Here is a 57,671-nt window from a genome sequence, read left to right on the forward strand (position 1 = left end):
ATAAGCGTCCAGAAGACCATGATTTAAATAAATATGTTGAAAATCTAAAAAAAGAAGTTCAATAAGTGATGGATAATAGGGGGAGAATATGATGGATAATGTATTGGCTAAGTTTCATAAAGCATATATTGTATTACCTAATCAATTCTCTCTTGATCATACATACTATCAAGAGAATACGAATATCGGTAAGTTTAAAGTTTATTATGCTTATGATTTAGCTCAATGTGAAGTAATGGTGAATGAAACAAAAGTCATCTTATTAGGTCATTTAGTTCATACTCAAAATAGTGAATTAAACTATCATGAAATATTCTCTCGCTTATTATCACATGAGTTAGATTCTTATGAATTTCTTGAAGAGATGAGTTTTTATAACGGTCGATATGCAATGTTTATTGAATATAAAGGACAAGTGTATTTTTATAATGATGCTACATCATTTTTGTCTTTGTATTATCATAATGAATTATCATTGTATGCTAGTCACTCAGAACTACTCAAGCAGTTGATTGAAGATTACTATAATATTGAGTGTGAAAAAATAGCTTCTAAATCAAATGGTTTTTTAGACTATAGCAAATATAAAAACATATATAAGTTTAATTCCAATACACGGCTAAATATGACACAGCATCAAATAAAAAGAATTTATCCAATTAAACCTTTTAAAGTCAAAACAGCTGAGGAAGTATTGAACTTAATAGATAATGAAATAAAAGAATCAGTTAAATATTTATTTAATTTAGATAAAAAAATATTATGCTCTATTACAGCAGGACATGATTCAAAAGTATCATTATCATATATAAAAGATTTTGTGGATAGTGTTAAATTCTTCACTTATACGAGAAACATAGATGAATTGGAAAACAAACAAGTTTCGAAGATATATAAATTAGATGAATCAATCGCACGTAAAATTGCTTATAATCTTAATTTAAACTATAAATTATTTAATATGGATAATTCGTCTATAAAGCCTGAAATGAAAGTTAAATATGAGCAATATGAAACAAGTCATAGCATTAATTTAATCAATTATTATAACGAAAATTATGATTTTCAAAATGCATTACATTTAAAATCGACAATTTTTGAATTAGCAAAAGATATTGTCCCAAAAAGTATTCAAACAAAAGATTCTTTTATTCCTTATACGAATGCTATTAAAAAATGGGCTAAAGACTTTCCGTTTGATGATGAGCATCAAATAGAATATTTATCTAATTTTATTGAAAGAAATGAATTGAATAAGACGATAGAAATGGGTTATCATCCATATGAAATTTTATACTATGAATCTAGAATGAACGGATGGCATAGTTGTATTATTCAAGAAAGTGATGACTTTTTAGATGTCTTTAGTTTAATTAATACAAGGCATATACTATTTGAATTACTTAAAATAAATGATTCAGATAAAAACGAAAACAAGCTTCATCAATTGATTGTAAAAAATAATTGGCCAATTTTAAATTATTTTCAAGTAAACAATAGCCAAACTTTAGAAAATAAAGTGGATCAATTAGAACAGCAAATAAATGAACGCAATAGTAACTTAGAAAACATCATAATTGAAACAGATGATTTTTATCAACGTAATAATTTAAATAGCACACGGTTTAGAGCACTTTCAAATAAGTTTAGCAATGTAAATAAAAAGATAATTACTTTAACTAACAAAACTAATAACGTTCAAAAAATTGAAATAAAAACATTTTATAACAACACTAATGGCAGAGAGATAATATACTTTGATATTGAGGATCATCAAATCGATTTAGTCGATTTAAGTATAAATGGATATGATTTGAATTTTAATCCTCATGAGTCAAAAATAATTTCAGTATATGCAAGTAAAAATTTTGAAAAGTCATCGTGGATAAATGCTTCAGAATTTGAACTTATTGAAAAATAAAAAATCAAGTAGGTCGTTATAATATGAAGATAGTTACTGAAATCTTTAAAGAACAACTTAATAATTTACCTAAAATTTTAAAACTTGCAATTTATAATATGAAAAGTCAATACGCCAATCACTATCTTGGTGTGTTTTGGAATATATTACAGCCAATACTACAAGTAGCAGTTTATTATCTCGTATTTGGTTTAGGTTTAAGAGGAGATGCTAATGCACAAGTAGTTGGTGTACCATTTTTAGTACATTTAATTTCAGGTCTCTTTCCATGGTTATTTATATCACAAGGTATCAATACTGGTGCAACTTCAATACAAGGTAATGTAGGACTATTATCAAAGATGAGATTCCCTTCATCAATATTTATTTCAATCGCATTAACTAACAATATGATTAATTTAATGATTACATCATCAATATTATTTGTAATTTCACTTGTTAATGGTTATGTACCATGGTGGCACTATTTCTGGTTTATTTATTTCTTAGTAGCATCGTATGCAATTATTTTTGGTATTTCACTAATTATGAGTACTTTAATAATTATCATTAGAGATACTAAAAATTTACTTCAAAATATCATTAGAATGTTATTCTTTATGACACCAATATTTTGGGCGATGGAAGAGGCACATGGTATTCTACAAAGATTAGCGAGCTTAAATCCATTTGCCTACTTAGTAGGTGTATACAGAACGGCATTTGTTCATGGAAATGTATCAGTATATGGAGAATGGCATGATCATTTATATTTTTGGTTAATAACAATATTATTATTGTTAATTGGTTCATTAATTCATTCAAGATTTAAAAGGAAGTTACTAGACTACTTATAGGGTGTTTATAATATGACAAAGAAATTATTAATGATTTCCCAAAACTTTTACCCAGAACTCGGATCTGCAGCAAACAGAATGAAAATGATGTTTAAAGCATTTAAAGTCAAAGGCGCAGATCCGACTATGTTAACAACTGAACCAACATATCCAAATCAAAGCTTATTTGATGATGATGCATACTTTACTGATCAATCTTTAAATAAATTAGAAAAAAGTAAAATTATACGTATGAAAATGCATGGTAATAAACAAAATAGTAATTTTATTATGAGGTTAGTATACTATATAGAACAGTACGTTAGATTAAAAGTATTTCTGAATATGCATAAAGAAGATTATGATATTATATACGTTTCCAGTCCAAATATATTTCTTGCTTGGGCGACGCTTTTTTTCAAAAAAGCAAAAAAACCGACATATGTTTTAGAAATTAGAGATTTATGGCCAGATAGTGTAAACGGTTTAAAACATATAAACATCAGTTTATTTATGCCACTTTTAAAATATTTAGAGAAGAAGATGTACAATTCTACAGATAAAATTGTTATAAACAATGAAGCATTTAGAGCACACATACAAAATAAATTAGAAAATAAAACACCAATTTTTTACTTACCTAATGGAATTTCAAAGAGTGAGCTAATAACAGAAGAAAAGTATCAAGATTTCAGTGTAATATATACTGGAAATATAGGGTATGCTCAAGATGTCGATAAGTTAATCTCAATATGTAAAGCATTAAATAATAAAAAAATATACGTAACTGCTATTGTGTACGGTGTACAAGCTGATAAATTTAGAAAAGCTGTCAAAGAATGTGCGTATATCCAAGTGAAAAAGCCAGTTGATCGTGTAGCTTGTCTATCAGAAATTTCTAAACATCATGTATCACTTTCAATATTAGAATCGTCAGATGTTTTTATGAATGTTATGCCAGGTAAAATTGTTGATTCAATTGGAGTAGGTACTCCGCCCGTATCCAATATAAGTGGTCCTACTGAAGCGATTATACAAAAATATGATTTAGGATTTGCTCGGAAACAAGCTTCAAATGAAACAATAGTTAATGAGATAGAATCTTTAAAAAATGACAAAAATAAGTTGTTGATAAAAGAAAACAACGCAAAAAAATACCGAGATGAACATTTAATTTGGGAAGATAATATTGAAAAGCTAATTACGTTTTTAAGAAAAGGTGATGAAGATGACAAAAACATATAAAATTAAATGTGAAAATGTCTCAAAGGTTTATGACTTGAATGTAAATAGAAAAGAAAAATTATTATCTTTATTTACTTTTGGCTTAAGTTATAAATCAAAACCTTACTATGCTTTACACGATATAACATTTGAAGTTGAAGAGGGGACATCTGTAGGCATTATTGGATTGAATGGTTCCGGAAAGTCAACTCTATCTAATATTTTAGGTGGGGTAGTCGAACCGTCGTCTGGTACAGTACATACAAATGGTAAACCTTCCTTAATTGCTATTGGTGCAGGTTTGAACCCAGATTTTACTGGTGCAGAAAATATTCAATATAAATGCTTGATGCATGGCATGACACAAAAAGAAATCAATGAAAAATTTGATGATATTGTACAATTTAGTGAATTAGATGAATTTATATATCAACCTTTAAAATCGTATTCTAGCGGTATGAAATCTAGATTAGGATTTGCTATAGCTATCCATACAGACCCAGATATATTAATTGTTGATGAAGCGTTATCTGTAGGAGATGAAACTTTTTCAAATAAATGTATAGATAAAATGCATGAATTACAAGAGCAGGGTAAGACAATATTTTTTGTATCACACTCAGCAGGACAAATTAAAAAAATGTGTAAGAAAGCAATCTGGATACATTATGGAGAAATGGTTGCGTATGGTGAAGTTAATGATGTAGTTGCGAGATATGTTCATCTCATTCAAAAAGTAAAAAAGAAAACTAAAGAAGAACAGTTAGATTATAAACGTATTAAAATTCAACAACAACGTGATAAAGAAGTTGATGAATCTGTAATTCATAAAGAAAAAAGACCAACAAGCATATTAGCAATGATTGGGCTAGTGAGTGTAGCATGGTTGTATATACTGTTGTTCCAAGTAGGTATACTATAAATCATAAAGAATGAGGTTAGAAAATGAAAAAAGTCACAATGTTTGTTTGGAATCATTTTACAAATGATGCGAGAGTAAATAGAGAATGTACAACATTAGCAGAACAAGGCTATGAAGTAGACTTAATTGCAATCAATGATCCTAAAAATCCTGTCATCACAGCCTATGAAGAAATTTCTAATTCATTTAGAGTCCATAGAGTAAAACGTTATCCTTGGATGTTACAAGCATATCAAGATTATGGAAAAAAATTTTTACTAGTAGTTGCTGGTGTTCAAGTTGCGATTATACCAGCGCTTTTTTACATTAGCTTTACTATAATGGCTGCCTATTTAATGTCACTAGTCATTGCTGCAGGTATGATTAAAATTAAAAAACTAAGAAAATGGTTCATAAACGGTGCCATTATAACGAGAATGATTGTTAAAGGTTATTTCCAGAATGCAGATATATATCATGCAAATGATTTAAATACATTACCTCAAGCAATCGTTTGCTCGAAATTAAGATTAAAACCAAGACCACTTATTTATGATAGTCATGAAGTTCAATCAGATAGAACAGGTTATAATAAAGAAAAAATTAAAAAAATTGAATCATTTATGCTAAAATTTGTTGATCAAATGATTGTAGAAAACCATACAAGAGCAAAGTATAACGAAAAAATTTATGGATTTTATCCAAAAACGCTATACAATTACTCTGAAAAATATGAAATACAAGATAAACATAAAATCAACTTACATCAAATAATAGGTATAAATGAAGATGAAAAAATATTGTTATATCAAGGTGGACTACAACAAGGTAGAGGACTAGAATTATTGATTAAAGCAATGGATGAAATTGAAGAAGGACATTTATTATTTATTGGCGGAGGAAAATTAACACAACAATTAAAAGATATGAGTAAAAGTTCTGCCAAAGTACATAAAATACACTTTTTAGATAAAGTACCTTTTCAAGAATTACCATCTTATACTAGAGAAGCTTACTTAGGATTTCAAGTGTTACAAAACATATGTTTCAATCATTACTCAGCAAGCTCAAATAAATTGTTCGAGTATATGATGGCACATGTACCAGTTATAAGTTGTGATTTTCCAGAAATCAAAAAAGTAGTAGACGAAACTAATACAGGTATAGTAGTCGACCCTCATAATGCAAATGAAATAGCTGAAGCGGTTAATAAATTAGTGAACGATGAGGCACTTAGAAATAGACTTAGTGAGAACACTAAACAAGCTAAAGAAATCTATAATTGGAATAACGAAAAAGTAAAACTACTTGAAATTTACAATCAATTCGCACCATTATCAAATAAAGAAATACAATTGAACTTTAAGTAAAGGAAAAGCTGAGACAAATCAATTGTCTCAGCTTTTTCGTGTGGAGAAAGTGGGTATGGTTGGGGCTTGGGTTCGGGCTAACTGGCAGAATTCTGGATAATGCTCCTTAACGATAAGACCCCTTACGGACATTACTCGGAATAATGTCCTTAACACTGCTATTTGTAAAACAAAAGTGTTATAAAATAATTATTGATTTAATACTAAATACATTTTAGTTAACTTGTATTTAGCCAACTTAGGTATTACAATGATATAGCTAATATAGATATGGATAAAAGGAGTTTATTTAAGATGTATATTAAAAAGGGAATTAAGAACGTTAGTGATTTTATAAAAGAAGGTAATGATCATGAAGCTATGATGTTATTAAGAGACTTAGAAGCTAACGTAATGAAATATGACTTTGAAATTATGGGAGAAGGATTTAATCAGTTTGCAGATATATACGTTTCACTAAAAAATAGAAAGAAAGCAATAGAAATGTATCAAAAAGCAATACTTTACTTTAGAGAAGTAGGGAATAAAGATAAAGTAGAAGAAATTAGCCATAAATTTGAATATCTTATTTTATAGTAAGGGAAGCTATTAGATAAATTGCGCTACAAAGTAAACCGCCTAATTCGGGAACTAAGTTCTTGAATTAGGCGGTTTTTATATTTTAATGACAATGATTTATAATCTATAAGGAATAAATATAGGGCACCTATATTCACACAAGTTGAAAGAAGTGTAACTAAGGGCACCCATATTCACAGAAGTCGAGAGAAGTGTAAGCAAGGGCACCTATATTCACACAAGTTGAAAGAAGTGTAACTAAGGGCACCCATATTCACACAAGTTGAAAGAAGTGTAACTAAGGGCACCCATATTCACACAAGTGGAGAGAAGTGTAACTAAGGACATCTATATTCACACAAGTGGAGAGAAGTGTAACTAAGGGCACCCATATTCACAGAAGTCGAGAGAAGTGTAAGCAAGGGCACCCATATTCACACAAGTTGAAAGAAGTGTAACTAAGGGCACCCATATTCACACAAGTTGAAAGAAGTGTAAGCAAGGGCATCTATATTCACACAAGTGGAGAGAAGTGTAACTAAGGGCACCCATATTCACACAAGTGGAGAGAAGTGTAACTAAGGACACCCATATTCACATAACTAAAAAGAAGTGTAAGCAAGCCCCCCCAATATTCCCACATAAAAACAAAATTAAAAAAGCCACTCTATTCAGAGTGACTTTTAATATATAGGTATTACATATGGGAACTATGTCCGCCAACCATAACCCAATAAGTACCGATTACTACTAATAAAGTAATAATTACTGCGAATAGTACTTTGAAGGCTGTTGCACGTCCATCTGGTCCTTCTGTTAAATGCATGAACATTAATAATTGAACTAATGCTTGTATAAATGCAAATCCTATAATAATTGAAGTTCTTACTTGTAGTGACATGCCAGTGTATAACATAACATAAACAGCTAACAACGTAAGTAAAATTGAAAATATTAAACCGACTGTATGCGTAACGACTGTTTTATTCATGATCCACTCACCATCCCTACAAGATAAACTAGTGTAAAGATAAAGATCCATACAACATCAAGGAAATGCCAATATAAGCTTCCGATAAATACTTTTGGTGCATTATGTTCGTTTAATCCACGTGTAGCAATTTGAATTAATACGCCTGTTATCCAGAATACACCTAAAGTAACATGAAGACCATGTGTTCCTAAAAGTATAAAGAATCCAGACCAGAATGATGCTAATTGTGGTGTAACACCTTCATGAACATAATGTGTGAATTCGTATACTTCAAATCCAACGAATCCTGCACCAAGTAATAATGTGATGATCATCCATACCATCATCATTTTGACATTTTCTTTACGCATGTAATGTACACCGATACCACAAGTGTAACTACTTACTAATAAAAGGAATGTCATTATCATTACTAATGGTAATTCAAATAGTTCTGGTGTAGTAAAACCACCGTAAGAACCACTTTTTTGTAATACTAAAAATGTTGCAAATAAAGTACCGAATAACGCAACTTCTGCAGTAAGAAAGACCCAAAATCCGAGTTTGTTTAATTGGCCTGTTTCATTAACAGTATCAATTGTTTTATGTTGTTCATTACTCATCTTTATTGTCCTCCTTTTCCTGTAATTCTTGTTTGCGCAATTCACGTAATTTTGCTTCATTTTCTTCTAATTCTTCAGCATGAATATGGTAACCGTAGTCTTTTTCGAAACTTCTAAATACCATACATGCTAATACGCCTATACCAAAGATAATTGCGGGAATATACGTTTCAAATACTAAGAAGAAACCTCCGAATAGGAAACATACTGCCATCCAGAAACCAACGTGTGTATTATTTGGCATATGAATATCTTTATAGTCATGATCATCAAGATAGTGTTTACCATTTTGCTTCATTTCTACAAATGTTTCAGTATCATACCATTTTGGTGTGATTGCAAAGTTGTAATGTGGTGGCATTGCTGAAGCAGTAGCCCATTCTAATGTTCTACCTAAACCGTTCCAGTTGTCACCATTTGCTTCACGTTTAGCTTTACCGTAACTATATACTACGTTCCAAACTAACGCTAAGAATCCTATACCCATCAAGAATGCACCAATTGTTGAGATGAAGTTTAATGAGAACCATCCATCTGATTGCGTGTATTTGTATAAACGACGTGGCATACCATCTAAGCCAAGTAAGAATTGTGGTAAGAAACATAAGTTAAATCCTAGAGTAAATGTCCAGAATAACCATTGATTGATTTTTTCATTTAATTTGTAACCAAACATTTTTGGATACCAGAAAATTAAACCTGCGAAACATGCGAATACAACACCAGCAATAATTACGTAGTGGAAATGTGCCACTAAGAAATACGTATTGTGGTACTGATAGTCTGCAGCTGCCATAGCAAGCATGACACCTGTAACACCACCTAATGTAAAGTTAGGAATGAATGCTAATGAGAATAGCATTGGTGATTCAAAGGAAATTCGTCCTTTATACAAGGTGAATAGCCAGTTGAATATTTTAACACCGGTTGGTACTGCGATTAACATTGTAGTTATTGAGAAGAATGAGTTTACTAATGCACCATTACCCATTGTGAAGAAATGGTGAACCCAAACTAAGAAACTTAAGAATGCAATACCACTTGTTGCCCAGACCATACTTTGATGTCCGAATAAACGTTTTCTAGCAAATGTTGGGATAATTTCTGAATAAATACCGAATGCTGGTAATACAAGTATATATACTTCAGGGTGACCCCAAACCCAGAAAAAGTTAGCCCATAGCATTGGCATACCACCATTAGCTACTTCAAAGAAGCTTGTTCCCATTAAACGGTCGAAAGTCATTAATGCAAGAGCGACAGTTAAAATAGGGAAGGCTAAGATGATTAATAATGATGTAATTAATGTTGTCATTGAGAACATCGGAATTTGCATAAATTTCATAGATTTAGTACGTAATTTTAAGATAGTAACAAAGAAGTTAATACCAGTCATTAACGTACCAATACCAGCAATTTGTATTGCAATTAAATAATAATTGATACCAGTACCTGGACTGAAATCAGTTGCAAGTGGAGCATAGTTTGTCCAACCAGCAGCTGGAGCACCACCAAGTACGAATGAAATATTAAATAATCCCATTCCGGCAGCAAATAACCAGAAACTTAAGTTATTTAACATTGGGAATGCAACATCTCGAGCACCTAATTGTAATGGTACAACAACGTTCATTAAACCAATTAAGAACGGCATAGCCATGAAGATAATCATGATAACACCATGTGTTGTAAAGATTTCATTATAGTGCTGAGATTCTAGTAATGTATTATCTGGTGTCATTAATTGTAGGCGGATAAGAAGAGCATCTACACCACCACGGAAGAACATAATGATTGCAGAAAGAATATACATTACACCGATTTTTTTATGGTCAACTGAAGTTAACCATTCAGTATATAACCATTTCCATTTTTTATAATAAGTTAATCCACCAACGACGCAGATACCTGTTAATACAAGCATGACTTGCGCCATTGTAATCATCCAGTCGCTTTGTACGATAAATTCATTCCATGGAAAATTCATTACTTGTCACCTCCATGGTTTTTATTTGAAGATTGCTCATCTTTCTTTTCATCTTCAGATTTAGCATCTTCTTGGATTTTTTCCATTTCGTCCATATGATGTTTTTCGTCTTTCTTGAAGTCACTATCATATTTTTCATTATTTGGAAGAATCATAGGTTTCATTCCATGACGTTCATAGTTAGGGTTAGTAACAGTTACTTTACGAGCAGGTAATACCGGCTTATCAGTTACGCCTTCACTTTCGTCATAGAAGTTTGGATCTTTTGGTTCATAACGGAAACGTTTAAATGCATGGAAGATATATTCCGGATCTGAAGCCGGATCAACATATGCTAAATGTGTACCGCTATAAGTAAGTTCCTGATTCTGAGTTGTAGGTAAAAGTTGGTGATCGAATGTATCTTGATCAATTGTTTTACGTTTTTGAGATTTTGAAACCCATTTATCGTAGTCTTCTGAACTTACTGAATTTACGTTAAATGTTTGTCTTGAGAAACCTTCACCATTAAAGTTTGAGTTTCTTCCTTTAAATGAACCAGTTTCATTAGCTTGCAATGTCCAATCCATTGTCATGCTTGTCATGGCATATTTCTGTCCACCTAATTGTGGAATCCAGAAACTTGTCATCATATCCATAGATTGCAGTTTGAATAAAACTGGGCGACCTTCTGGAATAGTTACATGATTGACTGTTTCAACCTTTTCATCTGGATAACTAAAGAACCATTTATAACCAGCACTTGTAGCATAAATAACTACTGGATCTTCATCAGATTTAGGTGGTTCTTCATAAGAATAAAGAGATTTAATTGTTGGTACAGCCAGTATCACAAGTATGATAACAGGAATTATAAACCATACTGCTTCTAAGATGAAGTTGTGGTGCATTGTACCAGTTGATTCGTTTTTTGTTTTTCTATATTTTATAATAAATATTAAAAACAAAACTGAGACCAATATGACTATGAAGACCATCATTATAATTGAAAAGATAATTAAGAAACGAGAATCTTCTGCCATCGGGCCTTTGGGGTTTAATACTTCTAAATTTGAACAACCACTAAGTAAAATACCTAATGTTGACATGAGAAGTATTGACTTTAACTTTGCCACGTTTTTTACCTCCCAAATTTTCTATATACCTATATATATGGCTAGACCTCAATTTTAAAGGATTTGTACATATTTACAAGGCTATCAAACGGAGTGTAAGCGTTATAATTTCGAAAAGTATAAAAAAACCTTTGATATGACGGGATTTTACCTAAATGTTAAATTTTTGTGTACATTTTAAAAAGGTTTTTAAATCTATAAAAACAATCAAAAATTAATAAAAACATTGATTTTTCAGCATATTATGAAAAATTAAAATGTAATAAAACTTCAATTATGTATGATAATTTTGCTAATAAAAATAAAACGCTCAATCCGTTAATTTTCGGATTGAGCGTTTTATTTTATTTCACTGTAATTGTTCTTCCTTGAGCAGTGATATGACCATCAGAATCTGACACTGCATATCCAACTTTATATTCACCAGGTTTATTAGTATTTACTTCGCCACTCGTTACTATGTCTGAAGTTAAATCTTTTCCTGATTTGTCTTTAGCTTTTACATCTTTTAAAAGGTCGAAATCTTCACCTTTTTTAACTGTAGTATCTTTGACACCTGACATTTCTGGATTAGGTGCTAATTCAGCATCGTTTACGTAAACTCCGCGTTTATATGTGTAGTAATAACCATCAGAATCTTTAACATGATAAGTTATATATTGTAAGCCAGTTTTTGAAGTGTCAATATCACCTTTAACTGAAACTTTATCAGTTATGTCGCCATCTTTTTTATCTACACCTTTAACACCTTTCATTGGGTCAAAGTGATCACCTTGGTATACTAAGTCTTTAGTAGGTACCGTAATAAGAGGCATATTGTCATCTAAATTTTTAGTTGAAGTCTTTTTATTAGAAGCTACTTCAGCTTTAGATTTGTCTTTATCATCAGTCGCTTTATCTTTTGTTCCATTTAAAGAACCTTCTTTTACTACATAAACATAATGCCATTTAGTTCGATATCCACCATCAGAATCCGTAACTTTATACTGTACTTTGTATTTGCCTAATTTAGAAGTATCTACATCACCAGTAACTTTAATCTTGTTAGTTAAGTCACCGTCTTCTTTATCATATGCTTTAATTCCCTTTAATGAATCATAATCGCTACCTTTTTCAACAACGTCTCCTTCAACACCTTTAATTTGTGGCAGACTATTGCTAGTAGCACTTGCAGTTAAAGAAGGTGTAACTAATGATGCTGATACACCAAGAACTGTTAATGATTGTAATATTTTATTCATCATAATTATGTACTCCTTTGTTGTAAACTATAAGAAAAGAATAACACGACTCGTGCATCAATTCCTTATTATTTAAAATATTATCGCAATGTTGTCACATTTACATCGACCTTTAGACCGATTTCAATTATCAAGGAGTATAAAGTGTTTCTTTTAGAGTATTTTTGGGGATAATATCACTTAAATAATATTTATCTAAAGTAAGAAGATATTCATTTAAAGCATGATTAAGTGCACCTTGTAATCCACAATTTAATGCGATAGGGCAAGTATTAGTTTCCATATTAAAGCATTCTACTAATTCAAAGTGATCTTCTGTTAAACGCACAAGTTTCCCGATATTTATATCTCGAGGTGACTTGTTGAGAATAATTCCGCCATTTCTTCCTCTTATAGATTTTAAATAGCCTAATTTTACGAGTTGATGAACTACTTTAGTTAAATGGTTTTTAGAAATCCCATAAAAATTCGCAATCTCTTCTATTTGAGATTGTTTATTCTGTTGAGCAAGATACATAAGCACGCGCAACGAATAGTCCGTATATTGGGTGAGCTTCATAAAGTTCAGCCTCCTTTTAATATATTAATTATACTTAATATTGTATGTAAAAAACAATGATTCAATTTATGTTTTATGGATAAGTGACAATTTTGTAAACTATTGCAAAATTTGTTGAAAAACATTGTGAAATTTTTTACAATTAAAGATGTATTTAAAATATATCTTTTAGAGGGGGATTCTGATGTTATCAGAACAAACTAAAGAAATCGTCAAACAAACAGTACCTGTGTTAGAAGAACACGGAAATGAAATTACAAAAGTATTTTATGAAAGAATGTTTGAAGCACACCCAGAATTATTAAACATATTTAATAAATCAAATCAAAAACAAGGTAAACAACAAACAGCATTAGCACAAACAGTATTAGCAGCAGCTAAACATATTGATCATTTAGAAGCAATCGTACCTAATGTGAATCAAATCGCACATAAACATCGTGCATTACAAGTAAAAGAAGAACATTATCCTATAGTTGGAGAATTTCTTTTAAAAGCAATTAAAGAAGTACTAGGTGATGCAGCAACAGATGATATTATGAATGCCTGGGAAGAAGCATATGGTGAAATAGCTGGCGTATTCATTCAAATGGAAAAAGCAATGTATGAACAAGCAGCTTGGGAAGATTTTAAATCATTTAAAATTACTAATATTGAAGACCAAGGTACTTCAATGAAATCATTTGAAGTAGAACCAGAAGAGAATATTAAAGTACCAGATTTAGTAGCTGGTCAATATATTACTGTTCGTATTAAACCTACAAATGACGAGAATTTAGCGTTAAGACATTATTCAATTTATTCTGTTAAAAATGATGGCAAAATTAGATTTGCAGTTAAAAAAGAAGGATTCGGTGAGAAAAAAGGACTAGTATCACACGACCTACACAATAGCTACTCAGTTGGAGATACAATAGAAATTTCAGCTCCAGCAGGTGATTTCAAAGTAGAATCAGCAGATGACAAAAAAATATTACTATTATCTTCAGGAGCAGGCGTTACACCAATGTTAGCTATGTTAGAAGATGAAGGATATAAAGGCAAAGAAGTTCATTTCGTACACGTTAACGAATCAGAAAAAGATGTGCCTTTCAAAGACGAAATTGCTGCATTAAATGCAATGAATAATAATGTTAAAGTAACTTATCACTTAAAAGAAAGAGATGGTTACTTAACAAGTGACGAACTAAAAGCATGGATCGATAAAGATGTAGATATTTATTTATGTGGTGGTATAACATTTATGGATACAATTTTTGATGAGTTAAGCAAATTAAACATCGATCAATCAGATGTACATTTCGAACCATTCGGTCCAAAAATGAGTATTACAAACGTATAAATTTTATGAAGTATATCGTGTGATTCAGGAAAAATCTGAAATAAACACGAAGACTGATAAAAATATCTGACAATAAAATTAAAATAGGCTGGGACAATTAATTGTCCCAGCCTATTTTAATATATTTTTTTATTCTATTCCGTTTTTCCATTTTTCAGCTAGTAATGTATTATTTAACACCATAGTAATTGTAAGGGGACCAACGCCACCAGGTACAGGTGTAATTGCGCCAGCTACTTCTTTAACGGCTTCGAAATCTACATCACCTTTAAGTTTACCGTCATCATCTGGTGTGTTACCTACATCAATAATGACTGCTCCTGGTTTAACTAAATCTTTAGTTACGAGATGTACATTTCCTACTGCACTAACGATTACATCAGATTGTTTTAATACTTCTTCAGTATTCGTTGATTTAGAATGTAACAACGTAACTGTTGCGTCTTGATCAGTTAATAATTTACTAACAGGTTGACCTACGATATGACTTCTACCAATTACAGCTACGTTTTTACCTTTTAAATCTATTTCTGCATGTTTTAAAATTTCCATAATTCCTAATGGAGTACATGGAACAAATGTACGTTCACCAGTGTATAACCTACCAATATTAATTGGGTTAAAACCATCTACATCTTTTTCAGGGTTAATTGCTTCTAATACTTTAGATTCTGAAACTTGTTTAGGTAGTGGTACTTGCACTAAAATTCCACTCACAGAATCATCATTATTTAATCTGTCTAGCTCGTTTAACACTTCTTCTTCTGTTGATGATTCATCCATGTGTATGATCTCAGATATCATACCAATCTTTTCGGCTGCTTTCTTTTTCGAATTAACATAGCTTTTACTAGCACCGTCATTACCTACTAATATTACAGATAATTTTGGTACGATGTTATGCTTTTTTAATTTTTCTACTTCACTTTGAAGATCTGCTCTATACGCCTTCGCTATTTCTCTACCGTCTAATATCTTAGCTACCATGAAAATTGCCTCCTAAATAATAAATCGAACTTTAATGATGTTTACAATACGAATTATCCCTTTAATACGAACATAAATCAATAATTTTTATAAAAAATATAGAAAATGTTCGTTTTTCCATTGAAAATAGCATTATCAATTGTTATGCTATATCTGTAATATACACAATAAAAGTTAAATATTTCAACTATTTGAAAGGGTGACCTACATGAAAGTGGCAGTAATAATGGGTAGTTCTTCAGATTGGCCAATTATGAAAGAAGCATGTGACATGCTGGATTACTTTAGCATTCAATATGAAAAAAAGGTTGTATCTGCGCATAGAACACCATTAGAAATGGTTGATTTTGCTAAAAATGCTACTAGTCAAAACATCGATATTATTATCGCTGGAGCAGGAGGAGCTGCACATTTACCAGGAATGGTAGCGTCGTTAACAACAGTTCCGGTTATAGGTGTACCAATTGAATCGAAAAGTTTAAAAGGCATGGACTCATTATTATCTATAGTACAAATGCCAGGTGGAATACCTGTTGCAACTACAGCTATTGGTAAAGCAGGTTCTAAAAATGCTGGAATATTAGCAGCAAGAATGATTGGTATGACGGATGAAGATGTTAGAAAACAATTAGTGAATTATGAAAAAAGTTTAGTCGATAAAGTGGAGGAAATGCAAAATGACTTATTATAACCTCGAAACTGGTGACATGATAGGTATTGTGGGTGGCGGACAATTAGGTAAAATGATGGCACAATCTGCACAAAGAATAGGATTTAAAGTAGCAATACTTGATCCTGATGAGAATTGTCCTGCACAATTTGTCGCTCATGAATTTATAAATGCGGATTATTCAAATGAAGACGCACTTAATCAATTAGGTGAAATCTCGAAAGTAGTAACTTATGAATTTGAAAATATAGATGCACAACAATTAAAAACACTTTCCAATAATTATAATATTCCTCAAGGAAGTGAAACTGTTGCTTTATTACAAGATAGATTAACTGAAAAACAAACATTAGAAAGCGCTAATGTAAACATTGTACCGTTTTTAGAGGTTAATCACGCTCAAGACTTGAATAAAGCGATTGAAACAATAGGCTTCCCTTTTATTATCAAGACGCGCTTTGGTGGTTATGACGGAAAAGGTCAACTTGTTATTCATTCTAATAATGATTTAGATGAAGCGAGAAATCTAATTGCCAATACACCATGCGTAGTTGAAAAATATCTCCCTCTTTATAAAGAAGTATCCATAACAGCAACTCGTGATATTTATGATCAAACTGTTTATTTTCCACTACAAGAAAACGAACATAGGGATCAAATACTATATAAGACAATTGTTCCAGCTCGTGTAGACCTTGAAGAACAAGCTATAGATGAAGTGAAGAAGATAATGACTAAAGTTCACTTTATCGGTACTTTCACTGTGGAATTTTTTGTAACAAATGATTTGAAATTATATGTTAATGAAATTGCACCAAGACCACATAACTCAGGGCATTACTCTATTGAAGCTTGTGACTATTCCCAATTTGATACACATGTACTTGCAGTTGCAGGTTGGCATTTACCGAAAAAAATTAATTTATTGCAACCAGCCATTATGATGAACTTATTAGGACAAGATGTCTCAAATTTAAAAAATGAATTTTATAAACATCCAGATTGGCATGTTCACATTTACGGTAAGAAAATTAATAAAATTAATCGAAAAATGGGGCACATTAGCAAGCTATCACTTGATCTAGATAAGGATGAATTAACATTTAATCAAACTTTTGAAGGGCGGAACAAGTAACATGTCATTACTTTATGAAGGTAAAGCAAAAAGAGTATTTAATACAGAACAAGAAGGCATTTTGAGAATTGAATATAAAGATGAAGTCACAGCAGGTAATGGTGCTAAAAAGGATGAAATGATTGGTAAAGGTAGATTAAACAATCTAATTACTTCTAAAATTTTTGGAATATTGAAACAAAAAGGTGTATCAAGTCACTTTATAGAGCAAATATCAGATACTGAACAACTTGTTAAATCTGTAGATATCTTTCCATTAGAAGTAGTAGTTCGTAACGTAGCTGCTGGATCCATTTGTAAAAGGTTAGGATTTGAAAAAGGTCATACATTTAAACAACCATTATTAGAATTATTTTATAAGAAGGATGAGTTAAATGATCCTCTTATCACAGATGATCATGTCGCTTTGCTTAATATCGCATCGACAGAACAACTTTCTACTATTAAAGATGAAGCTTTAAAAGTTAATGAAGTGTTAAGTAAAGTAATGAATGAGATGAATTTAATATTGGTCGATTATAAAATCGAATTTGGCATTACAAAAGATGGTCAAATTTTATTAGCTGATGAAATATCCCCAGACACTTGTAGAATTTGGGATAAAGAAACAAAAGAAAACTTTGATAAAGATGTATATAGAGAAGATACGGGATCATTAATCGATACTTATGAAACTTTTTATAAAAAATTGGAGGAACTATAAATGAAGAAGATTGAATTGCATATCACATTACAAGGACAAGTATTAGACACACAAGGACAAGCATTAAATAGAGCTGTGCATGATTTAGGATATGAGCAAGTGAATGATATTAGAGTAGGTAAAGTTATTTATATGACTGTCGATGAAACAGATGAAAATACAATCAAAAATGTTGTAAATACATTAAGTGAAAAACTATTTGCCAATACTGTAATCGAAGAATATAGCTTTAAAATTCTAGAAGATAAGGAGAACGCGTAATGAAATTAGCTGTATTAGTATTTCCAGGATCTAATTGCGATCGTGATATGTTTAATGCTGCTAAGCGTTCCGGTGTTGATGCAGCATATGTAGATTATAGAGAAACAACTCTTGAAGGATTTGATGGGGTCTTAATACCTGGTGGATTTTCATTTGGTGATTATTTGAGATCTGGTGCGATGGCTCGTGTTGCTCCAATTATTAATGAAGTAAAAAGACTTGCTAGTGAAGGTAAACCTGTACTAGGTGTTTGTAATGGATTTCAAATCTTAACTGAAGTTGGGCTATTACCTGGTGCCTTACTACATAACGATAGTCATTTATTTGTTAGTAGAAATGAGCATTTAACAATTGTAAATAATGAAACTAAATTTACGAACCTATATAAAAAAGATGAAACAGTTGTTTATCCTGTTGCTCATGGTGAGGGTCATTATTATTGTACTGATGATGTTTATAATGAACTTGTAGAAAATAACCAAATTATATTAACTTATAATGACAATCCAAACGGCTCATATAAAGATATTGCGGGCATAATAAATAAGGAAGGTAATGTTTGTGGTATGATGCCACACCCAGAACGTGCAATGGAAACATTACTTGGATCAGATAGCGGTGTCAAATTATTTCAATCTATGATCGAAAGTTGGAGGGAACAACATGTCTAAGTTTTTAGAACCAAGTATAGAAGAAATTGAAAAAGAATATTTATATAAAGATATGGGCCTAACAGATGAAGAATATCAAAAAGTGATAACTATATTAGGTAGAAAACCTAATTTCACAGAGATTGGAATCTTTTCTGTTATGTGGAGCGAGCATTGTTCTTATAAACATTCTAAGCCATTCTTAAAACAATTCCCGACTTCTGGAGAACATGTATTGATGGGACCAGGTGAAGGTGCTGGTGTTGTTGATATTGGTGACAATCAAGCGGTAGTGTTCAAAGTAGAATCACATAATCATCCTTCAGCAATTGAACCTTATCAAGGTGCAGCCACTGGTGTCGGAGGTATAATTCGTGACATCGTATCTATCGGTGCGAGACCAATTTCATTATTAAATAGTTTGAGATTTGGCGAATTATCAAGTAAGACGAATCGTAGACTGTTTAGTGGTGTAGTAAAAGGTGTGGGTGGATACGGAAACTGTATCGGTATTCCAACAGTAGCTGGTGAAATTGAATTTGATGGTCGTTACGATGGTAATCCACTTGTAAACGCGATGTGTGTCGGTATTATCGAACACGATAAAATCCAAAAAGGTACTGCTAAAGGAATAGGCAATCCTGTTATATATGTTGGATTAAAAACTGGCAGAGATGGTATACATGGAGCAACATTTGCATCAGAAGAATTAAGTGAAGCATCTGAAAGCAAAAGACCATCTGTCCAAATAGGTGATCCTTTCGTAGGTAAAAAATTAATGGAAGCAACTTTAGAAGCGATAACATATCCAGAATTAGTTGGAATTCAAGATATGGGAGCTGCAGGTTTAACTTCATCATCTTCAGAAATGGCAGCTAAAGGTGAAAGTGGTATTCATTTACATTTAGAAAAAGTACCAACACGAGAAGAGGGCATATCTCCTTACGAAATGATGCTATCTGAAACACAAGAACGTATGCTCTTAGTAGTTGAAAAAGGAACTGAACAAAAATTCTTAGATTTGTTTGAACATCATGAATTAGATTCAGCAGTAATTGGAGAAGTAACGGATACTAATAGATTTGTATTATCTTATGAGGACGAAGTTTATGCTGATATTCCAGTTGAACCTTTAGCTGATGAAGCGCCAGTATATATTTTAGAAGGAGAAGCTAAAGAACACCATAAAGATGCAAATCAATATGATCATATTGATGTTGAAGATGTGTTTACTAAACTTATTAACCATCCAACGATTGCATCTAAGCATTATGCTTATGACCAATATGATCAGCAAGTTGGAGCAAATACTATCATTAAACCAGGTATTAGCGCTGGTGTTGTAAGAGTAGAAGGTACAAATAAAGCAATTGCGTCAACAATTGATGGAGAAGCAAGATATGTTTATAACAATCCATATGAAGGCGGAAAAATGGTTGTAGCAGAAGCATACAGAAATCTTATTTCTGTAGGTGCAAAACCTTTAGCGATGACAGATTGTTTAAATTATGGTTCTCCAGAAAAGAAAGAAATCTATCAACAATTAACAGATTCTACACGAGGTATGGCTGAAGCATGTGAAGCTTTAAATACACCAGTCGTTTCAGGAAACGTCTCTTTATATAATGAAACGAAAGGAACTTCAATTTTCCCAACACCAGTAGTTGGAATGGTTGGATTAATTGAAGATGTTAATTATTTAAATGATTTTGAGCCAAAAGTTAATGAACGCATATATATAGTTGGAGAAACTAATAACGATTTCGGTGGAAGTCAAATCGAAAAATTATTATATACAGAAGTAAACCATGAATCAAGCTCAATTGATTTAAATGCAGAAGTTAAACGTGGCGAACAAATTAAAGAAGCAATTAATGCAGGCACGGTTTCTCATGTCCAAGCAATTGGAAAAGGTGGTATAGCTATTAGTTTAGCAAAAATATCAACACACTTTAATTTAGGATTAGATGTAAATGTACCAGTTTCAAATGCACAGTTATTTAGTGAAACACAAGGTCGATATATTTTAATCGCTAAAGAAGAACAAATAGTAGAAATTGATGGTGCGGTTGAAATAGGTAAAGTAACTAACGATGCTCAATTTACATTAACGAATGATTCATCTCAAATTAAATATGATGTATCTACTTTGGATGAACAGTTGAAGGGAGCTATAACGCAATGCATGAAATCAAGAGTTTAAATGAAGAATGTGGTGTGTTTGGCATTTGGAATCATCCAGAATCTGCACAATTAACTTATATGGGACTTCACAGTTTACAACATAGAGGTCAAGAAGGCGCAGGAATTGTTTCTTCAAATGGACTGGAGCTTAAAGGTGAAAGAGGTTTAGGATTGCTAACAGATGCGATTTCTGATGTTCAATTAGAAACTTTTAAAGGTAATCAACATGCGATTGGTCATGTAAGATATGCGACATCAGGAAATAAAGGTATTGAAAATATTCAACCTTTTTTATATCACTTTTATGATATGAGTGTAGGCGTTTGTCATAATGGGAATTTGGTCAATGCCCAAAGTTTACGTATTGAGTTAGAAAAGGAAGGCGCAATTTTTCATTCTTCATCTGATACAGAAGTCATTATGCATCTTATTAGAAGAAGTAAAGCACCTACTTTTGAAGAAGCACTAAAAGAAAGCTTAAACATTATAAAAGGTGGATTTACGTTCGCATTATTAACTAAAGATGCACTTTATGGAGCAGTAGATCCAAATGCAATAAGACCTTTAGCAGTAGGTAGAATGAAAACAGGTGCTTATATTATTGCAAGTGAAACATGTGCAATCGATGTTCTTGGCGCAGAGTTTATTAGAGATATACATGCTGGGGAATTTATTGTCATTAATGATGATGGTATAAGAGTTGAGTCTTATACAAAAGACACGACAACTGCAATTTCAGCTATGGAATATATTTATTTTGCTAGACCAGATTCTACAATAGCAGGTAAAAACGTACATGCTGTTCGTAAAGAGTCAGGTAAAAAACTAGCCCAAGAAAGTCCTGTTGTTAATGCAGATATGGTTATTGGTGTTCCTAATTCATCTCTTTCAGCAGCATCTGGATTTGCAGAAGAAAGCCACTTACCTTATGAAATGGGTCTAGTTAAAAATCAATATGTAGCTAGAACATTTATCCAACCAACTCAAGAATTACGTGAACAAGGTGTCCGTGTTAAATTATCAGCTGTAAAAGATATCGTACATGGAAAAAATATTGTGCTTGTTGATGATTCAATTGTTAGAGGAACTACAAGTAAGAGAATTGTGAAGATGTTAAAGGATGCTGGGGCAAATGAAATACATGTTCGAATTGCTTCACCTGAATTTATGTTTCCTAGTTTTTATGGGATTGATGTTTCGACGTCTTCAGAATTAATATCTGCTAATAAATCACCTGAGGAAATTAGAGATTATATTGGTGCAGATTCATTATCATATTTATCTGTTGATGGGTTAATTCATTCAATAGGTTTAGATAAAGATGTTCCATATCATGGTCTTTGTGTTGAAAGTTTTACAGGAGACTATCCTGCAGGGCTATATGATTATGAAGAGAGATATTATGAAAATTTAAGTCCACGTCAAAAGGCTTATCTAGAAAATAACAAACAATACTTTGATAAAGAGGGTAATCTTAATGTCGAAAGCATATAAAGCATCTGGTGTAGATATAGAAGCGGGCTATGAAGCGGTAAATAGAATGAAGTCTCATGTACAAAGTACGATGAGAAAAGAAGTACTAGGTGGATTAGGTGGATTTGGTGCAGCATTTGATTTGTCTCAATTAAATATGAAGAAACCCGTTTTAGTATCGGGTACTGATGGTGTAGGCACTAAACTGAAATTGGCTATTGATTATAATAAACACGACACGATAGGTATTGATGCAGTGGCGATGTGTGTTAATGATATATTGACGACTGGTGCTGAACCTTTATATTTTCTTGATTATATTGCAACAAATAAAGTAGAACCAGAAACAATTGAAGCAATCGTATCTGGAGTATCTGTAGGTTGTAAAGAAACTAATTGTGCGTTAATTGGTGGAGAGACTGCAGAAATGGGTGAAATGTATCATCAAGGTGAATATGATATTGCTGGTTTTTGTGTTGGAGCGGTTGAAAAAGATGATTACATCGATGGAAGTAATGTTGATGAAGGTGACATTATAATCGGAATAACATCTAGTGGTATACATTCTAATGGATATAGTCTTGTAAGAAATTTAATTAAAGAAAGTAAAATCAATTTAAATGATCAATTTGATGAAAATAGAACATACTTAGAAGCGTTTCTTGAACCAACTAAACTATACGTTAAACCAGTACTTTCAGTATTAGATAAAGTGAAAGTGAAGGGTATGTCGCATATTACTGGTGGAGGCTTCATAGAGAATATTCCTAGAGCTATTCCAAATGATAAAGATGCTGAAATAGATGTTAGTACATATAAAGTACCTCAAATATTTGAGTGGCTAAAAAATCAAGGAAATATTGAAGCTTCAGAAATGTATAATGTATTTAATATGGGTATTGGATTTGTTCTAATTGTTAATAAAGAAGACCAAGAAGAAACATTGAATATTTTAAAACAACATAATGAAGAAGCTTTCGTTATTGGTGGAATTACAAATGGAACTGGAGAGGTCAATATATCGGGGGTTCAATCATGATTAAAATTGCAGTATTTGCTTCAGGAAATGGTTCAAACTTCGAAAAAATTATGGAAAACATTGAAGCAGGATATTTAAACCATATTGAGGTTACTGCTTTATATACAGATAATCCGAATGCTTTTTGTATTGAAAGAGCAAGACGGTTTAATTTACCAGTATATATTATTGATCCAAAAACTTATGACGATAAAAAAGAATATGAAGAAGCACTGTTAACGAAATTATCACAAGATAGAGTGAGCTGGGTTATTTTAGCAGGTTATATGAGAATTGTAGGACCAACACTATTGAAACAATATGAAGGTAAAATGTTGAATATTCATCCTTCTATTTTACCGAGTTTTCCTGGTAAAGATGCTGTTGGACAAGCACTTGATTATGGTGTGCGTGTCACAGGTGCAACTGTACATTATGTTGATAGTGGTATGGATACTGGTAAAATAATTGATCAATTAAGTTGTTCTGTATATCCAGACGATACAAGAGAAACATTGCAATTAAGAATACAAAACTTGGAATACGAATTATACCCACGTGTCATAAAAGAAATCATTCAATAAAGGAGTCTTTACAAAATGAAGAATGCAATATTAAGTGTTTCAGATAAAACAAATATAGTGGAATTTGCAAGTAAACTTATAGAAAATGGTTATAAAATATATTCAACAGGTGGCACTAAAAAAGCACTAGAAGATGCGAAAGTTGAAGTTTATTCCGTTTCTGATTTAACACATTTTCCTGAAATAATGGATGGAAGAGTAAAAACTTTACATCCAGGTGTACATGGTGGGATTCTTGCAAATCGTTCTATACCTGAACATTTATCAGCATTGAAAGAACAAGATATCGATTTAATTGATCTAGTTGTTGTAAACTTATATCCATTTAAAGAAACAATCAAAAAAGACAATGTCACCGAAGATGAAGCGATTGAAAACATAGATATTGGCGGACCAACAATGTTAAGAGCTGCTGCAAAGAACTTTAAATTTGTAACTACAGTAGTTGACCCGGAAGATTATAACGAAGTCATTGATCGTATTGAAAATAATAAACTTGATGAAACATATCGCAAATCTTTAATGGTTAAAGTATTTAAACATACAAATGATTATGACAAAACAATTGTTGAGTTTTTCGCAAATGAATCTGAACAATTAAGATATGGTGAGAATCCTCAACAAAGTGCGACATTTGTAAAAACGTCAAACGAAACAAACACATTAGCTGGTGCTAAACAATTACACGGTAAAGCATTAAGCTTTAACAATATTAAAGATGCTGATGCAACTTTATCACTTATTAAAAAATTCGAACAACCAGCTGCAGTAGCTGTTAAACACATGAATCCATGTGGAGTAGGTGTAGGAGAAACAATCGAAGAAGCTTATGATTACGCATATGAAGCGGATTCTCAATCTATATTCGGTGGAATTGTTGCATTAAACAGACCAGTTACTAAAAAACTAGCGGAATTATTACATTCAATTTTCTTAGAAGTTGTAATTGCACCAAGCTTTGAAAAAGAAGCTTTGGAAGTATTGACTAAAAAGAAAAATATTAGATTGTTAGAAATTAATATGACAGAAACAAAAGATGAACAAGAATTTGTTTCTGTATCTGGCGGTTACTTAGTACAAGATAAAGACAATGCTGTTATATCTAGAGATGAGATGAAAGTTGTAACTGATGTTGAACCTACAGAAGCGCAATGGAAAGCTTTAGAATTATCATGGAAAGTTGTACGTTCAGTAAAAAGTAATGCAATTGTACTTGCAAACGACCACCAAACTGTCGGTGTAGGAGCGGGTCAAATGAATAGAGTAGGTTCTGCAAAAATAGCAATTGATAGAGCAATCGAAATGAATGACAATGTTGCTTTAGCGTCTGATGGATTTTTCCCAATGGGAGATTCAGTTGAAACAGCTGCAAAAGCTGGAATTAAGACAATCATTCAACCTGGTGGCTCAATTAAAGACCAAGATTCAATTGATATGGCTAATAAATATGGAATCAGTATGGTATTTACTGGTATGAGACACTTTAAACATTAGGAGGTCAATATGAAAGTACTTGTTATAGGATCGGGTGGAAGAGAGCATGTATTAGCTAAAAAATGTAGTACTTCAGAGTTAGTTGATAAAGTATTTGTTATTCCAGGAAACGATGCGATGACTGAAGTAGCTACAATAGTTTCAGATATAGATGAAACAGATCATAAATTAATTAGAGATTTTGTTGTAAAGCACGAAATTGAATGGGTAATTATTGGACCAGAACAACCATTAATTGATGGGTTAACAGATGAATTAGAACAGACCAATGCTAAAGTGTTTGGACCTAATAAACAAGCTGCTCAATTAGAAGGTTCAAAAGAATTTGCAAAAAAAATCATGGAAAAATATAATATTCCAACTGCTGAATATCAAACTATTACGGATAAAGATAAAGCAAAAAAATATGTTGAACAATGTAAAATTCCAATAGTGCTTAAAAAAGATGGATTAGCTGCTGGAAAAGGGGTAATTGTTGCATTAACACGTGATGAGGCTAGAGAAGGTGTTGAGACTTTATATCAAACTCAAAATGAAAAAGTTGTTTTTGAAGAATTTCTTGATGGTGAAGAATATTCAGTTATGACGTTTGTGAATAATGAGTTTGCAGTTCCATTCGATTGTATCGCTCAAGATCATAAACGTGCATATGATGGTGACATAGGTCCAAATACAGGTGGTATGGGAGCATATTGCCCAGTTCCTCATATATCTGACTACATCTTAAAAGAAACTAACGAAAAAATAGCACAACCTATTGCAGACGCTTTAGTAAGCGAAGGAATAAACTATTTCGGATTAATCTATATAGGTGCTATATTGACTGAAGATGGTCCAAAAGTAATAGAATTTAATGCAAGATTTGGTGATCCAGAAGCACAAGTACTCCTAACTAGATTGGACTCTGATTTTATAGAAATTTTAGAAAAAGTTTATAAAAAAGAACCTATCACGCTTGAGTGGAAAGATGAAAGTGTAGTGGGTGTAGTACTTGCCTCTAAAGGTTATCCAGGATCCTATGACAAAGGTCATTTAGTTGAAGGACTTGAAGACTTAAATCAATATTTTGTTAGTGCTTTGAAAAAGAATGACAAAGGGCAATATGAGAACAATGGTGGTCGAGTTATGATAGCTATCGGTATGGGTGATGATATAGAATCAGCTCAACAAGATGCTTATAACCAAGTTAGTAAAATTAAAAGTAATCAGTTGTTTTATAGAAAAGACATCGCACATAAAGCTATAAAAGCTAATAAGTAAATAACTTGGATATAAATGTCTTAGAAATTTAAAAAGAGCAGAAATTCATTATTAAAATTGAATTTCTGCTCTTATTTTTTATGAAAATCATTGTGGCAACTATAGACTTTGTTGGCATTTTTTTATGCGCATGCTTTCCGCGGGCATGTTCTCAGCCTGTAGTCTTCGAATCATGCTTTTCCCGCAGGAGTCAGCGCTAAAAAATGCCAAATATTAATTAAATATTTATAATATAGTTGGAATTTATTCAAGAGTTGATTTTATGTTCAATAAATATATTTATTAAATCAAAAAACTAAACTTATAAATTTAAGTTTAGTTTGACTACAGTCCGAAGTAACACTTAGAGCTACCATATTTCTATATAAAAATAGTTGTTGAGAGTGATTTTGTAAAGTGCGGACGCCTGAGGGAATAGTATGCGTGAGAGACTACAGGCTCGAGCCATACCCCTAGGCAAGCATGCACGTACAAAATCGTAATATAAAAAATAAGCATATCACTGTAAACTTTAAAAATCGGTTAAGTGATATGCTTATTTATTTTGAGTTAGGATTTATGTCCTAAGCATTTTTACATTGCGTTATACTTCATTCTTTTGGGAAAGGTATGGTCAAATATAACGCAATGTTATCTAATATCAGAAATGCTTGTTATGGGTATATAAATACTTAATAAGTACGCAACAACTACAAGCAAAATCGTCATTAGAACAAAATATAAATCTTTCATTGTAATAGGTACTTTATAATAGTAAGTTCTTTTTTGATTCGTAAATCCTTTCGCTTCCATTGCCACAGCTAATCTATGAGACTTTCTAATGCTTTGACTTAAAGTAGGTATAAGCAAATGATTTACCCATTTCAATCCTTTACGATTACTTTTGTCTATAACTGAATACCTCATTTTTAAAGCTTGTCTTAATTGCATAAATGAACTAAACATAATTGGTATCAATCTAATTGAAGCCATAAAAGCATAAGCAATTTTAGGTTTTAACTTTAAATGTTGCATGAAACTGTAAAATACGAAAATAATTTGAGAAGTAAAAGGAATGACCATCCCATAAAATGAAATGACGAGTGTACGCATTGTTACATGTAAACCTCTTAGTAAACTCTCATTTGTTATATGAATGATCCCTAACTGAAATATAGTATTATCTCCTTCACCATAAAAAATCATAAACAAAGAAGAAGTAAATCCAAAGAATAATGTAATCATAATTATAATGAGAAGGGGTAACCATTTAACACCACTCATTATAATTAAATAAATAAACATTATAAGGGTTAAATAAATCATGAAATCAAAATCATGAATAAATATAGCAAAGAAAAATAATACTATACCTAATAAAAGTTTGGTTAAAATATTTACATCATCTATAAAAGTAGAATATTTTTTCCAATTAGTTAACATGTGATTCACCACCGTTAACGTCTAATTGATGATTGTTAATGACTAATGTTCTTGTAGCATATCTTTCTATTATTTCATTTTCATGCGTGATCATTAATATAGTTTGTCCTTTGCGAACTCTTTCATGAAATAACTTGATAAGTTCAAAAGTATTATGACTATCCAAACCAAATGTTGGTTCGTCTAATAAAATAATTTCTGAATTAGTACTTAATGCTGTTGCTACACTTAAACGTTTCTTTTGGCCAATAGATAGTTCAAAAGGATGTTGGTCTTTAACATGATACAAGTTTAAAAGATTTAACATTTCATTAGTTTTTTCAATTGCGGTTTCTTTGTCTTGAAAAGCAAAATTGATAAATATTTCATTAAAGACAGATATTTCTATAAACTGCAATTCTGGGTTTTGATAGACAAAGTACATATGTTTAGATGCATCTTTAACTTTTTTTAATTGTTTATTCTTATATTTAACTTGTCCATTATATTTTATAAGTTGCATTATACTTTCTAAGAATGAAGTCTTACCAGAACCGTTTTGTCCTGTAAGCCCAATCCATTCACCACTATTAATAGTTAAGTTATCTATTGTAAAAAGTTTTCTGTTACTTCTTAAAATATCTAAATCTTTAATTGTTAATAAAGTTTCTTGTGCGGAAGATTTATTTTTTAATTGAGGTGCATAATTCCAAGAAAGTGGATGCCATACACCATACTGATTTAAAATATCTATATGATTTTCCAATATATCAGATGGAGTACTATCGTGTGTGATTTGTCCTTGTTCATTCATAACAATCACTCTATCGACAAAATTCCAAATATAATCAACTTTATGTTCTACAATTACAACAGTTTGATCTTTCCAATGTTGCATTATTAAGTCCCAAAGTTGCGTTGTAGACTGATGATCGAGCATAGCTGTCGGTTCATCTAGAAATAATGTTTGAGAATTTTGTAATAATATAGAAGCAATAGCTAATTTTTGTTTCATACCACCACTTAAACGGTTGATTTTTAACGAGGCATCAGCATTTAAATTCACTTTATTCATTGCTTCATTAATCATTCCATCCATCTCTTTTGGATCTACATTCATATTTTCAAGTACGAAAGCTAATTCTTCTTTAATCTCAGGCATACAAAATTGTGTATCAGGATCTTGAAAAACAACTCCTGGAAGTGTGTCGATAGTTATAGAATCAAGTTTCATTGGAATATCCAATGACCTAGGTATAATGCCGTTTAATACATTTAGTAATGTACTTTTTCCTGAACCACTTGGTCCTAATAACAGTACTTTCTCTTTATCATTAATTTGAATATCTAAATTTTTAAATATAATGCGTTCATCGTCTGGGTATTTAAGTCTTAAATTTTTTAGTGATAACAATTGGTTAACTCCTATAGTAAGTCATAGTCTTTTTTAGATGCAGGTCTAAATAGTTTAGTGACGCCAGTCTGATCAAGCGCTCTTACAATTGCATATCCTAAAGCGCCGCCTACAATAGCACCACTTAAAATTCTAATTGTGAACATCAAAATTACATTCCATAATGCAACATCACTTAAATAATTATAAAACCAATCAATCGGTAACGTAATAATACCTGCCAACATTCCGGCAACAATAGCAACTGATAATTTTCTATATTTATAACGAACTACTAAAAATACAATTTCACAAGCTAAACCTTGAAGTAATGCATAAACAAAAGTAGGTATATCAAATTGTCCCATTACAATTGTTTCGCCAGCACCAGCAGCAAATTCTGCAAGTAAAGCCACACCTGGTTTTTGAATAATTAAATACGCTATAATTGCTGCTATAAACCAAAAACCATATACGGATTGTTCTAAATGTAATCCTAAAGGTTTTAATATTTCATATGGAATCCATAAAAATTTATAAATGATTGCAAATAAAGCACCAATTAAAACTGTGACCAAAATATCAGATAAAGTTAATCTCTTTGACATGCTAATTATCTCCTTTTTTATAAAAAAATGTGCACTCCTATATCTAAATAGAAGCGCACAAAAATATTGTTATCATTTATAAATGAATATTATTATATGATTTACGAACACTTTCCTACGCTAGTATCATCTAGATCAGGTACAAAGGGTTCAGACCTTCTCATGTCTGTCTCAGTTTAAAACACCCCTAGTGCATTTATTAAATTGTTATCACTACGATAAGTCTTATCATGCATTTTGTCAATAGGCTATAATGAACAAAAAAACCCCCTATGAAAAGATAGAATGTTTCCATAGGGTATTTATTAGAACTACGAAAGTTGTTTATTCAAATGTATCTTGAATATTATCTTTTGTTTCGTCTTGTCCATTTTTATCGTCTTTCTTATTTTCTTGTTCTTGTTTCTTAGCTTTTTCTGCTTCGTCTTTATGTTTATCGTTATGTGTCATAAATAACACTCCTTTAAAATGTATGATATTATTATATACCCAACAACATATGAGTTTTAAACTTAATGTACTACTTGGGACTGATTTTCAATTTAATTAAAGACATTTGAAAATGAAACAATTATAATGTTCAATGAGGTGAAGAACATGTCTATAAAGAAAAAAAGCTGGGAAGTTCATTTTAGTCGTATTATAGGAATATTCATTTTAATTACCGGATTACTTATATTATTTAATGCACCACGTATTAAAGATTATAATATCAAGGAATCAAATGATATCCATATAAGAAATATTTGGGACTTTTTTGTAGCTTTTTTTGATGAGTTGGTTAGAATATTGCACCATTATATTGGTGGTTTTCCTGTAATAGCAGCAATAATAATTTTACTATTTGGTATATTTATTTTACTGATTGGACGTACTTTAAGAAGAACAACGAATTATGATTATGACATTTCTATATTTTATATCGGCTTGACGATAATATTAATGATTGTCATGATGATGACGATGTTCCAAGTTTATAGTTTTGCATCATTCTTATTTATTATCCCATTCAGTATTCACATTGGATATGTTGTTTATAAAAATGAGCTTAATCCGATGAAACGGAAACAGCATTATTTATGGATTATCATTTCTTATGGTATATGTTATTTCATTTCTCAATTTGCAATGAACCATAACATTGATGCGGAAAATGTAAAGCCTATCGATGTAATGAGCGTTAATTTATTCTTTGTATTATTATGGTGCTTTAGTCAAATGTCCGTATGGATTAGTTTATATTTAAGAAGATCTTTACCAGTAAGTGATAAAGATATTGAAATGGTTAATGATGAAAAACACTCAAGAGCAAATAATAATTTATTAACAAGTAAAATATTTAGCATATCTGAAAGTTTTTATGAAAAATCACAAAGCCTGAAGCAAACAACTTTAGAAAAGTTTAACTCTGAAGAAGCAATTGCTAAAAGAAAAAAACGTAGTGAAAAATGGAAAGAAATTATAAAAATTGAAGATGATGATATTCCGAAATGGATGAGAAGACCTAAATGGTTAAAGAAAAGTTATATAGAATGGATTTGTACAGCAATTTTATTCTTATTTACTTTTATTGAGTTTAACAATCGTAATGGCTTATTCTTATCAGGAGAATGGAAATTATCACAAACTCAATATGTGTTTGAATGGTTAACATTATTTATAATGTTGTTGCTTATCATTTTATATGCATACTTTAATTACACGACAAACTATAAAAATAAAAATAATTTTGGGAAACTATTCGTTATATCAGCACTGTTCTTTGAAATTGCAACGACATTCTTTGTCTCAGCAATTCAAACATCACAGTTCTCAGTATTCATAACACCAATTTCATTTTTACTATTATTGTTTGTAACACCAGCATTTATAATTCATCTAAAAAAATCTTTCTAGAGAAATATAGTCAAAACCTGTCAACAAAGTCGAACTTTGTTGACAGGTTTTTTATGTTTTAGAGTATCAGTATAATTTTTGTAGGACTTTTTTATTCACACAACATGTAAGTAGAGTAAATATGGATAGGTGTAGTGACAAAACTGAAGAGAAGTGTAAATATGGATAGCTATAGTGACAAAACTGAAGAGAAGTGTAAACAAGGGCAGCTGTAGTGACAAAACTGAAGAGAAGTGTAAACAAGGGCAGCTATAGTGACAAAACTGAAGAGAAGTGTAAACAAGGGCAACTATATTCACACAATTCAAGAGTTATATAACATTTTATATATATAGATTAAAATAAATATTTAGCTTGATAGTGAAATTAAAAATGTAAAAAGTAAATATTTTTAATGAATTTCTTTGGAAAATGTATTGCACGGAATAATCTTATCCTTTATACTAATTTTAGTAAGCGTTTACATAAAAGGGGATCAAACTTTCTGGGGGAAATTTTGATTAATAAATTCGGTTAACAGAGTATTCTAAAGGGGGATACTCTGTTTTTTTGGCGTTTTGCGTAATATACGTTATAATATGTGAGACATTTCGAAAGGATGGCCAAAAAATAATGAAACAGTTAATGCTCAAAAGAGGTAAAGAAGATAAATATTTAAGAGGTTTCCCTCTTGTTGAAAAAGATGATGTATTTGATATGCCAAGTACAGATGAAGGTGAATTAGTAGCGCTTGTAGATTCTGGTAAAAGATTTATTGCTACAGCTTATTATGGTGAACAAAATAAAGGTATCGGTTGGGTATTATCTTTAGATTCAACTGAAAAGATAGATCATAACTTTTTTGTAAATCTATTTAAGACGGCTAAAAGTGAAAGAGAATATTATGATCATGTTGATGGTATAAATGCATATAGAATATTCAATGCTGAAGGTGATGGTATCGGTGGATTGACAATTGATTATTACGACGGACATTTACTGATTCAATGGTACTCTGTAGGTATTTATCGTTTGAAAGATAGATTGTTACCTGCTATTAAAGAAGTATTTGAATATAAATCTATTTTTGAAAAAAGAAGATTTAAAGGAATGGAAACTGCATCTGATTTTGTTGACGGAACAGCACCTGGTTTCCCATACGTAGTGGAAGAAAATCATTTATATTATAATATCGATTTAGACGATGGACCGATGACAGGTATTTTCCTAGATCAAAAAGATGTACGAAAAAAATTAAGAGATCATTATAGCGAAGATAAAGATGTGCTGAATTTGTTTAGTTATACTGGTGCTTTTTCTGTTGCAGCAAGTGAGAATGCTAATTCCACGACTAGTGTAGATTTAGCAAACAGAGCAAGACCACTTACTGAAGCTAATTTTGGATTAAATGCAATTGATTTAAATAATAATCATATATTCATCATGGATGTATTCGATTATTTCAAATACGCTCTTCGTCACGGTTTGAGTTATGATGTAGTTGTTATTGATCCTCCAAGTTTTGCTCGTCATAAGAAAAAAACATTTAGCGTTCAGAAAAATTACCCAGAATTAATTGAAGGGTCTTTAGAACTACTAAATGAACAAGGTACTTTAGTATTAAGTACAAATTCAAGTGCTTTTCCTCAAAAAGCGTTTAAGAAGATGATTAACCAAACATTGGATGCGCTAGATGTAGATTATACAATTTCAGATGTAATGGGCTTACCTAAAGACTTTAAGAGCCATCCACATTACAAACCGAGCAAGTATTTAAAAGTAGTCTTTGTCCAAATAAATGGTTAAAATTTCCTAAAACGGGTATAAGTTAATATTCTAGTATTGAATACTAACGAAACTGTGAGGAGATTGAACATAATGGGTATTTTTAATAAAATTAGTACAAAAGCAGGAAATAAAGCATTAGGCATAGAAGAAATTAAAAAACGTTCTGAGTTACCAGTAACACAAGATGAATTATTAGAGCGTAGAAAAAGAGCTAAAGAATTAGTTTATAAAAAATCATTAATGTCATCTGCAGCGAATGTAGTTCCTATCCCAGGATTAGGTGTGGGTATGGATATTAAACTTATGGGTGATATTATTGAAGATATCAATAAAATTTATGGACTAAGTCATAAACAAGTGAACAAAATGCAAGATGATTTAAAACAAAAAGTGCTTACATCAGCTGCCATGAAAGGTAGTCAATTCATAGGACAAAAAGTTACTAATGCTATGGTGAAAGTATTCTTTAAATCAGTAGTTAAACGTGAAGCAGCTAAACAATCAAGATGGATACCACTTGTAGGTCAAGCTGTTGCTGGTTCAATTAGTTATTATTTAATGAAAAAAATGGGTGACGATCACATTAAGAAATGTGAAACAGTTATTCAAGAATTTATAGGTGAATAGTGTTATAAAAAGAGGATGGGACAATTAATTTGTCCCATCCTCTTATTGTATATTGTTGATTTTGAGGGTGTCTTAGATTAACTTTTGACTTAATCTACAACTTGGCCAAACTCTTCGATTAACTTCTGACTTAATCTACAACTTGGCTGAACTCTTCGATTAACTTCTAACTTAATCTACAACTTAGCCAAACTCTTAGATTAACTACTGACTTAATCTATAACTTAGCTGAACTCTTCGATTAACTTCCGACTTAATCTACAACTTGGCCAATCTCTTCGATTAACTACCGACTTAATCTACAACTTAGCTGAACTCTTCGATTAACTTCTAACTTAATCTACAACTTAGCCAAACTCTTAGATTAACTACCGACTTAATCTACAACTTGGCTGAACTCTTCGATTAACTTCTGACTTAATCTACAACTTGGCTGAACTCTTCGATTAACTTCTAACTTAATCTACAACTTAGCCAAACTCTTAGATTAACTCCTAACTTAATCTACAACTTAGCCAAACTCTTAGTTTAACTTCTGACTTAATCTACAACTTGGTCGAACTCTTCGCTTAATTGTCTAATTTATCTACGACTCATCTCATTTTTTTAATAAACTTATTTATGTTTCAGCATTTCATCATTATATAGGCGGTGTTTGATTGGATTGATTATGCACTTATATCAATCTTTTTTAAATAAAATAATTTTTCTCGGGAGTAGGATGACGAAATCTATTTTTATAAAATTAGAACTTTGTACTACTCCTATTATTTTTAAATTTGCATTTTAAATGAAAACGCTTTATAATGAATTTGTAAACATAAGTTTTAAAAATAAACATTTGTTTGTGAGGTGAGTTACTTGAATGAAAATGAAAAGTTAATACTTAATTTAATTAAAGAGAACCCTTTTATTTCACAACAAGAATTATCAGATAAAGTTGGTTTATCAAGACCAGCTGTTGCAAATATAATATCAGGATTAGTAAAGAAAGAATATGTGCAAGGAAAAGCTTATGTATTAAATGAACAAAATCCTATTGTTTGTATAGGTGGTGCGAACATTGATAGGAAGTTTCATGTTACAGACAAATTAGTACAAGGTACTTCGAATCCTGTTACATCTGAATCATCTATTGGTGGAGTTGCAAGAAATGTTGCAGAAAACTTAGGACGTATAGGTGAAGATGTTCTTCTATTAACAACTTCAGGAAATGATGCAGAGTGGCAACATATTGCTGATTTATCGTCACCATTTATGAATGTAGATTATGTTGAGAAAATTTCTAGTGAAGCTACAGGTAGTTATACAGCATTGTTAGATCAAGATGGAAATATGACGATGGGGCTCGCGGATATGTCAGTATATGACAAAATTACGCCAGAGTTTATGATTAAAAATACTTATTTATTAAATAAGTCGAAATGTATCATTGCTGACTTAAACTGTCCTAAAGAAACACTTGAGTTCTTATGCTCATATGCGGAGAAAAAACAAATTAAACTTGTTCTGATCGCTGTCTCAGGACCAAAAATGAATAGACTTCCAAACAATTTACATGCAGTAGATTGGTTGATTTTAAATAAAGATGAGGTTGAATCATATGTTGGTAAAGAAGCACATTCAGAATTAGAATTACAAAGTTATATGAGTGAGATTAAGTCATTAGGTGTTAGCAATTTAATTGTTACATCTGGTAAAGAAAAGATATTTTATGTAGGTGCAGAGGGACAACATGAGTTTCAGGTTAACGCAGTAGACCGTGTTGTAGATGTAACAGGAGCTGGAGATGCTTTTACATCAGCATTAATTTACGGATGGCTGAAATCATATGATATAGAACAAATTGTTAATTTAGCTAGAGCAAATGCTTCAAAGACTATTAAAACATCTTATACAGTTAGACAAGATTTAGATAGAAAACAACTAATAAAAGACATGGAGGAAATAAAATGAAAAACTATATTCAATTTTCAAAAGAGGTAGAAAAAGCTAAACAGGAAGATAAAGCAATCGTTGCATTAGAATCTACAATTATTTCACACGGTATGCCATACCCACAAAACGTAGAAATGGCTAAAAAAGTGGAGCAAATTGTAAGAGACAATGGTGGAGTTCCAGCAACTATAGCAATTATTAATGGAGAAATAAAAATCGGTTTAAATGATGAAGAACTAGAATTATTAGCAAGTGCAGAAGATGTTGCCAAAGTTTCAAGAAGAGACATTGCAGAAATATTAGCTACAAAAAAAATCGGTGCAACTACTGTAGCATCAACTATGATTTGTGCTCAATTAGCTGATATTAAATTCTTCGTAACAGGTGGAATCGGTGGTGTTCATAAAGGCGCAGAACATACAATGGATATCTCAGCTGATTTAGATGAACTTTCAAAAACTAAAGTAGCAGTAATTTGTGCTGGCGCAAAATCAATCCTTGATTTAGACAAAACTTTAGAATATTTAGAAACTAAAGGTGTACCAGTAGTTGGCTATCAAACAGATGAACTTCCTGCATTCTTTACAAGAGAAAGTGGTTTGAAATTAAATACGAGAATCGATGATGTAAAAACAATTGCACAATTAGCAGAAGTACAATGGGATTTAGGATTAGATTCAGGTATCGTAATTGCGAACCCAGTTCCTGAAGAAGATCAATTAGACTCAAGTTTTATTAACGGAATTATAGATAAAGCAGTTGCAAAAGCTGAAAAAGAAGGCGTTCATGGTAAAGATTCAACACCATTCCTATTAGGTGAAATTGTTAAACAATCTGATGGAAAATCATTAGAAACAAATATTAAACTTGTTGAACATAATGCCAAAATTGGAACACAAATAGCAGTTGAATATTCGAACCTATCAAAATAAAGGAGAATTGAATCAAATAACTGCATAGTTATGTAATTTGATTGAATTGTAAGTGTTTTTTTGATATTCTTTAATCGTATAGATAAAATTTGATTTTATACAAATTAAATATAGGAATTAGAAGGAGACAATAATATGGAACAAAATTCTTACGTAATAATTGACGAAACGGGTATTCATGCAAGACCAGCAACTATGTTAGTACAAACTGCATCTAAATTTGATTCAGATGTACAATTAGAATATAACGCTAAAAAAGTAAACTTAAAATCTATTATGGGTGTAATGAGCCTAGGTGTTGGTAAAGATGCTGAAATCACTATCTACGCTGAGGGTAGTGACGAGAAAGAAGCAATCGAAGCAATTACTGAAGTATTATCAAAAGAAGGATTAACTAAATAATGTCTGAAATTTTAAAAGGGATAGCTGCATCTGATGGTGTGGCTATTAGTAAAGCATATTTATTAGTTGAACCTGACTTATCATTTTCTAGCGAAAATATCAGCGATGTAGATGGCGAAGTTGAAAAGTTCAAAGCAGCTGTTAACCAATCTAAAGTTGAATTAACTCAGATTCGAAATAATGCTGAGAAACAACTTGGAGCTGATAAAGCTGCGATTTTTGATGCACATTTATTAGTGTTAGAAGATCCAGAATTACTCAATCCAATTGAAGAAAATATTCGCAATAATAAAGTTAATGCGCCAACAGCATTAGAAGAAGTATCTTCAAATTTCATTACGATTTTTGAAAATATGGATAATGAATACATGAAAGAACGTGCGGCAGATATCCGTGACGTTTCGAAACGTATTTTGGCTCATATATTGGGAGTAGAGTTGCCAAATCCTAGTATGATTAATGAAAGCGTTATTATTGTTGGTGAAGATTTAACACCATCTGATACAGCACAACTTAACAAAGAATTTGTTAAAGGTTTTGCTACAAACATCGGTGGAAGAACTTCACACTCAGCAATAATGAGTCGTTCATTAGAAATTCCTGCTGTAGTAGGTACAAAAGATATTACTAGCCGAGTGAAACATGGAGATAGTCTTATCATTGATGGTCTATCTGGTGATGTAATTATTGACCCTACAGAGGATGAAGTTCAAGCTTACGAACAAAAACATACTAACTTCTTAGCTGAAAAAGAAGAACTAGCGAAACTTGTTAATGATGAATCTGTTTCTAAAGACGGAGTTCATGTAGAACTTGCAGCTAATATTGGAACACCTAAAGATTTAACGGGTGTTAAAAATAATGGTGCAGAAGGTATCGGTTTATACCGTACTGAGTTTTTATACATGGGTAGAGACAATATGCCTTCAGAAGAGGAACAATTCGAAGCTTATAGTAAAGTATTAAAAGAAATGGACGGTAAACGTGTAGTTGTTCGTACTTTAGATATTGGTGGAGATAAAGAATTATCTTACTTAAACTTACCTAAAGAAATGAACCCATTCTTAGGATATAGAGCTATTCGCTTATGTCTAGACCAAACTGACATCTTTAGAACACAATTAAGAGCATTATTACGTGCATCTGAGTTCGGTAAATTAAATATCATGTTTCCAATGATAGCTACAATTAAAGAATTCAGAGACGCTAAAGCAATCTTACTAGAAGAAAAAGAGAAATTAGTTTCTGAAGGTGTTAAAGTTGATGATGATATCGAAATCGGTATTATGGTAGAGATTCCATCAACTGCAGCACTTGCTGATATCTTTGCTAAAGAAGTTGATTTCTTCAGTATCGGTACAAACGATTTAATCCAATACACTATGGCAGCTGATCGTATGTCTGAGCGTGTTTCATATTTATACCAACCATATAACCCAGCAATTCTTCGCTTAGTTAAGCAAGTAATTGAAGCTTCACATAAAGAAGGTAAATGGACAGGTATGTGTGGAGAAATGGCTGGAGATAACACGGCAATTCCATTATTACTTGGATTAGGCTTAGATGAATTTTCTATGAGTGCGACAAGTATTCTTAAAGCAAGAAAACAAATCAAACAATTAGATCAAAAAGAAATGCAAGAATTAGCAAGTCGTGCTATTAACTGTGCAACTGAAGAAGAAGTTGTAGAACTTGTTAATGAATTATCATAAATGGTAAATAAAAAGTAGGGCGTGATTTACTCACGTCCTACTTTTTTTAGCTTTAATATTAAATATGCCAATTTCAGGTGAACAAAATATTCTAATAGGTAATCTCGTCATGCCTATACCTTTGTTTACAAATAGATGTTGCTGTCTTCTAATATGATATAAACCTTGAATATATTTTTTGCCAAAAGTAGGTGTATATAATGCACCAATTTTAGGCACGCGTACTTGGCCTCCATGCGTATGGCCAGATAATACTAAGTCGATGTTAGGGTCCAACAATTTAACTTTATCAGGTTCATGCATCAAACCTATTCTATATGCGATAGGACCATCTGCTAATTGGAAGGAACTATTAAAATTTGGTTGGCCAAAACATATATCGTCTATTCCATGTATTAAAATATTACCAGCTGGAGTCACAATTTTATAATAATCATTTAGTAGTAATTGAAAACCAGACTTTTTTATGATGTTTAATACGATTTGTATACCGTTTGACCCGTAATCATGATTGCCAGGAACGAAAAACTTACCATATTTTGATTGAATCGTTCTAAATAAAGGTATAACAAGATAAGGATCAAATGAAGCATATTTGATATTGTCAAAACAATCACCAGTAAAACAAACTATATCAGCCTCTTGTTTGTTTATTAAAAGAACAAGTTGATGTAAGTCTTCTAAAGTAGAATAATAGCCTAAGTGTAAATCTGAAATATGGACTATCTTTAAATTAGTAGATAAATTACTTTGAAGTGAATGCGTTACTAACTTTATTTTAGAATTTGGAAAATGAAATTTCATCAGTTTTTACCTAAAGCTTCATTGAAAGAATTTATATCAACTTGGTAAAATACTTTATCATTTATAAGAACAGTAGGCGTTGAAAAGCTATCTAAATCTATTAATTCATTTTTGAACTGTTTATTTTTAATATTTTTTTCAGTGTAATCAATTTCCTTTTCCTTGAAATATTGTTTAACAAATTGGCAAGGGGGACACTGATCTTGTGTATAAATCGTAACTTTATTCATTGCTTTCACCTCGACTTTATATAGTCATATTATAACGATTTCTAATTGTGTTCAACGATTATGTTTAATAATGCCACTAATTTGTCATTACTTTGTAAATGTTAAACATTTTATTAATGTTTAAAATGATGTATAATGAGTTTAAATTGTGATGTAAATCACAAACGTTGAATGGAGGAATATTATGGATGCAGTAGTTATTAGTCGTTTACTGACTGCTATGACCTTGGGATTCCATATCATATTTGCAACAATTGGTGTAGGTATCCCATTAATGTTTGCTATTGCTGAATTCATAGGTATTAAGAAAGACAATCCTATGTATATTGCTATGGCAAAGCGTTGGTCTAAAGGTTACACAATTACTGTAGCAGTTGGTGTTGTTACAGGGACGATTATTGGCTTACAATTATCATTATTGTGGCCGTCATTTATGCAATTAGGTGGTCAAGTTATTGCGCTACCATTATTTATGGAAACATTTGCCTTTTTCTTTGAGGCGATTTTCTTAAGTATTTATCTATATACTTGGGATAGATTTAAAGGAAAATGGACACACTTTTTAATTAATTTACCAGTTATTATTGGTGGAACATTCTCAGCGTTTTTCATTACATCTGTGAATTCTTTCATGAATACGCCTAGTGGTTTTGATTTTATTAACGGGAAATTAATGAATATTGATCCATTAGCAGCAATGTTTAATGCATCATTTGGGGTAAGATCATTCCATGTAATTGCGACTGCTTTTATGACAGCTGCATTTATTTTGGCAAGTATTGCAGCATATCGTTTAATCAAGAATAAATTCATTGATGATAAAGAATATCATAAAAAAGCACTTAAACTTACTATGACAGTAGGTCTTATTGCGAGTTTATTCGCTATGCTTGCAGGTGATTTATCTGCAAAATTTTTACATGAAGAACAACCAGAAAAGCTAGCAGCTATGGAGTGGCATTTTGAAAGTGAATCAAAAGCTGACCTTGTATTATTTGGATTAGTAGATGAAGATAAACAAGAAGTTAAAGGTGCTATTAAAATTCCTGGGGCGCTAAGCTTCTTATCAGATAATAATTTCAATACTGAAGTAAAAGGGCTAAATGAATTCAAAAGTGATGAAACACCACCGCTTATTATTCATTATTTCTTTGATTTAATGGTGTTCTTCGGTGTTTATTGTTTTGCAGTTTCAGCATTGTTCATCGTATTAAAATGGTTCAAGAAATGGTCTCAATATAGTAAACCTATATTGTATTTAGCTGTTTTGACAGGTCCATTAGCAATGCTAGCTATAGAATTTGGTTGGTTCTTAGCAGAAATGGGTAGACAACCTTGGATATTACGAGGCTATTTAAAAGTTGCAGATGCAGCTACACATGCTGATGGTTTAAGTCTAGTATTTATAGCTTTTGCAATTCTTTATTTAATACTAGGTATTTCATCAAGTTATGTTCTAATTAGAATGTTCAGTCATAGTAAAGCTACGGATGATGTGAATAAAATAATAGACAGAAAGGGTGAAGTATAATGGATTATCAACATATAGGAATCACTGTACTTTGGCTCTTTTTGTATGGTTATATCATTATCGGTGCGATAGATTTTGGTGCTGGGTTCTTTGCTTTTCATGCAAAATTAACAAAACAAGATCATATTATTAATAATTTAATATCTAGATATTTAAACCCAGTTTGGGAAGTGACTAATGTATTCTTCGTATTCTTCTTTGTTGGAATAGTTGGATTCTTTCCAGACTCAGCATATTACTTTGGGTCAACATTATTGATACCAGGTAGTATAGCTTTAATACTATTAACAATACGTGGTAGTTTCTATGCATTTGAAAACTATGGACAAGATAGCAAGTTGTCTTGGTTATTCTTATATGGTGCTACAGGTTTACTTATTCCTGCATCATTTTCAACAATATTGACGATAGCTGAAGGTGGATATATTAAAGAAACAGATAAAGGAGTCAGCTTGCAATGGGTTGAATTATTGCTAAGTCCTTATGCTTGGGCGGTTGTCTTTTTAGCGATTATCTCTGTATTGTACATTTCTTCAGGATTCTTAACATTTTATGCAAATAAAGCAAAAGATTCTGAAGCATATCACTTATTGAGACAGTGGTTCCTTATTTGGGCAGTCCCAATGATTGTTATTTGTCAATTTGTATTCTTATCATTAAGACAACATAATGAAGACCACTTTAATAACGCTTTAGGTAGTTTCTGGTGGTTATTTGGTTTAAGTATCGTATTCTTCATTATAGCAGTTGTACTTATTTACTTAAAAAAAGCGCATGGTGTTGCATTTATCATGATATTATTACAATTTGGAACTGCATTTTTCGGATACGGTATTAGTAAATTACCGTATATTCTATATCCGTTTATAAATATTAATAAATCAGTTGTAAATGATCAAATGGCATTAATGCTTATTATCGTATTTATTTTAGGTTTACTTTTACTTGTTCCATCGCTAATATTATTATTAAGATTATTTATCTTTGATGCAGATTACGTTAAAGGTAAAAAATAATAACAATCAAAAGTATGGAGGCATATCATGAGTAAGGAATATGTAGTTATAGGCTTAGGTCGATTTGGTGGAAGTATTGTTAGAGAACTAAATGCCTTAGATATGGATGTTATGGCCATTGATGCTGATGAAGCGAGAGTAAATGAATATAGCGATATCGCCACACATGCGGTTATTGCGGACACTACAGATGAAGCAGTGATGAAGAGTTTAGGGATAAGAAACTTTGATCATGTCATTGTAGCAATTGGTGAAAATATTCAAGCAAGTACACTGACTACTTTAATTCTTAAAGAATTAGGTGTTAAGAAAGTTACTGCTAAAGCTCAAAATGATTACCATGCTAAAATTTTAAATAAAATTGGTGCAGATACAGTTGTTCATCCAGAAAGAGACATGGGTCGACGCATTGCACATAATGTAGCAAGTGCATCTGTATTAGACTACTTAGAACTATCAGATGAATATTCTATTGTTGAAATAAAAGCAGGGGAAAGACTTGCTGGAAATTCGATATTAGAATTAGATGTTCGTGCGAACTTTGGCATCAATATTATTGCTGTAAAAAGAGGGAAAGATATTATCGTTGCGCCAGATCCAAATGAAAATATAGAATATCATGATATATTAATTGTGATAGGTCACGATAATGATTTAAATAGATTTGAGAAAAAACTTGTAAATGAATAAGATGTAGTAAAAAAGCACCGACAATGTCAATTGACATCGTCGGTGCTTTTAAATATTATTATTTTATTTTCATGATTATTGGTAAAATCATTGGTTTACGAGCTGTTTTTTCATATAAATATGGTTGTAATGCTTCAGTAATCGTAGCTTTAACATGATGCCATTCTACTTTTTCGTTATTATTCAACTTTTCAATTACTGATTTTTTGATTAATCGTTGTGCGTCGTAAATTAAATGTCCTGATTCTCTCATATAAACAAAGCCTCTTGAGATGATATCTGGACCTGAAAGTAATTGTTTTGTTTTGAAATCAATACTTACTACAACAATGACAAGACCTTCTTCTGATAGAACTTTACGGTCTTTAATAACGACATTGCCGATATCTCCGATACCGTTACCATCAACAAATACATTGCCTGAAGGTATACGTCCAGCATATCTAGCTGAATCTTTAGTAAGTGCTAGTACATCTCCAATTTCATAAACAAAGATATTGTCAGGATCTACACCACAGTTAATACCTGTTTCGCTATGTTTTTTAAGCATTCTATATTCACCATGTATTGGCATGAAATATTTTGGCTTAATTAAACGTAGCATTAATTTTTGTTCATCTTGTGAACCGTGCCCTGATGTATGAATGTTAGATAATTTACCATGAATAACATCAGCACCAGCTTTATACAATGAATTGATAGTTCTATTAACACTCTTAGTGTTACCTGGAATAGGTGAAGAACTAAATACAACAGTGTCATCTGGAATAATACTTATTTGTCTATGTGTACCGTTGGCAATTCTAGAAAGTGCTGCCATAGGTTCACCTTGTGATCCAGTACATAAAATAAGAATTTCATGTTTAGGAACTGAATTGATTTTATTAGGTTCAATAAATGTTTCTGGTGGTACTTTAATGTAGCCTAATTCAGTACCAATCTTAATGTTGTTTTCCATTGAACGACCGAAGACAACAATTTTACGATTGTACTTCACAGCTGCTTCAACGGCTTGTTGCACTCTGTAAATATTAGATGCAAATGTTGCGAAGATAATTCTACCTGAACATTTACGGAATATTTCATCTACATTTTGTCCAACTTCTTTTTCACTTAAAGTAAAGTTAGGCACCTCTGAGTTAGTAGAGTCTGATAATAAACAAAGAACGCCTTCTTCTCCAAGTTGAGCCATTTTGGCAATATTCGCAGGCTTACCTACAGGCGTGAAATCAAATTTGAAATCTCCTGTATGGACGATTTTTCCTTCTGGTGTATCTGCAATAATACCGTAAGCTTCAGGGATACTATGCGTTGTTAAATAGAATGAAATTTTGAAGTGCTTAAATTCATAAACAGAATCTTCGTCAATTTCATTTAATTGAGCTGTTTTAAGTAGGTGATGCTCTTCCAGTTTATTTCTAATAAGTCCTAATGCTAATGGACCACTATAAATCGGAACATTCATTTGTTTTAATAAGAATGGAACACCACCAATATGATCTTCGTGTCCATGAGTGATAAATAAAGCTTTCACTTTATGTTTATTTTGAATTAAGTACGTATAATCTGGTATCACGTAATCGATACCAAGAAGATCATCGTCTGGGAATTTTATACCCGCGTCTATAACGATAATTTCATCTTGATATTCGAGGGCGTACGTGTTTTTACCAATTTCACCGAGACCACCCAGTGCGTATACGCCTACTTCATTTTTTTGTAGAGGTTTCATTTAGATAGTCTCCACGTTAAAATGATCTGATTGTTTTTCATAATCTAAATGAGCGCCCTCTAATTTTTGGACAAATTCGATATTGTAATTACGGTCTGTTAAATATCTTCTAACTTGTTCTTCAGTTTGTCCTTCAAAATACTTTGTTTGTGTACTTTCACGTACAATTACTTCACTTTTATCTTCTTGAAAAAATACTTTAAATACTGCCATATATAAATCCTCCTAGGTTAATTAACATAAATAAAGCCCTAGTTTTAAGTCTAGGGTTAGTCAATTTTGAAATTTGATTCCCGTTCAATTTGAAAAGTAGCTATATAAATAAATATAGATACCCTTTTAATAAGTTCATTTTACATGATAATTAGAGATAAATAAAGATATTTAACTAAATCTTTCATATATATTGATTATGGACTAAAATAGATATAAGGAGGCGATCAAAGTTGAATAAGAAATTAATATTTTTCGACATAGACGGAACAATCTATGATGAAGATAAAAATATACCGAAATCTACAATCACTGCCATAAAACAATTAAAAGAAAAAGGGCATATAGTTGCAATTGCAACTGGAAGAGCGCCTTACATGTTTAAAGAAGTCATTAAAGAAACAGGAATAGAAACTTTTGTTTCACTAAATGGACAAATTGTTGTTTATAATGGAGAAATTATAGGGAAACACCCGTTAGATAAAGAGGAATTAACTAATATAGTAGAAAAAGCACATACAAATAATCATCCACTAGTATTTTTTGGTGAAACAGCAGTATATGCAAATGTTGAAAGTGATAATCACATATCAGAAAGCTTAGGATCACTAAAAATGGATTATCCTGAATATCACAATACATATTATCTCGAACATCCAGTTTACCAAGCACTTATTTTCCATACTGAGGATGAAGATGATAAATATGATGATAAATTTAATTCATTGAAATTTTATAGATGGCATACATTAAGTAGAGATGTTGTACCGAATAATCGATCGAAAGCAGAAGGAATAAAAGAACTAAGTGAAAAATTAGGTTTTCCACTCAGTGTAGTAGTTGCTTTTGGAGATGGTCCAAATGATATTGAAATGATTTCAGAAGTAGGTCAAGGCGTCGCAATGGGAAATGCAGTTGATGCATTAAAAACTGTTTGTGATTATGAAACTAAATCAGTTGATGAAGATGGAATATGCTATGCATGTAAAGAATTAGGTTTGATAGACGAATAGGATGTGAGATGAATGGATAAAGTCGAACGTATTATCAAAACAGTCGAAAATGAAAAGGGCAGAACTGACAAACAATTCAAAGGTATTGAATTTAATATACGTAGAAATGAAGTTGTTATGATTTATAATTATGATGAAGTGGTTAATAACGTACAACAAGACCCTCACTATATTCGACATAATAAAGACCCAGAATGGTTAAGTTTAGACGAGCTAGCTGTAATTCAAAAAGCTTTAAAAGAAAAAGATATTCATTTTATAGAACGCAGAGACGAATTTATGTAGATAGTGTTTTGATTAAATGAAGATACAACAACTAAATTAATAGCTGAATCGCACGATATCTCGAAAGTCTTCGTGCGATTTGACTAAATTAAACTGCAAAAAGATGCTGAGACAATTAATTTGTCTCAGCATCTTTAATTTTGTAACTATTTAGTTGATTTCAACTGCATCTTCTAAAGGCATAAATGGATCTTCTTGATTTATGTGATCGTAGAACATCACACCATTTAAATGGTCAATTTCATGCTGCAATACGATTGCTGGATATCCTTTAAATCTTTTTTTAAATGGATTTCCTTCTATATCAAATGCTTGAATTGTTATTTTAAAGTTGCGGTGTACTAGACCAGGTTTAGATTCATCTACACTTAAACAACCTTCTCCACCATTTAAATATGCTTTTTGTACACTATGGCTAACAATTTTAGGGTTGATAAGTTGTAGTTCAATTGAATTACCTTTGCCATCATCTTGGATATACACAGCTAACATTTTTTTTGAAACGTTTATTTGTGGCGCAGCTAAGCCAACTCCTGAACGTAATCCATATTTTTTAGCTAAGTCTTCATTTTGTGAATTTTTTAGGAACTCTAACATTTCATTTAAAGTTTCTTTATCTTCACTTGAAATAGGCAATTCTACTTCATCGGCTTTTTTTCTAAGTGTTTCGTGGCCGTCACGAATAATATTTTCCATCGTAATCATTTACATACACCTTCCTCATATAAAATATATCAAAATCTACTCAGTTTTACATCTATTATTGATTGTATAAATAAAAAAAACAGAGTAACATGTTTATAGATATGTAAGGAGGCAATATAATGATTGGCAAGAAATTTTTAACATTAACACTGGCTAGTACAGTGATTTTAACAGCATGTGGTCAATCTAAAGAATCACTTGAATCTTTTTATAATAAGGTAGAAAAAGCAAACCAAGAAGAAAAAGTTATTGTGGATTTGAATGAAAAAATGACTAAAGCTGAAAAAGAAAAAGTGAAGAAAATTGAAGAACTAAATAATGCAAAAGATGAAAAGTTTAAATCAAAAGCAAAAGAATTAACTGAAGGTATAAAAAATAGAGAAGAAATTATAGACAATGAAAAATCAGCTATGGATAAATCAAAAAAGATTTACGAGACTTCTAAAGATGACTACAAAAATATAGAAGATGAGGAGCAATTGAAAGCAGCTAATGATTTGAAGAAAGCTTTGGACGACAAATATAAAGCACATGATAAAGTAATCAAAGGCTATAAAGACGTGTTGGATACTGAGCATCAATTATTTAGCTATTTAACAGAAGATAATGCTACTCAAGAAGGAACTAATAAACGTTCAAAAAAATTAGAAGAAGTTAATAAAAAGACTGAAAAAATAGTAACTGAATATCAAAATGATCTAAAAAAAATACAACAAGAAAAGAAAGATGTTTCAAATATTTTAAATGAATAATTTGTATTAGTACAGACTTAATTATGTTGTAATACAGTTTATAAAAAGCCTTTTGTACAAGGCTTTTTATAATGTTAGTATTTTTTATTTAACAGTAAAACAGATTTATGTTAAACTGAATTAGAAATGAATATCTAATATAGGGAAAGGTATGGTGAATTGAATGGCTCCGAGAAAAAAAGCCCAATTCGATGCAGTATCGACTTTAAATGAAATAGAGTCTAATTTTGAAATGATTCAAGTGTTAGATGAAGAAGGAAATGTCGTAAATAATGATTTATTACCAGACTTGTCTGACGAAGAACTTGTTGAATTAATGGAAAGAATGGTTTGGACACGTGTTCTAGATCAACGTTCTATTTCATTAAATAGACAAGGTCGTTTAGGTTTCTATGCACCAACAGCTGGTCAAGAAGCTTCACAATTAGCTTCACATTATGCGTTAGAAAAAGAAGATTATGTACTTCCAGGTTATCGTGATGTTCCACAATTAATTTGGCATGGTTTACCACTAACTAAAGCGTTCTTATTCTCACGTGGACACTTTATTGGTAACCAATTCCCAGAAGGTGTAAATGCATTAAGTCCACAAATTATTATTGGTGCACAGTTTATCCAAACTGCTGGTGTAGCACTTGGTATTAAAAAACGTGGTAAGAAAAATGTTGCAATTACTTACACTGGTGACGGTGGTTCTTCACAAGGTGATTTCTATGAAGGTATTAACTTTGCATCTGCTTATAAAGCACCTGCAATCTTCGTAATTCAAAATAACAACTATGCGATTTCAACACCTCGTGACAAACAAACTGCAGCTAAAACATTAGCTCAAAAATCAGTAGCAGTTGGTATTCCAGGTGTATTAGTTGACGGTATGGATGCATTAGCTGTATATGCTGTAACTAAACAAGCTCGTGATCGTGCTGTTAATGGTGATGGCCCATCTCTAATTGAAACATTAACTTACCGTTATGGTCCTCATACAATGGCTGGTGACGACCCAACTCGTTATAGAACTTCAGATGAAGATTCAGATTGGGAAAAGAAAGACCCATTAGTTCGTTTCAGAAAATATCTTGAAGCTAAAAACTTATGGTCTGAAGAAAAAGAAAACGAAGTTATGGAAAAAGCAAAAGAAGAAATTAAAACAGCAATTAAAGAGGCAGACAATACTCCTAAACAAAAAGTTACAGACTTAATGGAAAATATGTATGAAGAAATGCCTCATAACTTAGCTGAACAATATGAAATTTACAAAGAGAAGGAGTCGAAATAAGTCATGGCACAAATGACAATGATTCAAGCGATTAACAATGCGCTTCAAAACGAATTAAAAAGAGACGAAGATGTTTTATTATTCGGTGAAGACGTTGGTGTAAACGGCGGTGTATTCCGTGCAACAGAAGGTTTACAAAAAGAATTCGGTGAAGATCGTGTATTTGATACACCTCTAGCTGAATCAGGTATTGGTGGTCTAGCTTTAGGTTTAACGCTTGAAGGTTACCGTCCTGTCATGGAAATCCAATTCTTTGGTTTCGTATTTGAAGTTATGGACTCAATTGCAGGTCAAATAGCTCGTCATCGTTTCCGTTCAGGTAACTCAAAAACAGCACCAGTAACAATCCGTGCTCCATTCGGTGGTGGTGTACATACACCTGAATTACATGCTGATAACTTAGAAGGCTTAATGGCACAATCTCCAGGTTTGAAAGTTGTTATTCCTTCAAACCCATATGATGCTAAAGGACTTTTAATTTCTGCAATCCGCAGTAATGATCCAGTTGTATATTTAGAACACATGAAGTTATACCGTTCATTCCGTGAAGAAGTACCTGAAGAAGAGTACGAAGTAGAAATCGGTAAAGCTAAAGTTAAACGTGAAGGTACTGACTTAACTATCATCACTTATGGTGCTATGGTTCAAGAATCATTAAAAGCAGCAGAAGACTTAGAAAAAGACGGATACTCAGTTGAAGTAATTGACTTAATCACTGTTCAACCTTTAGATGTTGAAACAATTGTTAAATCAGTTGAAAAAACAAACCGTGTTATTGTTGTACAAGAAGCTCAAAAACAAGCTGGCGTTGGTGCAAGTGTTGTAGCAGAAATATCTGAAAGAGCAGTTCTTTCATTAGAAGCTCCTATTGCACGTGTAGCTGCTGCTGACACTATTTATCCATTCACACAAGCTGAAAGTGTTTGGTTACCAAACAAAAAAGATATCGTAGCGCAAGCTAAAGAAACATTAGAATTTTAATGCGCAGTAAAATACGGATTTAATATTTAGGAGGAAAAAATCGTGTCATTCGAATTTAAATTACCAGATATCGGTGAAGGTATCCACGAAGGTGAAATTGTAAAATGGTTTGTTAAAGCAGGAGACGAAATTCAAGAAGACGATGTATTATGTGAAGTACAAAATGATAAATCAGTCGTTGAAATTCCATCACCTGTTGCAGGTAAAGTAGAAGAAGTTATGGTTGAAGAAGGTACTGTATCTGTTGTTGGTGATACAATTGTCAAAATTGATGCACCAGACGCAGAAGGTTTACAATTTAAAGGTCATGATGAAGATGAAGAAGAAACAAAAGAAGAAGCTCCAGCAGAAGAAGCGAAAGAAGAAGCAACTACTGAAACACAATCAGAAGACGTTGATAATTCTAAACGCGTAATTGCTATGCCTTCAGTTCGTAAATTCGCTCGTGATAACGATGTAAACATTAAAGCTGTTTCAGGTTCAGGTAAAAACGGTCGTATTTTAAAAGATGATGTTGAAGCATACTTAAATGGTGGTTCTAAATCAGAACAACCAGCTGCAGAGGCAACTCAAGCATCTAGCGAAGATACACAAGCTGTACAAACTCCACAAGTTCCAGAAGGAGAATATCCTGAAACTCGTGAGAAAATCCCTGCTATGCGTAAAGCAATTGCTAAAGCAATGGTTAATTCTAAACACACTGCGCCTCACGTAACATTAATGGATGAAATTGATGTTCAAGAACTATGGGATCACCGTAAAAAATTCAAAGAAGTTGCTGCTGAGCAAGGTACTAAATTAACATTCTTACCATACGTTGTTAAAGCATTAGTATCAGCACTTAAGAAATATCCAGCATTAAATACTGAATTTGATGAAGAAAATGGTGAAATTGTTCATAAACATTACTATAATGTAGGTATAGCTGCAGATACTGATCGTGGTTTATTAGTACCAGTAGTTAAAAATGCTGATCATAAATCAATGTTCGAGATTTCTGATGAAATCAACGAATTAGCTGTTAAAGCACGTGATGGTAAATTACAAGCTAACGAAATGAAAGGCGCAACTTGTACGATTAGTAATATTGGTTCAGCAGGTGGACAATGGTTCACTCCAGTAATCAATCATCCTGAAGTTGCAATTTTAGGAATTGGTCGTATTGCTCAAAAACCTATCGTTAAAGATGGAGAAATTATAGCAGCACCTGTATTATCATTATCATTAAGTTTCGACCATAGACAAATTGATGGTGCTACTGGACAAAATGCAATGAATCATATTAAGAGATTATTAAATAATCCAGAATTATTATTAATGGAGGGGTAAAAATGGTAGTTGGAGATTTTCCTATTGAAACAGATACTATAGTAATTGGAGCAGGTCCTGGTGGTTATGTTGCAGCAATTCGTGCAGCACAATTAGGACAAAAAGTAACAATCGTCGAAAAAGGCGAATTAGGTGGCGTTTGTTTAAACGTTGGTTGTATTCCATCTAAAGCTTTATTATCAGCATCACACCGTTTCCACAATGCACAACATTCAGAAGATATGGGTGTTGTTGCTGAGAAAGTTGCATTAAATTTTGAAAAAGTTCAAGAATTCAAAAATGGCGTAGTTAAAAAATTAACAGGCGGCGTTGCTGGATTAATGAAAGGAAACAAAATTGAAGTAGCTAAAGGTGAAGCATATTTTGTAGATGAAAATAACTTAAAAGTTATGACTGACAAAGCATCTCAAACTTATACATTTAAACATGCAATTATTGCTACAGGTTCACGTCCAATTGAAATTCCTAATTTCAAATTTGGTAAACGTGTAATTGATTCAACTGGTGCATTAGCACTTCAAGAAGTACCAAAAAAATTAGTAGTAGTTGGTGGCGGATATATTGGTTCTGAACTAGGTACTGCTTATGCTAACTTTGGTTCTGAAGTAACAATCCTTGAAGGTGCAAAAGATATCTTAGGTGGATTTGAGAAACAAATGACTCAAATCGTTAAAAAAGGTCTTAAAGCAAAAGGCGTTGAAATCGTAACTGAAGCAATGGCTAAATCTGCTGAAGAAACTGATAATGGCGTAAAAGTTACTTATGAAGCTGGCGGAGAAACAAAAGAAATCGAAGCTGACTATGTATTAGTTACTGTAGGACGTCGTCCAAATACTGATGAATTAGGTCTAGAAGAATTAGGATTGAAATTATCAGAGCGTGGATTAGTTGAAGTTGATGAACAAAGCCGTTCTTCAATTGAAAATATCTATGCAATTGGTGATATCGTTGCTGGACCTCCACTTGCACATAAAGCAAGTTATGAAGCTAAAGTAGCTGCTGAAGCTATCTCTGGTGAAAAATCTGCTGTTGATTACTTAGCAATCCCTGCAGTTTGTTTCACAGAACCAGAATTAGCAACAGTTGGTCATACAGAAGCTAGCGCTAAAGAAGAAGGTTTAGAAGTGAAAGCTGCTAAATTCCCATTTGCTGCAAATGGTCGTGCTTTAGCTTTAAATGAAACTGCTGGTTTCGTTAAACTTGTAACATTAAAAGAAAATGGATTATTAGTTGGTGCACAAGTAGCTGGTACTGGTGCTTCAGATATAATTGCTGAATTAGGTTTAGCAATTGAGTCAGGAATGACTGCTGAAGACGTATCATTAACTATTCATGCTCACCCAACATTAGGTGAAATTTCTATGGAAGCTGCTGAAGTTGCTCTAGGAACACCTATCCATACAATGTAATCATTGACAATACTAAAGAATCACTGTTCATTCAGTGATTCTTTTTTTGTAAAGGAGAAAAGTAAATGGAATATAGTTATCCAATAGACGTTGATTGGACACAAGAAGAAATGATTCAAGTGATTGAGTTCTACAATCATATTGAAGATGCGTATGAAAGCAGTACAAATAAAGAACAATTTAACCAAGCATATAAAAACTTTAAAAAAATTGTGCCTGGTAAATCAGATGAAAATAATTTTTATAAAGAATTTAAAGAAGTAAGTGGTTATGATGGATATAAAGCAGTAAAAGCATTAAAAGAAAATAATGGACAATCTACGATTTCAGTTAAATAAAAATATTAGAATCCCCCAAAAAAGTGTTGAATAATAAAATAATTTCTGTTATTTTATTAAAGGTACTAAACTTAATGTTTAGTAAAAGTAAACAACACACTTTTTTGGGGGATTTATGAATATTGGAGAAAAACTTAAAAATTTAAGATATCAGAAAAATTTAACTCAAGAAGAATTAGGAGAACGTACAGACTTATCAAAAGGATATATTTCACAGTTGGAAAGGAATTTATCTTCTCCTTCTATGGAAACATTTTTAAATATATTAGATGTATTAGGTATTGAGCCGAGCGAATTTTTTAACGAAAAATTATATCAAGCCCGCATCCATTATCCTAAACAAGAACAAACTGTTTATGATGAGTATGATCTAGGGTACAAAATTAAATGGTTAGTACCAGATTCAAATGAATTTGAAATGGAACCAGTCATTATAACTTTAAAAAGTGGTTCAAAATATAAAACATTTAGTCCATCATCTTCAGAGACATTTGCATATGTAAAAAAAGGATATATAACATTAAAAATTGGAAAGCAAAATTACACTGCAAAAACCGGAGAATGTTTTTATTTTAAAGCTCATGAAGAACATCAGTTTTTAAATGAATCATCGAAAGATGCAGAAGTATTAATCGTTGCTACAGAATCGTATTTATAGGAGGCAATTTATGAAACAACCAATCATAAAGTTCGAAAGTATTTCAAAAAACTTTAATAACACTCAAGTATTAAATGATGTCAGTTTTGAAATTGAAGAAGGAAAATTTTACACATTACTTGGTCCCTCAGGATGTGGTAAAACGACTATTTTGAAATTAATAGCTGGCTTTGAAACAGCATCAAATGGAAATATATTATTTAATAACAAAATTATTAACAAAGTACCAGCAAATAATAGAAAAGTGAATACAGTATTTCAAGATTATGCTTTGTTTCCGCATTTGAACGTATACGATAATGTAGCATTTGGATTAAAAATAAAGAAATTAAATAAAAAAGACATACAAATCAAAGTAAAAGAAGCGTTGAAATTAGTAAAGCTTGAAGGATATGAACAGCGTAAAATTACGGAAATGAGTGGTGGTCAAAAACAAAGAGTAGCTATAGCGAGAGCATTAGCTAATGAACCAGAAATTATTCTCTTAGATGAACCACTCTCAGCATTAGATTTAAAACTGAGAACTGAAATGCAATATGAATTACGAGAATTACAACAAAGATTAGGTATTACATTTATATTTGTTACACACGATCAAGAAGAAGCTTTAGCAATGAGCGATTATATATTTGTAATGAAAGACGGAAAAATTCAACAAAGTGGTACGCCGGTTGATATATATGATGAGCCTGTAAATAAATTTGTTGCTGATTTTATAGGTGAATCAAATATTGTGAGTGGTGTAATGAAACGTGACTATGAAGTTGAGATGTATGGCATTTCTTATGAATGTGTTGATGCTGGATTTAATAATGATGCAAAAGTTGATGTAGTAATACGTCCTGAAGACATTTCGATAAAATCAGAAAGTGAAGGCAGAATTTCGGCAGTTGTAGACTCTCAATTATTTAGAGGTGTCCATTATGAAATATGCTGTTATGATGCGCAAGGAAATGAATGGATCATACAAACGACTAAGAAAGCGACTATTGGTGAAACTGTAGGATTGGATTTTGATTCTGAAGCAATTCATATAATGTTACCAGGGGAAACGGAAGAAGAATTTGATCGTCGAATTGAAAGTTATGAGGATGATGATAATGCATAAGATTAAATCATTATTACTTGTACCTTACATGATTTGGATCGCTTTATTCATTATTGTACCAATAGCTATGATTTTTTATTCATCACTACTTGATATTAATGGACATTTTTCTTTTGAAAATTATAAAAACTTTTTTACAAGTGCATATTTAGAAATGACTTTAAGTTCAGCTTGGTACGCATTTATTATTACGTTTTTTTGCTTAATAATTAGTTATCCTCTAGCACTTGTATTACGAAATGCCAAAGCTAAAGAGATATTACTTTTACTTATTATATTACCTACTTGGATTAATCTATTGTTAAAAACATATGCCTTTATCGGTATTTTAAGTCATGATGGACTATTAAATAAAATATTAAATGTCTTTAATGTACCTACAACTGAATTATTATTTACGAGTACGGCTTTTATTATCGTGTCAGTTTATATATATATTCCATTTATGCTTTTACCAATTTTTAATTCTATGGAAGAAATACCTGAAAATTTATTACAAGCATCTAGAGACTTAGGTGCAAGTCATTTCACAACTTTCAGAAGAGTAGTCGTTCCTTTAACTTTAGAAGGTGTCAAAACAGGTATTCAAATTACATTTATACCTGCCTTATCTTTGTTTATGATTACGAGATTAATTGCAGGTAATAAAGTCGTGAACTTAGGTACAGCAATTCAAGAACAGTTTTTAGTTACTCAAAACTATGGAATGGGTTCAACGATTGCAGTATTTCTAATATTAGCAATGGCATTTATATTGATTGTAACTAAATCTAAATCAGAAAATAAGGAGGTATAGTATGAAAATAACTGGAAAAATATATTTATCAATTATACTCGTATTTTTATACTTACCGATTTTCTTTTTAATTTATTATTCATTTAATGCTGCTGGTAATATGACTAGTTTTAAAGGTTTTACGTTTGATCATTATTTATCTGTTTTTCAAAATAAACGGTTAATTGTCATTATAGTAAATACAATAGCAATTGCTTTGTTAGCTGCAAGTATATCAACATTAATTGGTATATGTGGAGCTATTGGAATTTACTATTTAAGAAATAAAAAATTAAAAGTCGGTTTATTAACATTAAATAATATACTTATGGTTAGTTCTGATGTTGTAATCGGTTCTTCATTCTTATTATTATTTACATTTATAGGTCATTTTACAGGAATGGGATTAGGATTTTGGTCAGTTTTAATTTCACATATTGCTTTTTGTGTGCCAATAGTAGTGTTATTAGTGTTACCAAAACTATATGATATGAATACGTCTATGATAGATGCAGCGAGAGATTTAGGTGCAACTTCGTGGCAAACATTAATTAAAGTAATAATACCTCATATATTGCCTGGTGCAATTGGTGGTTTCTTTATGGCGCTCACATATTCTTTAGATGACTTTACAGTAAGTTTCTTTGTTACTGGTAGTGGATTTAGTGTCTTATCAGTAGAAGTTTATTCTATGGCTAGAAAAGGAATTACGATGGAAATCAATGCAATTTCTACTTTACTATTTGGATTAGTGATGATACTTATTTTAGGTTACTATTTCATAAAAAGAGGTCAACAAAGAAGAATTGAAAAAAGAGGGGGCATATTAAGATGAAACAATTAATGCAATTAGTAGGTATTTCATTAATCGTTGGAGCTTTATTAATGTTATCAACTAAATTAATTGATCCGCCACCTTCTAAAGGTAAAAAAGATGTTATATATGTTTACAATTGGGGTGAATATATAGACCCTGAACTTACTAAAAAGTTTGAAAAAGAAACTGGTATAAAGGTCGTATATGAAACGTTTGACTCAAATGAAGCAATGATGGCCAAAATTAAAAACGGCGGTACGTCATATGACATTGCAGTTCCAAGTG

General features: G+C 31.6%; 58 protein-coding genes, 1 pseudogene and 1 riboswitch (2 of these 60 running past the window's edge). Of the genes and pseudogenes, 42 read left to right on the top strand and 17 right to left on the bottom strand.

Features of this window, described 5'->3' with window-relative positions; all coding sequences use genetic code 11:
* The 7 genes from B2G86_RS03485 to B2G86_RS03515 form a co-directional block, all read left to right on the top strand.
* Positions 1-65: the final stretch of a glycosyltransferase gene (locus B2G86_RS03485; protein WP_088368991.1), read on the top strand. 2,566 nt of this gene lie to the left of the window's left edge; the window shows 65 of its 2,631 coding nt (coding positions 2,567-2,631); the start codon falls outside the window, past its left edge; the stop codon is at positions 63-65.
* A gap of 26 nt (positions 66-91) precedes the next feature.
* Complete coding sequence (locus B2G86_RS03490) at positions 92-1,921, top strand: hypothetical protein (RefSeq protein ID WP_078356749.1); 1,830 nt, start codon at positions 92-94, stop codon at positions 1,919-1,921.
* 23 nt (positions 1,922-1,944) lie between these two features.
* Positions 1,945-2,757, top strand: coding sequence for an ABC transporter permease (locus B2G86_RS03495; protein WP_078356750.1), 813 nt, complete (start codon positions 1,945-1,947; stop codon positions 2,755-2,757).
* A 12-nt stretch (positions 2,758-2,769) separates the two neighbouring features.
* Positions 2,770-3,981: a glycosyltransferase family 4 protein gene (locus B2G86_RS03500; protein WP_078356751.1), complete on the top strand. Its 1,212-nt coding sequence runs from the start codon at positions 2,770-2,772 to the stop codon at positions 3,979-3,981.
* Positions 3,982-4,102: 121 nt separating this feature from the next.
* Positions 4,103-4,882, top strand: coding sequence for an ABC transporter ATP-binding protein (locus tag B2G86_RS03505; protein WP_411815765.1), 780 nt, complete (start codon positions 4,103-4,105; stop codon positions 4,880-4,882).
* Between the two features lie 23 nt (positions 4,883-4,905).
* The gene (locus tag B2G86_RS03510; RefSeq protein ID WP_078356753.1) at positions 4,906-6,231 is read left to right on the top strand and encodes a glycosyltransferase; all 1,326 of its coding nucleotides are present in this window, start codon (positions 4,906-4,908) and stop codon (positions 6,229-6,231) included.
* Between the two features lie 294 nt (positions 6,232-6,525).
* Positions 6,526-6,807, top strand: a complete 282-nt coding sequence (locus B2G86_RS03515; RefSeq protein ID WP_078356754.1) for a hypothetical protein — start codon at positions 6,526-6,528, stop codon at positions 6,805-6,807.
* 679 nt (positions 6,808-7,486) lie between these two features.
* On the opposite strand, the gene qoxD is transcribed toward B2G86_RS03515, so the two are convergent.
* From qoxD to B2G86_RS03545, 7 genes and pseudogenes are all read right to left on the bottom strand, one after another.
* Positions 7,487-7,780 (bottom strand): cytochrome aa3 quinol oxidase subunit IV, encoded by a 294-nt coding sequence (gene qoxD / locus B2G86_RS03520; RefSeq protein ID WP_078356755.1) that lies wholly within the window; start codon positions 7,778-7,780, stop codon positions 7,487-7,489.
* Positions 7,777-8,385, bottom strand: coding sequence for a cytochrome aa3 quinol oxidase subunit III (gene qoxC / locus B2G86_RS03525; protein WP_078356756.1), 609 nt, complete (start codon positions 8,383-8,385; stop codon positions 7,777-7,779). Before qoxC ends, qoxD begins: the two co-directional genes overlap by 4 nt.
* Entirely contained in the window at positions 8,378-10,372 is a 1,995-nt protein-coding gene (gene qoxB, locus B2G86_RS03530; protein ID WP_078356757.1) for a cytochrome aa3 quinol oxidase subunit I, read from the bottom strand. The genes qoxC and qoxB overlap by 8 nt, the downstream gene beginning before the upstream one ends.
* Entirely contained in the window at positions 10,372-11,487 is a 1,116-nt protein-coding gene (gene qoxA, locus B2G86_RS03535) for a cytochrome aa3 quinol oxidase subunit II (RefSeq protein ID WP_078356758.1), read from the bottom strand. The genes qoxB and qoxA overlap by 1 nt, the downstream gene beginning before the upstream one ends.
* A gap of 344 nt (positions 11,488-11,831) precedes the next feature.
* Positions 11,832-12,302 carry an immunoglobulin-like domain-containing protein gene (locus B2G86_RS13490; RefSeq protein ID WP_256681885.1) on the bottom strand — a complete coding sequence of 157 codons (471 nt, stop codon included), beginning with the start codon at positions 12,300-12,302 and terminating at the stop codon, positions 11,832-11,834.
* Positions 12,303-12,437: 135 nt separating this feature from the next.
* Positions 12,438-12,728 (bottom strand): annotated as a pseudogene (locus B2G86_RS13495) (immunoglobulin-like domain-containing protein); the annotation flags it as partial.
* Between the two features lie 130 nt (positions 12,729-12,858).
* Entirely contained in the window at positions 12,859-13,287 is a 429-nt protein-coding gene (locus tag B2G86_RS03545; protein ID WP_078356760.1) for an RrF2 family transcriptional regulator, read from the bottom strand.
* Between the two features lie 184 nt (positions 13,288-13,471).
* Between B2G86_RS03545 and B2G86_RS03550 the strand changes: the two genes are divergently transcribed.
* Complete coding sequence (locus B2G86_RS03550; RefSeq protein ID WP_078356761.1) at positions 13,472-14,629, top strand: globin domain-containing protein; 1,158 nt, start codon at positions 13,472-13,474, stop codon at positions 14,627-14,629.
* A gap of 129 nt (positions 14,630-14,758) precedes the next feature.
* On the opposite strand, the gene folD is transcribed toward B2G86_RS03550, so the two are convergent.
* Complete coding sequence (folD, locus tag B2G86_RS03555; RefSeq protein WP_078356762.1) at positions 14,759-15,616, bottom strand: bifunctional methylenetetrahydrofolate dehydrogenase/methenyltetrahydrofolate cyclohydrolase FolD; 858 nt, start codon at positions 15,614-15,616, stop codon at positions 14,759-14,761.
* 208 nt (positions 15,617-15,824) lie between these two features.
* Here folD and purE point away from each other — a divergent pair, with 208 nt between their 5' ends.
* From purE to purD, 11 genes are read left to right on the top strand one after another with little or no spacing between them, the layout of a single operon-like run.
* Entirely contained in the window at positions 15,825-16,307 is a 483-nt protein-coding gene (purE, locus tag B2G86_RS03560; protein WP_078356763.1) for a 5-(carboxyamino)imidazole ribonucleotide mutase, read from the top strand.
* Positions 16,294-17,421, top strand: coding sequence for a 5-(carboxyamino)imidazole ribonucleotide synthase (gene purK, locus B2G86_RS03565; RefSeq protein WP_078356764.1), 1,128 nt, complete (start codon positions 16,294-16,296; stop codon positions 17,419-17,421). The genes purE and purK overlap by 14 nt, the downstream gene beginning before the upstream one ends.
* 1 nt (position 17,422) lies before the next feature.
* Positions 17,423-18,124, top strand: coding sequence for a phosphoribosylaminoimidazolesuccinocarboxamide synthase (gene purC / locus B2G86_RS03570; protein WP_078356765.1), 702 nt, complete (start codon positions 17,423-17,425; stop codon positions 18,122-18,124).
* Entirely contained in the window at positions 18,125-18,385 is a 261-nt protein-coding gene (gene purS / locus B2G86_RS03575; RefSeq protein WP_078356766.1) for a phosphoribosylformylglycinamidine synthase subunit PurS, read from the top strand.
* On the top strand, positions 18,385-19,056 hold the full coding sequence (purQ, locus tag B2G86_RS03580) for a phosphoribosylformylglycinamidine synthase subunit PurQ (RefSeq protein ID WP_078356767.1): 672 nt from the start codon (positions 18,385-18,387) through the stop codon (positions 19,054-19,056). The genes purS and purQ overlap by 1 nt, the downstream gene beginning before the upstream one ends.
* Complete coding sequence (gene purL, locus B2G86_RS03585; RefSeq protein WP_078356768.1) at positions 19,049-21,238, top strand: phosphoribosylformylglycinamidine synthase subunit PurL; 2,190 nt, start codon at positions 19,049-19,051, stop codon at positions 21,236-21,238. Before purQ ends, purL begins: the two co-directional genes overlap by 8 nt.
* Entirely contained in the window at positions 21,217-22,713 is a 1,497-nt protein-coding gene (gene purF / locus B2G86_RS03590) for an amidophosphoribosyltransferase (RefSeq protein ID WP_078356769.1), read from the top strand. Before purL ends, purF begins: the two co-directional genes overlap by 22 nt.
* A complete protein-coding gene (purM, locus tag B2G86_RS03595; RefSeq protein WP_078356770.1) occupies positions 22,697-23,731 on the top strand; it encodes a phosphoribosylformylglycinamidine cyclo-ligase in 1,035 nt (344 codons plus the stop codon). Before purF ends, purM begins: the two co-directional genes overlap by 17 nt.
* On the top strand, positions 23,728-24,294 hold the full coding sequence (purN, locus tag B2G86_RS03600) for a phosphoribosylglycinamide formyltransferase (protein ID WP_078356771.1): 567 nt from the start codon (positions 23,728-23,730) through the stop codon (positions 24,292-24,294). The genes purM and purN overlap by 4 nt, the downstream gene beginning before the upstream one ends.
* A gap of 15 nt (positions 24,295-24,309) precedes the next feature.
* Positions 24,310-25,788: a bifunctional phosphoribosylaminoimidazolecarboxamide formyltransferase/IMP cyclohydrolase gene (purH, locus tag B2G86_RS03605; RefSeq protein ID WP_078356772.1), complete on the top strand. Its 1,479-nt coding sequence runs from the start codon at positions 24,310-24,312 to the stop codon at positions 25,786-25,788.
* 9 nt (positions 25,789-25,797) lie between these two features.
* Positions 25,798-27,048, top strand: coding sequence for a phosphoribosylamine--glycine ligase (purD, locus tag B2G86_RS03610; protein WP_078356773.1), 1,251 nt, complete (start codon positions 25,798-25,800; stop codon positions 27,046-27,048).
* Between the two features lie 630 nt (positions 27,049-27,678).
* On the opposite strand, the gene B2G86_RS03615 is transcribed toward purD, so the two are convergent.
* From B2G86_RS03615 to B2G86_RS13555, 4 genes are all read right to left on the bottom strand, one after another.
* Complete coding sequence (locus B2G86_RS03615) at positions 27,679-28,470, bottom strand: energy-coupling factor transporter transmembrane component T family protein (protein ID WP_078356774.1); 792 nt, start codon at positions 28,468-28,470, stop codon at positions 27,679-27,681.
* Positions 28,460-29,863 (bottom strand): ABC transporter ATP-binding protein, encoded by a 1,404-nt coding sequence (locus B2G86_RS03620; RefSeq protein WP_078356775.1) that lies wholly within the window; start codon positions 29,861-29,863, stop codon positions 28,460-28,462. The genes B2G86_RS03615 and B2G86_RS03620 overlap by 11 nt, the downstream gene beginning before the upstream one ends.
* Positions 29,864-29,874: 11 nt before the next feature.
* Positions 29,875-30,450, bottom strand: coding sequence for an ECF transporter S component (locus B2G86_RS03625; RefSeq protein WP_078356776.1), 576 nt, complete (start codon positions 30,448-30,450; stop codon positions 29,875-29,877).
* A gap of 95 nt (positions 30,451-30,545) precedes the next feature.
* A riboswitch (TPP riboswitch) is annotated at positions 30,546-30,649 on the bottom strand.
* 125 nt (positions 30,650-30,774) lie between these two features.
* A complete protein-coding gene (locus tag B2G86_RS13555) occupies positions 30,775-30,900 on the bottom strand; it encodes a hypothetical protein (protein WP_256681898.1) in 126 nt (41 codons plus the stop codon).
* A gap of 147 nt (positions 30,901-31,047) precedes the next feature.
* Between B2G86_RS13555 and auxA the strand changes: the two genes are divergently transcribed.
* The 7 genes from auxA to ptsP all read left to right on the top strand — a co-directional run bounded on the left by auxA (position 31,048) and on the right by ptsP (position 39,724).
* Positions 31,048-32,346, top strand: a complete 1,299-nt coding sequence (gene auxA, locus B2G86_RS03630) for a lipoteichoic acid stability factor AuxA (RefSeq protein ID WP_078356777.1) — start codon at positions 31,048-31,050, stop codon at positions 32,344-32,346.
* Between the two features lie 612 nt (positions 32,347-32,958).
* Positions 32,959-34,131 (top strand): class I SAM-dependent rRNA methyltransferase, encoded by a 1,173-nt coding sequence (locus B2G86_RS03635; RefSeq protein WP_078356778.1) that lies wholly within the window; start codon positions 32,959-32,961, stop codon positions 34,129-34,131.
* A 72-nt stretch (positions 34,132-34,203) separates the two neighbouring features.
* Positions 34,204-34,740, top strand: coding sequence for a DUF697 domain-containing protein (locus B2G86_RS03640; protein ID WP_078356779.1), 537 nt, complete (start codon positions 34,204-34,206; stop codon positions 34,738-34,740).
* Positions 34,741-35,601: 861 nt separating this feature from the next.
* Positions 35,602-36,696: a carbohydrate kinase gene (locus B2G86_RS03645; RefSeq protein ID WP_078356780.1), complete on the top strand. Its 1,095-nt coding sequence runs from the start codon at positions 35,602-35,604 to the stop codon at positions 36,694-36,696.
* Positions 36,693-37,610, top strand: a complete 918-nt coding sequence (locus B2G86_RS03650; RefSeq protein WP_078356781.1) for a pseudouridine-5'-phosphate glycosidase — start codon at positions 36,693-36,695, stop codon at positions 37,608-37,610. Before B2G86_RS03645 ends, B2G86_RS03650 begins: the two co-directional genes overlap by 4 nt.
* A gap of 135 nt (positions 37,611-37,745) precedes the next feature.
* Positions 37,746-38,012 carry a phosphocarrier protein HPr gene (locus tag B2G86_RS03655; RefSeq protein WP_016912884.1) on the top strand — a complete coding sequence of 89 codons (267 nt, stop codon included), beginning with the start codon at positions 37,746-37,748 and terminating at the stop codon, positions 38,010-38,012.
* Complete coding sequence (ptsP, locus tag B2G86_RS03660; RefSeq protein ID WP_078356782.1) at positions 38,012-39,724, top strand: phosphoenolpyruvate--protein phosphotransferase; 1,713 nt, start codon at positions 38,012-38,014, stop codon at positions 39,722-39,724. The genes B2G86_RS03655 and ptsP overlap by 1 nt, the downstream gene beginning before the upstream one ends.
* 30 nt (positions 39,725-39,754) lie before the next feature.
* Here ptsP and B2G86_RS03665 read toward each other — a convergent pair whose 3' ends face one another.
* Entirely contained in the window at positions 39,755-40,528 is a 774-nt protein-coding gene (locus tag B2G86_RS03665; protein ID WP_078356783.1) for a metallophosphoesterase, read from the bottom strand.
* Positions 40,528-40,758: a glutaredoxin family protein gene (locus B2G86_RS03670; RefSeq protein ID WP_078356784.1), complete on the bottom strand. Its 231-nt coding sequence runs from the start codon at positions 40,756-40,758 to the stop codon at positions 40,528-40,530. Before B2G86_RS03670 ends, B2G86_RS03665 begins: the two co-directional genes overlap by 1 nt.
* A gap of 184 nt (positions 40,759-40,942) precedes the next feature.
* Between B2G86_RS03670 and B2G86_RS03675 the strand changes: the two genes are divergently transcribed.
* The 3 genes from B2G86_RS03675 to B2G86_RS03685 are packed head-to-tail and all read left to right on the top strand — an operon-like array spanning position 40,943 to position 43,995.
* A complete protein-coding gene (locus B2G86_RS03675) occupies positions 40,943-42,289 on the top strand; it encodes a cytochrome ubiquinol oxidase subunit I (protein WP_078356785.1) in 1,347 nt (448 codons plus the stop codon).
* Entirely contained in the window at positions 42,289-43,305 is a 1,017-nt protein-coding gene (locus tag B2G86_RS03680; RefSeq protein WP_078356786.1) for a cytochrome d ubiquinol oxidase subunit II, read from the top strand. The genes B2G86_RS03675 and B2G86_RS03680 overlap by 1 nt, the downstream gene beginning before the upstream one ends.
* Before the next feature lie 27 nt (positions 43,306-43,332).
* On the top strand, positions 43,333-43,995 hold the full coding sequence (locus B2G86_RS03685) for a potassium channel family protein (RefSeq protein ID WP_078356787.1): 663 nt from the start codon (positions 43,333-43,335) through the stop codon (positions 43,993-43,995).
* A 58-nt stretch (positions 43,996-44,053) separates the two neighbouring features.
* Here the strand turns inward: B2G86_RS03685 and rnjA are convergent, their stop codons facing one another.
* The gene (rnjA, locus tag B2G86_RS03690) at positions 44,054-45,727 is read right to left on the bottom strand and encodes a ribonuclease J1 (protein ID WP_078356788.1); all 1,674 of its coding nucleotides are present in this window, start codon (positions 45,725-45,727) and stop codon (positions 44,054-44,056) included.
* A complete protein-coding gene (locus B2G86_RS03695; protein ID WP_078356789.1) occupies positions 45,728-45,940 on the bottom strand; it encodes a DNA-dependent RNA polymerase subunit epsilon in 213 nt (70 codons plus the stop codon).
* Positions 45,941-46,173: 233 nt separating this feature from the next.
* Here B2G86_RS03695 and B2G86_RS03700 point away from each other — a divergent pair, with 233 nt between their 5' ends.
* Together B2G86_RS03700 and B2G86_RS03705 are read left to right on the top strand one after the other, a co-directional pair.
* Positions 46,174-46,953: a Cof-type HAD-IIB family hydrolase gene (locus B2G86_RS03700; RefSeq protein WP_078356790.1), complete on the top strand. Its 780-nt coding sequence runs from the start codon at positions 46,174-46,176 to the stop codon at positions 46,951-46,953.
* A gap of 12 nt (positions 46,954-46,965) precedes the next feature.
* A complete protein-coding gene (locus tag B2G86_RS03705) occupies positions 46,966-47,238 on the top strand; it encodes a hypothetical protein (protein WP_078356791.1) in 273 nt (90 codons plus the stop codon).
* A gap of 150 nt (positions 47,239-47,388) precedes the next feature.
* Here B2G86_RS03705 and def read toward each other — a convergent pair whose 3' ends face one another.
* Complete coding sequence (gene def, locus B2G86_RS03710; RefSeq protein ID WP_078356792.1) at positions 47,389-47,943, bottom strand: peptide deformylase; 555 nt, start codon at positions 47,941-47,943, stop codon at positions 47,389-47,391.
* Between the two features lie 119 nt (positions 47,944-48,062).
* On the opposite strand from def, the gene B2G86_RS03715 reads away from it, so the two are divergent.
* From B2G86_RS03715 to B2G86_RS03765, 11 genes are all read left to right on the top strand, one after another.
* Positions 48,063-48,695 carry a YkyA family protein gene (locus B2G86_RS03715; RefSeq protein WP_078356793.1) on the top strand — a complete coding sequence of 211 codons (633 nt, stop codon included), beginning with the start codon at positions 48,063-48,065 and terminating at the stop codon, positions 48,693-48,695.
* Positions 48,696-48,858: 163 nt separating this feature from the next.
* The gene (gene pdhA / locus B2G86_RS03720) at positions 48,859-49,971 is read left to right on the top strand and encodes a pyruvate dehydrogenase (acetyl-transferring) E1 component subunit alpha (protein WP_078356794.1); all 1,113 of its coding nucleotides are present in this window, start codon (positions 48,859-48,861) and stop codon (positions 49,969-49,971) included.
* 3 nt (positions 49,972-49,974) lie between these two features.
* On the top strand, positions 49,975-50,952 hold the full coding sequence (locus B2G86_RS03725; protein WP_078356795.1) for an alpha-ketoacid dehydrogenase subunit beta: 978 nt from the start codon (positions 49,975-49,977) through the stop codon (positions 50,950-50,952).
* 42 nt (positions 50,953-50,994) lie between these two features.
* Positions 50,995-52,281: a dihydrolipoamide acetyltransferase family protein gene (locus B2G86_RS03730; protein WP_078356796.1), complete on the top strand. Its 1,287-nt coding sequence runs from the start codon at positions 50,995-50,997 to the stop codon at positions 52,279-52,281.
* Between the two features lie 2 nt (positions 52,282-52,283).
* The gene (gene lpdA / locus B2G86_RS03735; protein ID WP_078356797.1) at positions 52,284-53,690 is read left to right on the top strand and encodes a dihydrolipoyl dehydrogenase; all 1,407 of its coding nucleotides are present in this window, start codon (positions 52,284-52,286) and stop codon (positions 53,688-53,690) included.
* A gap of 65 nt (positions 53,691-53,755) precedes the next feature.
* Entirely contained in the window at positions 53,756-54,028 is a 273-nt protein-coding gene (locus tag B2G86_RS03740) for a UPF0223 family protein (RefSeq protein ID WP_078356798.1), read from the top strand.
* Between the two features lie 115 nt (positions 54,029-54,143).
* On the top strand, positions 54,144-54,686 hold the full coding sequence (locus B2G86_RS03745) for a helix-turn-helix domain-containing protein (protein WP_078356799.1): 543 nt from the start codon (positions 54,144-54,146) through the stop codon (positions 54,684-54,686).
* A 10-nt stretch (positions 54,687-54,696) separates the two neighbouring features.
* Complete coding sequence (locus B2G86_RS03750; RefSeq protein WP_078356800.1) at positions 54,697-55,794, top strand: ABC transporter ATP-binding protein; 1,098 nt, start codon at positions 54,697-54,699, stop codon at positions 55,792-55,794.
* Positions 55,787-56,590, top strand: coding sequence for an ABC transporter permease (locus B2G86_RS03755; RefSeq protein WP_078356801.1), 804 nt, complete (start codon positions 55,787-55,789; stop codon positions 56,588-56,590). The genes B2G86_RS03750 and B2G86_RS03755 overlap by 8 nt, the downstream gene beginning before the upstream one ends.
* A 1-nt stretch (position 56,591) precedes the next feature.
* Entirely contained in the window at positions 56,592-57,404 is an 813-nt protein-coding gene (locus tag B2G86_RS03760) for an ABC transporter permease (protein ID WP_078356802.1), read from the top strand.
* Positions 57,401-57,671 carry the 5' portion of an ABC transporter substrate-binding protein gene (locus B2G86_RS03765; RefSeq protein ID WP_078356803.1) on the top strand. 803 nt of this gene lie beyond the right edge of the window, so the window shows 271 of its 1,074 coding nt (coding positions 1-271); its start codon is at positions 57,401-57,403; its stop codon lies beyond the right edge, outside the window. Before B2G86_RS03760 ends, B2G86_RS03765 begins: the two co-directional genes overlap by 4 nt.

Source organism: Mammaliicoccus fleurettii (assembly GCF_002018435.1).
Taxonomy (GTDB): Bacteria; Bacillota; Bacilli; order Staphylococcales; family Staphylococcaceae; genus Mammaliicoccus; species Mammaliicoccus fleurettii.

Excerpts from the sequence above, each read along its gene's own strand:
- B2G86_RS03490 (WP_078356749.1), top strand. The coding sequence starts at position 92 with ATGGATAATGTATTGGCTAAGTTTCATAAAGCATATATTGTATTACCT.
- B2G86_RS03495 (WP_078356750.1), top strand. The coding sequence starts at position 1,945 with ATGAAGATAGTTACTGAAATCTTTAAAGAACAACTTAATAATTTACCT.
- B2G86_RS03500 (WP_078356751.1), top strand. The coding sequence starts at position 2,770 with ATGACAAAGAAATTATTAATGATTTCCCAAAACTTTTACCCAGAACTC.
- B2G86_RS03510 (WP_078356753.1), top strand. The coding sequence starts at position 4,906 with ATGAAAAAAGTCACAATGTTTGTTTGGAATCATTTTACAAATGATGCG.
- B2G86_RS03515 (WP_078356754.1), top strand. The coding sequence starts at position 6,526 with ATGTATATTAAAAAGGGAATTAAGAACGTTAGTGATTTTATAAAAGAA.
- qoxD (WP_078356755.1), bottom strand. The coding sequence starts at position 7,780 with ATGAATAAAACAGTCGTTACGCATACAGTCGGTTTAATATTTTCAATT.
- qoxC (WP_078356756.1), bottom strand. The coding sequence starts at position 8,385 with ATGAGTAATGAACAACATAAAACAATTGATACTGTTAATGAAACAGGC.
- qoxB (WP_078356757.1), bottom strand. The coding sequence starts at position 10,372 with ATGAATTTTCCATGGAATGAATTTATCGTACAAAGCGACTGGATGATT.
- B2G86_RS13490 (WP_256681885.1), bottom strand. The coding sequence starts at position 12,302 with ATGCCTCTTATTACGGTACCTACTAAAGACTTAGTATACCAAGGTGAT.
- B2G86_RS03545 (WP_078356760.1), bottom strand. The coding sequence starts at position 13,287 with ATGAAGCTCACCCAATATACGGACTATTCGTTGCGCGTGCTTATGTAT.
- B2G86_RS03550 (WP_078356761.1), top strand. The coding sequence starts at position 13,472 with ATGTTATCAGAACAAACTAAAGAAATCGTCAAACAAACAGTACCTGTG.
- folD (WP_078356762.1), bottom strand. The coding sequence starts at position 15,616 with ATGGTAGCTAAGATATTAGACGGTAGAGAAATAGCGAAGGCGTATAGA.
- purE (WP_078356763.1), top strand. The coding sequence starts at position 15,825 with ATGAAAGTGGCAGTAATAATGGGTAGTTCTTCAGATTGGCCAATTATG.
- purK (WP_078356764.1), top strand. The coding sequence starts at position 16,294 with ATGACTTATTATAACCTCGAAACTGGTGACATGATAGGTATTGTGGGT.
- purC (WP_078356765.1), top strand. The coding sequence starts at position 17,423 with ATGTCATTACTTTATGAAGGTAAAGCAAAAAGAGTATTTAATACAGAA.
- purS (WP_078356766.1), top strand. The coding sequence starts at position 18,125 with ATGAAGAAGATTGAATTGCATATCACATTACAAGGACAAGTATTAGAC.
- purQ (WP_078356767.1), top strand. The coding sequence starts at position 18,385 with ATGAAATTAGCTGTATTAGTATTTCCAGGATCTAATTGCGATCGTGAT.
- purL (WP_078356768.1), top strand. The coding sequence starts at position 19,049 with ATGTCTAAGTTTTTAGAACCAAGTATAGAAGAAATTGAAAAAGAATAT.
- purF (WP_078356769.1), top strand. The coding sequence starts at position 21,217 with ATGCATGAAATCAAGAGTTTAAATGAAGAATGTGGTGTGTTTGGCATT.
- purM (WP_078356770.1), top strand. The coding sequence starts at position 22,697 with ATGTCGAAAGCATATAAAGCATCTGGTGTAGATATAGAAGCGGGCTAT.
- purN (WP_078356771.1), top strand. The coding sequence starts at position 23,728 with ATGATTAAAATTGCAGTATTTGCTTCAGGAAATGGTTCAAACTTCGAA.
- purH (WP_078356772.1), top strand. The coding sequence starts at position 24,310 with ATGAAGAATGCAATATTAAGTGTTTCAGATAAAACAAATATAGTGGAA.
- purD (WP_078356773.1), top strand. The coding sequence starts at position 25,798 with ATGAAAGTACTTGTTATAGGATCGGGTGGAAGAGAGCATGTATTAGCT.
- B2G86_RS03615 (WP_078356774.1), bottom strand. The coding sequence starts at position 28,470 with ATGTTAACTAATTGGAAAAAATATTCTACTTTTATAGATGATGTAAAT.
- B2G86_RS03625 (WP_078356776.1), bottom strand. The coding sequence starts at position 30,450 with ATGTCAAAGAGATTAACTTTATCTGATATTTTGGTCACAGTTTTAATT.
- B2G86_RS13555 (WP_256681898.1), bottom strand. The coding sequence starts at position 30,900 with ATGACACATAACGATAAACATAAAGACGAAGCAGAAAAAGCTAAGAAA.
- auxA (WP_078356777.1), top strand. The coding sequence starts at position 31,048 with ATGTCTATAAAGAAAAAAAGCTGGGAAGTTCATTTTAGTCGTATTATA.
- B2G86_RS03635 (WP_078356778.1), top strand. The coding sequence starts at position 32,959 with ATGAAACAGTTAATGCTCAAAAGAGGTAAAGAAGATAAATATTTAAGA.
- B2G86_RS03640 (WP_078356779.1), top strand. The coding sequence starts at position 34,204 with ATGGGTATTTTTAATAAAATTAGTACAAAAGCAGGAAATAAAGCATTA.
- B2G86_RS03650 (WP_078356781.1), top strand. The coding sequence starts at position 36,693 with ATGAAAAACTATATTCAATTTTCAAAAGAGGTAGAAAAAGCTAAACAG.
- B2G86_RS03655 (WP_016912884.1), top strand. The coding sequence starts at position 37,746 with ATGGAACAAAATTCTTACGTAATAATTGACGAAACGGGTATTCATGCA.
- ptsP (WP_078356782.1), top strand. The coding sequence starts at position 38,012 with ATGTCTGAAATTTTAAAAGGGATAGCTGCATCTGATGGTGTGGCTATT.
- B2G86_RS03665 (WP_078356783.1), bottom strand. The coding sequence starts at position 40,528 with ATGAAATTTCATTTTCCAAATTCTAAAATAAAGTTAGTAACGCATTCA.
- B2G86_RS03670 (WP_078356784.1), bottom strand. The coding sequence starts at position 40,758 with ATGAATAAAGTTACGATTTATACACAAGATCAGTGTCCCCCTTGCCAA.
- B2G86_RS03675 (WP_078356785.1), top strand. The coding sequence starts at position 40,943 with ATGGATGCAGTAGTTATTAGTCGTTTACTGACTGCTATGACCTTGGGA.
- B2G86_RS03680 (WP_078356786.1), top strand. The coding sequence starts at position 42,289 with ATGGATTATCAACATATAGGAATCACTGTACTTTGGCTCTTTTTGTAT.
- B2G86_RS03685 (WP_078356787.1), top strand. The coding sequence starts at position 43,333 with ATGAGTAAGGAATATGTAGTTATAGGCTTAGGTCGATTTGGTGGAAGT.
- rnjA (WP_078356788.1), bottom strand. The coding sequence starts at position 45,727 with ATGAAACCTCTACAAAAAAATGAAGTAGGCGTATACGCACTGGGTGGT.
- B2G86_RS03695 (WP_078356789.1), bottom strand. The coding sequence starts at position 45,940 with ATGGCAGTATTTAAAGTATTTTTTCAAGAAGATAAAAGTGAAGTAATT.
- B2G86_RS03705 (WP_078356791.1), top strand. The coding sequence starts at position 46,966 with ATGGATAAAGTCGAACGTATTATCAAAACAGTCGAAAATGAAAAGGGC.
- def (WP_078356792.1), bottom strand. The coding sequence starts at position 47,943 with ATGATTACGATGGAAAATATTATTCGTGACGGCCACGAAACACTTAGA.
- B2G86_RS03715 (WP_078356793.1), top strand. The coding sequence starts at position 48,063 with ATGATTGGCAAGAAATTTTTAACATTAACACTGGCTAGTACAGTGATT.
- pdhA (WP_078356794.1), top strand. The coding sequence starts at position 48,859 with ATGGCTCCGAGAAAAAAAGCCCAATTCGATGCAGTATCGACTTTAAAT.
- B2G86_RS03725 (WP_078356795.1), top strand. The coding sequence starts at position 49,975 with ATGGCACAAATGACAATGATTCAAGCGATTAACAATGCGCTTCAAAAC.
- lpdA (WP_078356797.1), top strand. The coding sequence starts at position 52,284 with ATGGTAGTTGGAGATTTTCCTATTGAAACAGATACTATAGTAATTGGA.
- B2G86_RS03740 (WP_078356798.1), top strand. The coding sequence starts at position 53,756 with ATGGAATATAGTTATCCAATAGACGTTGATTGGACACAAGAAGAAATG.
- B2G86_RS03745 (WP_078356799.1), top strand. The coding sequence starts at position 54,144 with ATGAATATTGGAGAAAAACTTAAAAATTTAAGATATCAGAAAAATTTA.
- B2G86_RS03750 (WP_078356800.1), top strand. The coding sequence starts at position 54,697 with ATGAAACAACCAATCATAAAGTTCGAAAGTATTTCAAAAAACTTTAAT.
- B2G86_RS03755 (WP_078356801.1), top strand. The coding sequence starts at position 55,787 with ATGCATAAGATTAAATCATTATTACTTGTACCTTACATGATTTGGATC.
- B2G86_RS03760 (WP_078356802.1), top strand. The coding sequence starts at position 56,592 with ATGAAAATAACTGGAAAAATATATTTATCAATTATACTCGTATTTTTA.